The sequence below is a fragment of the Streptomyces sp. NPDC096339 genome (assembly GCF_044762985.1).
GTDB lineage: Bacteria > Actinomycetota > Actinomycetes > Streptomycetales > Streptomycetaceae > Streptomyces.
In genome coordinates this window covers 1-56,732 of sequence record NZ_JBIWFI010000003.1, presented here as the reverse complement: position 1 = coordinate 56,732, position 56,732 = coordinate 1, and the positions used below count along the sequence as shown (strand labels likewise).

The 56,732-nt window shown below is 70.3% G+C and carries 50 protein-coding genes and 1 tRNA gene (1 of these 51 running past the window's edge); 15 read left to right on the top strand and 36 right to left on the bottom strand.

What is annotated here, in order from left to right:
* From ACIQ5Y_RS06810 to ACIQ5Y_RS06750, 13 genes are all read right to left on the bottom strand, one after another.
* Positions 1-418, bottom strand: partial view of a helix-turn-helix domain-containing protein gene (locus ACIQ5Y_RS06810; protein ID WP_403875829.1) — the 5' portion only. 236 nt of this gene lie to the left of the window's left edge; only the first 418 of its 654 coding nucleotides appear in the window; it begins with the start codon at positions 416-418; its stop codon lies off the left edge, out of view.
* 90 nt (positions 419-508) lie between these two features.
* On the bottom strand, positions 509-3,349 hold the full coding sequence (locus ACIQ5Y_RS06805; RefSeq protein WP_403875826.1) for a DEAD/DEAH box helicase: 2,841 nt from the start codon (positions 3,347-3,349) through the stop codon (positions 509-511).
* A gap of 93 nt (positions 3,350-3,442) precedes the next feature.
* The gene (locus ACIQ5Y_RS06800) at positions 3,443-4,342 is read right to left on the bottom strand and encodes a diacylglycerol kinase (protein WP_403875824.1); all 900 of its coding nucleotides are present in this window, start codon (positions 4,340-4,342) and stop codon (positions 3,443-3,445) included.
* A 17-nt stretch (positions 4,343-4,359) separates the two neighbouring features.
* On the bottom strand, positions 4,360-5,325 hold the full coding sequence (gene tatC / locus ACIQ5Y_RS06795) for a twin-arginine translocase subunit TatC (protein ID WP_403875821.1): 966 nt from the start codon (positions 5,323-5,325) through the stop codon (positions 4,360-4,362).
* A gap of 47 nt (positions 5,326-5,372) precedes the next feature.
* The gene (gene tatA, locus ACIQ5Y_RS06790; protein ID WP_384582310.1) at positions 5,373-5,669 is read right to left on the bottom strand and encodes a Sec-independent protein translocase subunit TatA; all 297 of its coding nucleotides are present in this window, start codon (positions 5,667-5,669) and stop codon (positions 5,373-5,375) included.
* A gap of 195 nt (positions 5,670-5,864) precedes the next feature.
* The gene (locus tag ACIQ5Y_RS06785) at positions 5,865-6,065 is read right to left on the bottom strand and encodes a hypothetical protein (RefSeq protein ID WP_403875817.1); all 201 of its coding nucleotides are present in this window, start codon (positions 6,063-6,065) and stop codon (positions 5,865-5,867) included.
* Positions 6,066-6,091: 26 nt separating this feature from the next.
* Positions 6,092-6,319, bottom strand: coding sequence for a hypothetical protein (locus tag ACIQ5Y_RS06780; protein WP_403875814.1), 228 nt, complete (start codon positions 6,317-6,319; stop codon positions 6,092-6,094).
* A 12-nt stretch (positions 6,320-6,331) separates the two neighbouring features.
* Positions 6,332-7,300, bottom strand: coding sequence for a helix-turn-helix transcriptional regulator (locus ACIQ5Y_RS06775; RefSeq protein WP_403875812.1), 969 nt, complete (start codon positions 7,298-7,300; stop codon positions 6,332-6,334).
* A gap of 185 nt (positions 7,301-7,485) precedes the next feature.
* A complete protein-coding gene (locus tag ACIQ5Y_RS06770; RefSeq protein WP_403875809.1) occupies positions 7,486-8,442 on the bottom strand; it encodes a helix-turn-helix transcriptional regulator in 957 nt (318 codons plus the stop codon).
* Between the two features lie 145 nt (positions 8,443-8,587).
* Positions 8,588-8,965: an FKBP-type peptidyl-prolyl cis-trans isomerase gene (locus tag ACIQ5Y_RS06765; protein ID WP_403875806.1), complete on the bottom strand. Its 378-nt coding sequence runs from the start codon at positions 8,963-8,965 to the stop codon at positions 8,588-8,590.
* A 43-nt stretch (positions 8,966-9,008) separates the two neighbouring features.
* The gene (locus ACIQ5Y_RS06760; protein WP_403875803.1) at positions 9,009-9,947 is read right to left on the bottom strand and encodes an FKBP-type peptidyl-prolyl cis-trans isomerase; all 939 of its coding nucleotides are present in this window, start codon (positions 9,945-9,947) and stop codon (positions 9,009-9,011) included.
* Between the two features lie 115 nt (positions 9,948-10,062).
* On the bottom strand, positions 10,063-11,424 hold the full coding sequence (pafA, locus tag ACIQ5Y_RS06755; RefSeq protein WP_384582297.1) for a Pup--protein ligase: 1,362 nt from the start codon (positions 11,422-11,424) through the stop codon (positions 10,063-10,065).
* Positions 11,425-11,594: 170 nt separating this feature from the next.
* Positions 11,595-12,842, bottom strand: coding sequence for an MFS transporter (locus tag ACIQ5Y_RS06750; RefSeq protein ID WP_403875800.1), 1,248 nt, complete (start codon positions 12,840-12,842; stop codon positions 11,595-11,597).
* A gap of 136 nt (positions 12,843-12,978) precedes the next feature.
* Between ACIQ5Y_RS06750 and ACIQ5Y_RS06745 the strand changes: the two genes are divergently transcribed.
* A complete protein-coding gene (locus ACIQ5Y_RS06745) occupies positions 12,979-13,974 on the top strand; it encodes a LacI family DNA-binding transcriptional regulator (RefSeq protein WP_403875797.1) in 996 nt (331 codons plus the stop codon).
* 55 nt (positions 13,975-14,029) lie between these two features.
* Here the strand turns inward: ACIQ5Y_RS06745 and prcA are convergent, their stop codons facing one another.
* The 6 genes from prcA to arc all read right to left on the bottom strand — a co-directional run bounded on the left by prcA (position 14,030) and on the right by arc (position 20,198).
* Positions 14,030-14,794: a proteasome subunit alpha gene (gene prcA / locus ACIQ5Y_RS06740; RefSeq protein ID WP_403875794.1), complete on the bottom strand. Its 765-nt coding sequence runs from the start codon at positions 14,792-14,794 to the stop codon at positions 14,030-14,032.
* A 40-nt stretch (positions 14,795-14,834) separates the two neighbouring features.
* On the bottom strand, positions 14,835-15,674 hold the full coding sequence (gene prcB / locus ACIQ5Y_RS06735; RefSeq protein WP_403875791.1) for a proteasome subunit beta: 840 nt from the start codon (positions 15,672-15,674) through the stop codon (positions 14,835-14,837).
* Complete coding sequence (locus ACIQ5Y_RS06730) at positions 15,626-16,213, bottom strand: endonuclease VII domain-containing protein (protein WP_403875788.1); 588 nt, start codon at positions 16,211-16,213, stop codon at positions 15,626-15,628. The genes prcB and ACIQ5Y_RS06730 overlap by 49 nt, the downstream gene beginning before the upstream one ends.
* 41 nt (positions 16,214-16,254) lie before the next feature.
* Positions 16,255-16,467 carry a ubiquitin-like protein Pup gene (locus tag ACIQ5Y_RS06725; RefSeq protein ID WP_133898495.1) on the bottom strand — a complete coding sequence of 71 codons (213 nt, stop codon included), beginning with the start codon at positions 16,465-16,467 and terminating at the stop codon, positions 16,255-16,257.
* Between the two features lie 185 nt (positions 16,468-16,652).
* Positions 16,653-18,164: a depupylase/deamidase Dop gene (dop, locus tag ACIQ5Y_RS06720; RefSeq protein ID WP_403875785.1), complete on the bottom strand. Its 1,512-nt coding sequence runs from the start codon at positions 18,162-18,164 to the stop codon at positions 16,653-16,655.
* A gap of 267 nt (positions 18,165-18,431) precedes the next feature.
* The gene (gene arc, locus ACIQ5Y_RS06715) at positions 18,432-20,198 is read right to left on the bottom strand and encodes a proteasome ATPase (RefSeq protein ID WP_403875782.1); all 1,767 of its coding nucleotides are present in this window, start codon (positions 20,196-20,198) and stop codon (positions 18,432-18,434) included.
* Positions 20,199-20,462: 264 nt separating this feature from the next.
* On the opposite strand from arc, the gene ACIQ5Y_RS06710 reads away from it, so the two are divergent.
* Complete coding sequence (locus ACIQ5Y_RS06710; RefSeq protein WP_403875779.1) at positions 20,463-20,783, top strand: ferredoxin; 321 nt, start codon at positions 20,463-20,465, stop codon at positions 20,781-20,783.
* 4 nt (positions 20,784-20,787) lie between these two features.
* On the opposite strand, the gene ACIQ5Y_RS06705 is transcribed toward ACIQ5Y_RS06710, so the two are convergent.
* From ACIQ5Y_RS06705 to ACIQ5Y_RS06695, 3 genes are all read right to left on the bottom strand, one after another.
* Positions 20,788-21,375 (bottom strand): hypothetical protein, encoded by a 588-nt coding sequence (locus tag ACIQ5Y_RS06705; RefSeq protein WP_403875776.1) that lies wholly within the window; start codon positions 21,373-21,375, stop codon positions 20,788-20,790.
* 186 nt (positions 21,376-21,561) lie between these two features.
* A complete protein-coding gene (locus tag ACIQ5Y_RS06700) occupies positions 21,562-22,458 on the bottom strand; it encodes a tRNA (adenine-N1)-methyltransferase (RefSeq protein ID WP_042814566.1) in 897 nt (298 codons plus the stop codon).
* 18 nt (positions 22,459-22,476) lie between these two features.
* Positions 22,477-23,610, bottom strand: a complete 1,134-nt coding sequence (locus ACIQ5Y_RS06695) for a site-2 protease family protein (RefSeq protein ID WP_403876531.1) — start codon at positions 23,608-23,610, stop codon at positions 22,477-22,479.
* Positions 23,611-23,843: 233 nt separating this feature from the next.
* Between ACIQ5Y_RS06695 and ACIQ5Y_RS06690 the strand changes: the two genes are divergently transcribed.
* Positions 23,844-24,851, top strand: coding sequence for a RecB family exonuclease (locus ACIQ5Y_RS06690; RefSeq protein ID WP_403875773.1), 1,008 nt, complete (start codon positions 23,844-23,846; stop codon positions 24,849-24,851).
* Positions 24,852-24,912: 61 nt separating this feature from the next.
* Positions 24,913-25,593, top strand: a complete 681-nt coding sequence (locus ACIQ5Y_RS06685) for a response regulator (RefSeq protein WP_376661339.1) — start codon at positions 24,913-24,915, stop codon at positions 25,591-25,593.
* Positions 25,594-25,678: 85 nt separating this feature from the next.
* On the opposite strand, the gene ACIQ5Y_RS06680 is transcribed toward ACIQ5Y_RS06685, so the two are convergent.
* The 4 genes from ACIQ5Y_RS06680 to metH form a co-directional block, all read right to left on the bottom strand.
* Complete coding sequence (locus ACIQ5Y_RS06680) at positions 25,679-27,259, bottom strand: ABC transporter substrate-binding protein (protein ID WP_403875770.1); 1,581 nt, start codon at positions 27,257-27,259, stop codon at positions 25,679-25,681.
* Between the two features lie 72 nt (positions 27,260-27,331).
* Complete coding sequence (locus ACIQ5Y_RS06675) at positions 27,332-28,936, bottom strand: ABC transporter substrate-binding protein (RefSeq protein WP_403875767.1); 1,605 nt, start codon at positions 28,934-28,936, stop codon at positions 27,332-27,334.
* 492 nt (positions 28,937-29,428) lie between these two features.
* Positions 29,429-30,130, bottom strand: coding sequence for an HAD family hydrolase (locus ACIQ5Y_RS06670; RefSeq protein ID WP_403875764.1), 702 nt, complete (start codon positions 30,128-30,130; stop codon positions 29,429-29,431).
* 114 nt (positions 30,131-30,244) lie between these two features.
* Complete coding sequence (gene metH, locus ACIQ5Y_RS06665; RefSeq protein WP_403875761.1) at positions 30,245-33,757, bottom strand: methionine synthase; 3,513 nt, start codon at positions 33,755-33,757, stop codon at positions 30,245-30,247.
* A 263-nt stretch (positions 33,758-34,020) separates the two neighbouring features.
* Here metH and ACIQ5Y_RS06660 point away from each other — a divergent pair, with 263 nt between their 5' ends.
* The 5 genes from ACIQ5Y_RS06660 to ACIQ5Y_RS06640 all read left to right on the top strand — a co-directional run bounded on the left by ACIQ5Y_RS06660 (position 34,021) and on the right by ACIQ5Y_RS06640 (position 40,292).
* The gene (locus ACIQ5Y_RS06660) at positions 34,021-34,788 is read left to right on the top strand and encodes an IclR family transcriptional regulator (protein WP_403875758.1); all 768 of its coding nucleotides are present in this window, start codon (positions 34,021-34,023) and stop codon (positions 34,786-34,788) included.
* Between the two features lie 333 nt (positions 34,789-35,121).
* Positions 35,122-35,904: an MIP/aquaporin family protein gene (locus ACIQ5Y_RS06655; protein WP_385134096.1), complete on the top strand. Its 783-nt coding sequence runs from the start codon at positions 35,122-35,124 to the stop codon at positions 35,902-35,904.
* Positions 35,905-35,981: 77 nt separating this feature from the next.
* Entirely contained in the window at positions 35,982-37,508 is a 1,527-nt protein-coding gene (gene glpK / locus ACIQ5Y_RS06650) for a glycerol kinase GlpK (RefSeq protein WP_384758239.1), read from the top strand.
* A gap of 41 nt (positions 37,509-37,549) precedes the next feature.
* Positions 37,550-39,157 (top strand): FAD-dependent oxidoreductase, encoded by a 1,608-nt coding sequence (locus ACIQ5Y_RS06645; protein ID WP_403875753.1) that lies wholly within the window; start codon positions 37,550-37,552, stop codon positions 39,155-39,157.
* Positions 39,158-39,284: 127 nt separating this feature from the next.
* On the top strand, positions 39,285-40,292 hold the full coding sequence (locus ACIQ5Y_RS06640; RefSeq protein WP_403875751.1) for a PAC2 family protein: 1,008 nt from the start codon (positions 39,285-39,287) through the stop codon (positions 40,290-40,292).
* A gap of 323 nt (positions 40,293-40,615) precedes the next feature.
* On the opposite strand, the gene mshC is transcribed toward ACIQ5Y_RS06640, so the two are convergent.
* The 4 genes from mshC to ACIQ5Y_RS06620 all read right to left on the bottom strand — a co-directional run bounded on the left by mshC (position 40,616) and on the right by ACIQ5Y_RS06620 (position 44,163).
* The gene (mshC, locus tag ACIQ5Y_RS06635; protein ID WP_403875748.1) at positions 40,616-41,845 is read right to left on the bottom strand and encodes a cysteine--1-D-myo-inosityl 2-amino-2-deoxy-alpha-D-glucopyranoside ligase; all 1,230 of its coding nucleotides are present in this window, start codon (positions 41,843-41,845) and stop codon (positions 40,616-40,618) included.
* Between the two features lie 122 nt (positions 41,846-41,967).
* Positions 41,968-42,810: an SCO1664 family protein gene (locus ACIQ5Y_RS06630; protein WP_403875745.1), complete on the bottom strand. Its 843-nt coding sequence runs from the start codon at positions 42,808-42,810 to the stop codon at positions 41,968-41,970.
* The gene (locus tag ACIQ5Y_RS06625) at positions 42,774-43,364 is read right to left on the bottom strand and encodes a DUF3090 domain-containing protein (protein ID WP_384753110.1); all 591 of its coding nucleotides are present in this window, start codon (positions 43,362-43,364) and stop codon (positions 42,774-42,776) included. The genes ACIQ5Y_RS06630 and ACIQ5Y_RS06625 overlap by 37 nt, the downstream gene beginning before the upstream one ends.
* Positions 43,365-43,452: 88 nt before the next feature.
* Complete coding sequence (locus ACIQ5Y_RS06620) at positions 43,453-44,163, bottom strand: histidine phosphatase family protein (RefSeq protein ID WP_403875739.1); 711 nt, start codon at positions 44,161-44,163, stop codon at positions 43,453-43,455.
* Between the two features lie 77 nt (positions 44,164-44,240).
* Here ACIQ5Y_RS06620 and corA point away from each other — a divergent pair, with 77 nt between their 5' ends.
* A complete protein-coding gene (gene corA, locus ACIQ5Y_RS06615; RefSeq protein WP_403875736.1) occupies positions 44,241-45,233 on the top strand; it encodes a magnesium/cobalt transporter CorA in 993 nt (330 codons plus the stop codon).
* 21 nt (positions 45,234-45,254) lie between these two features.
* On the opposite strand, the gene ACIQ5Y_RS06610 is transcribed toward corA, so the two are convergent.
* Together ACIQ5Y_RS06610 and ACIQ5Y_RS06605 are read right to left on the bottom strand one after the other, a co-directional pair.
* Entirely contained in the window at positions 45,255-46,043 is a 789-nt protein-coding gene (locus ACIQ5Y_RS06610; protein ID WP_403875734.1) for a ferritin-like domain-containing protein, read from the bottom strand.
* A 183-nt stretch (positions 46,044-46,226) separates the two neighbouring features.
* Complete coding sequence (locus tag ACIQ5Y_RS06605) at positions 46,227-47,276, bottom strand: LLM class F420-dependent oxidoreductase (RefSeq protein WP_403875731.1); 1,050 nt, start codon at positions 47,274-47,276, stop codon at positions 46,227-46,229.
* Positions 47,277-47,383: 107 nt separating this feature from the next.
* Here ACIQ5Y_RS06605 and ACIQ5Y_RS06600 point away from each other — a divergent pair, with 107 nt between their 5' ends.
* On the top strand, positions 47,384-48,367 hold the full coding sequence (locus ACIQ5Y_RS06600) for an aldo/keto reductase (RefSeq protein ID WP_403875728.1): 984 nt from the start codon (positions 47,384-47,386) through the stop codon (positions 48,365-48,367).
* 206 nt (positions 48,368-48,573) lie between these two features.
* Positions 48,574-50,913 carry an ATP-binding domain-containing protein gene (locus tag ACIQ5Y_RS06595; protein WP_403876528.1) on the top strand — a complete coding sequence of 780 codons (2,340 nt, stop codon included), beginning with the start codon at positions 48,574-48,576 and terminating at the stop codon, positions 50,911-50,913.
* 146 nt (positions 50,914-51,059) lie between these two features.
* On the opposite strand, the gene ACIQ5Y_RS06590 is transcribed toward ACIQ5Y_RS06595, so the two are convergent.
* Positions 51,060-51,701 (bottom strand): hypothetical protein, encoded by a 642-nt coding sequence (locus tag ACIQ5Y_RS06590; protein WP_376661505.1) that lies wholly within the window; start codon positions 51,699-51,701, stop codon positions 51,060-51,062.
* A gap of 48 nt (positions 51,702-51,749) precedes the next feature.
* Between ACIQ5Y_RS06590 and ACIQ5Y_RS06585 the strand changes: the two genes are divergently transcribed.
* Complete coding sequence (locus tag ACIQ5Y_RS06585; protein ID WP_031146791.1) at positions 51,750-51,938, top strand: DUF5703 family protein; 189 nt, start codon at positions 51,750-51,752, stop codon at positions 51,936-51,938.
* A gap of 49 nt (positions 51,939-51,987) precedes the next feature.
* Here ACIQ5Y_RS06585 and ACIQ5Y_RS06580 read toward each other — a convergent pair whose 3' ends face one another.
* The 3 genes from ACIQ5Y_RS06580 to ACIQ5Y_RS06570 form a co-directional block, all read right to left on the bottom strand.
* Positions 51,988-52,731 (bottom strand): chaplin, encoded by a 744-nt coding sequence (locus tag ACIQ5Y_RS06580; protein ID WP_403875723.1) that lies wholly within the window; start codon positions 52,729-52,731, stop codon positions 51,988-51,990.
* A 184-nt stretch (positions 52,732-52,915) separates the two neighbouring features.
* Positions 52,916-53,149 (bottom strand): chaplin, encoded by a 234-nt coding sequence (locus ACIQ5Y_RS06575; RefSeq protein ID WP_376661507.1) that lies wholly within the window; start codon positions 53,147-53,149, stop codon positions 52,916-52,918.
* A 136-nt stretch (positions 53,150-53,285) separates the two neighbouring features.
* Positions 53,286-54,611 (bottom strand): M20/M25/M40 family metallo-hydrolase, encoded by a 1,326-nt coding sequence (locus ACIQ5Y_RS06570; RefSeq protein ID WP_385132626.1) that lies wholly within the window; start codon positions 54,609-54,611, stop codon positions 53,286-53,288.
* A gap of 170 nt (positions 54,612-54,781) precedes the next feature.
* Between ACIQ5Y_RS06570 and ACIQ5Y_RS06565 the strand changes: the two genes are divergently transcribed.
* Positions 54,782-54,866: transfer RNA gene (locus ACIQ5Y_RS06565), tRNA-Leu, on the top strand.
* Between the two features lie 187 nt (positions 54,867-55,053).
* Entirely contained in the window at positions 55,054-56,589 is a 1,536-nt protein-coding gene (locus tag ACIQ5Y_RS06560; RefSeq protein WP_403876525.1) for a protein kinase, read from the top strand.
* Positions 56,590-56,732: the final 143 nt, after the last annotated feature.

The window sequence follows — 56,732 nt, the reverse complement described above, 5'->3', positions numbered from 1 at the left end:
ACTGCGAGAAACGCGAACCGGCCACCTCGGGCAGCAGGTACAGCGCCCCCAGGTTGTACGGCCCGCCGCACAGCAGCAGCACGTCCGAGCGGCACAGCTCCCACAGCCGGCGCGCCGCGGGCTGCTCGCCGTCGGCGAGCAGCCGCCTGGCCAGCACCAGCGACGGCGCGACCGTGGACTCCAGCAGCTCGGCGAGGAGTTCCTCCTTGCCGCCGAAGTAGTGGTACATCGTGGCCTGACGCATTCCGGCCCGTTCGGCGACGGACCGTGTGGTCGTCGCCGCGTATCCTCTGGCGGTGAAAAGCTCGGCCGCCGCACTGAGGAGTTCCTCGCGCGGCGGCCGACCACTTTCCGGTCTCGCCTGGTCGGCGCGCGGCCGACCGACCCTTTTCGGCCCCCCGGCCAATCCCCCACTCATGGACCGATCGTCGCACAGGACACACCGATCCGATCATGGCAAGAGAGCAGATCAGGTCAACCCCCGCTTTGGGGGAACCTCCAAGTCCGCTTATCCGACGGAGCTGTAGGCCACCACACCCCGCAACAGCGCGTCCACGGCCTTGCGGGCGTTCTTCGCCACCGTACTCCCGCTTCCGCCTGAAGCCGAGGGGGCCGCCGCCGCGATCTGGCCGAGCACGTCGATGACTTGCTTGCACCAGCGCACGAAGTCACCCGCCGGCATCTCCGCCTCGCGCAGCACCTCGTCCAGGCTCTTGTCCGAAGCCCACTGGTACGCCGCCCACGCGAAGCCGAGGTCCGGCTCGCGCTGACCCACTCCCTCCGCCTGGTTGATGCGGTGCTCCTCCTCCAGGGCGTCCAGCCGGCCCCAGATGCGCACCATCTCGCCCAGCGCCGCCTTCGCCGCACCACCCGGCACCTTCGGCGCGACCGCGTCGTCGGACTGCCGCGCCTCGAAGACCAACGCGGAGACACAGGCGGCCAGTTCGGCAGGGCTCAACCCCTCCCACACCTCGGCGCGCAGACACTCCGAGGCCAGCAGGTCGAGCTCCCCGTAGAGCCGCGCCAGACGCTGCCCGTGCACGGTGACCTCGTCCTCGCGCAGGTAGTCCAGCTCGGTGAGCAGCGCGTGGATCCGGTCGAAGGTGCGGGCGATGGTGTTCGTCCGGCCCTCGATGCGCCGCTCCAACTGCTGCGTGTCCCGCTTGAGCCGCCAGTAGCGCTCCGCCCAGCGGGCGTGGTCCTCGCGCTCGTCACAGCCGTGGCAGGGGTGCGCACGCAACTCGGCCCGCAGCCGGGCGATCTCGCGGTCGTCCGCGGCCGCGGCCCGGCCGCGCGTACGCCGCTCCGGCGTGATGTGCCCCGCCTTGCTCCGCAGTTGGGACGCCAGGTCCCGACGGGACTGCGGGGAACGCTGGTTGAAGGTCTTCGGGATCCGCATCCGGTCCAACGCCTCGACCGGCACCGGGAAGTCGATCGCGGCGAGCCGCTTGACCTGCCGCTCCGCCGTGAGCACCAGCGGACGCGGGCCCTCGTTGTACTCGTACCCGCGGTGCCCGTGGACCCGCCCGGCCGGCACGCCCGGGTCCAGGACCAGCGCGAGCCCGGCGAACTTGCCGGTCGGCACGTGGATGATGTCACCCGGCTTGAGCTTCTCCAGCGAACTGGCCGCCTGCGCCCTGCGCTGGGCCGCACCCTGCTTGGCCAGCTCCGTCTCACGGTCCTTGAGGTCGCGGCGCAGCCGCGCGTACTCCTCGAAGTTCCCCAGGTGGCAGGTCATGCCCTCCTGGTAGCCCTCCAGCCCCTCCTCGTTGCGCTGCACCTGCCGGGAGATCCCGACGACCGACCGGTCCGCCTGGAACTGCGCGAAGGAGGTCTCCAGCAGCTCGCGCGAACGGTGCCGCCCGAACTGGCTGACCAGGTTCACCGCCATGTTGTACGAGGGCTTGAAGCTGGACCGCAGCGGATACGTACGCGTACCCGCGAGCCCGGCCAGGCCCGCCGGGTCCATGCCCCGCTGCCACAGCACCACCGCGTGGCCCTCGACGTCGATGCCGCGCCGCCCGGCCCGGCCGGTCAGCTGCGTGTACTCGCCGGGGGTGATGTCGGCGTGCTGCTCGCCGTTCCACTTGACCAGCTTCTCCAGGATCACCGTGCGCGCGGGCATGTTGATGCCCAGCGCCAGGGTCTCGGTGGCGAAGACGGCCTTGACCAGGCCGCGGACGAACAGCTCCTCCACGACCTCCTTGAAGGTGGGCAGCATGCCCGCGTGGTGCGCGGCGATACCCCGTTCCAGGCCCTCCAGCCACTCGTAGTACCCCAGGACGTGCAGGTCCTCGGCCGGGATGGAGGCGGTCCGCGCCTCGACGAGCTCGCGGACCTTGAGCCGCGCGGACTCGTCGTTCAGCCGCAGCCCCGCGTACAGGCACTGCTGGACGGCGGCCTCGCAGCCGGCCCTGCTGAAGATGAAGTTGATCGCGGGCAGCAGCCCGTCGTTGTCGAGGCGGGCGATGACCTCGGGCCGGGACGGGGTCCAGATCCGGCCGCGGGAGCGCCGCTCGCGCTCGCGGTCGGCCTCGCGGACCATCTTCCCGCGCCGCCGGTCCTTCGGGCTGTACGTACGACTGTTCTCCTCGCGCGCCATGCGCAGCAGGTCGGGGTTGACCTCCCGGCGCGCGGAGCCGCGGCCGCCGTGGTCGGTCTCCTCCTCGAACAGGTCGTAGACCTTCCGGCCGGCCATGACGTGCTGCCACAGCGGGACGGGCCGCTCCTCGGAGACGATCACCTCGGTGTCACCGCGCACGGTGTCCAGCCAGTCGCCGAACTCCTCCGCGTTGGACACGGTCGCCGACAGCGAGACCAGGGTCACCGACTCGGGGAGGTGGATGATCACTTCCTCCCACACGGCCCCGCGGAACCGGTCGGAGAGGTAGTGGACCTCGTCCATCACGACGTAGCCCAGGCCCAGCAGCGACTGCGAGCCCGCGTAGAGCATGTTGCGGAGCACCTCGGTGGTCATCACGACCACGGGCGCCTCGGAGTTGACGCTGTTGTCACCGGTCAGCAGGCCCACCTTGTCGGCGCCGTAGCGCTTGACGAGGTCGGCGTACTTCTGGTTCGACAGGGCCTTGATCGGCGTCGTGTAGAAGCACTTGCGGCCCTGCGCCAGGGCCAGGTGCACGGCGAACTCGCCGACGATCGTCTTGCCCGAGCCGGTCGGGGCGGCCACGAGGACGCCCTTGCCCGCCTCCAGTGCCTTACAGGCCTCGACCTGGTACGGGTCCAGATCGAATTCGTACATCTCGCGGAAGGGGTGCAGGGCACTGGCTTCTTCGGCGGCGCGGATCCGGGCAGCGGCGTACCGCTCGGCGGGTGAGAGTTCTTCGGTCATCTTGGGATCGAGCCTACCCGCCGGCTCTGACAACAGTCGCGATCATTTAAACGGGCTGCGACAGCGGCCCGGAAAGGCCCCGGGGGACAGCTGCTACGAGAGGATCCGGACCGCCCCCGGGACGCACTCGGCGGTCACCGGCAGCGACCCCAGCGGCTCCCCGTCCGCGTACGCCGTCATCCCGGCCGCCTCCAGCGTCACCTTTCGCGCCCGGTGCACGGTCACCTTCGGATGGTCCAGGTGCGTCCCCTTGTACACGCGGGGGAAGACCTTCAGGAGCGTGGCCCGGCTGCACGCCCCGACGACCGTGATGTCGAAGAGCCCGTCGTCGGGGACGGCGCCGGCGCAGATCCGCATCCCGCCGCCGTAGGAGGAACCGTTGCCGACGGCCACCAGCGTGGCCTCCGTCTCGATCACCGGCCCGTCGTCCAGGGTGATCCGGTACGGGAAGGGACGGAAGGCCGCCAGCTCCGCGACCATCGCCAGGTCGTACTTGAACCGGCCGGCCGGCAGCCGCATCCGGTTGCCCCGGTCGTTGACCCGCGAGTCGAAGCCGGCGCACAGCACCGTCCCGTACCAGGACCCCCCGCCGGCCCCGGCCACCCTGCCCAGGTCCACCTCGCGGATCCGGCCCTCCTTCAGGGCCCCGGCCGCCAGCCGCCCGGCCCGCGCGGGCTCCCGTACGGGCAGCCCCAGCGCCCGCGCGAAGTCGTTGCCGGTGCCCTCCGCGACCACCCCGAGCGGCACCTCCGTCCCCGCGAGGGCCTGCAACGCGAGGGAGACCATCCCGTCCCCGCCCACCACGACCACCGCGCCGGTGCCCTCGCGGACGGCGGCCCGCAGCCGGGCCAGGGCGTCGGGCCCGTCCGCGCCGACGAGCACGCGCACCGAGAAGCCGGCGTCCCGCAACGCGGAAGCGGCCGGCTGCGCGGCGTGCGCGCCCCGGCCGCGTCCCGCGGTGGGATTGACGAAGAGGGTGATCTCAGAGCTCACCCGCCGGAAGATACCCGTCAGGTGGCGTCGTCGTAACCGTTGATCCGCTGGCGGCCGCCGTCGTCCTGGCCGGGCAGCGCGGCCGGGGCCTGGATCGCTTCCATCTCGCCGATCGGCGCCGGCGTCAGGTCCAGCGAGGAGGCCTCGTCGTCGTCGAGCCCCGCGTCGGGGTTGTTCCGCGCCCGCCTGCGGTCGTTGAGCAGGCACAGGCCGAGCGCCAGGAAGTACAGGGCCACGATCGGCGCCGCCAGCGTCAGCATGGTCAGCGGGTCACCGGTGGGCGTGGCGAACGCCGCGAAGATCGTGATCCCGAGGACCATCCCGCGCCACCAGCCCGCGAGCCGCTTGGCGGTGAGCACCCCGGTGAAGTTCAGCAGGATCAGCAGCAGCGGCAGCTCGAAGGCCAGGCCGAACACGATCACCATGCGGGTGACCAGGTCGAGGTAGTCGTCGACCGGCAGCAGGTTGCGCGTGTTGTCGGGCGTGAACTCGAGCAGGATCGTCGCGGTCTGCGGGAGGATCTTGTACGCGAGGACCGCGCCGGTCAGGAACAGGGGAGCTCCGACCGCGACGAAACCCCGCGCGTAGTTCTTCTCGTGCTTGTGCAGCCCGGGCGCGGCGAACGCCCACAGCTGGTACAGCCACACCGGCGTGGACAGCACCACACCGGTCATCAGCGAGACCTTCAGAGCGATCGAGAACGCCGAGATCAGGCCGTTCACCGTCAGGTCCGCGCAGGGACGGCCGTTGCGCGTGGTCACCACACCACCGACGCAGCCGACGGAATCCAGCATCGGCTGCAACAGGAAGCTGATGATGTCCTTGTAGAAGAAGAAGGCGACGCTCGTGATCACCACGATCGCCAGGACCGACTTCAGCAGCCGGTTGCGAAGCTCACGCAGGTGATCGACGAGAGGCATCCGCCCTTCGGCGTCCTGTGCCTTCCGGTCCTTCTTCTCCTGCTTGCGGGCAGACTTGAGCAACCCACGTCCCTTGTCTCGTTGCAGATGACTGGCGCGACCGGGGCGGGTCAGCCCTGGGCGGTACGGTTCGGCTCGCTCACGGGCCGGGAGCTGGTGACGTCACCGGGCGCGGCCTGGATGGTGCGCGGGGCGACGGGCTGCTGCGCGGCCTGGTCGGCGACGTTGGCCGCCGCGGCGGCGTCCTCGGCCTCGCCGTCCTTCTTCATGGCCTTGGCCTCGCTCTTGAGGATGCGGGCCGACTTGCCGAGGGAACGCGCCATGTCGGGGAGCTTCTTGGCGCCGAACAGCAGGAAGATCACGGCGACGATCAGGAGGATCTCGAGGGGCTTCAGATTGCCGATCATGTGTGTCTTCCTTCTCACCGAAACGGCTGGTTGTGGTGGCTGCGTCCGGCCACCTCGAAGAACCGGCGACCGACCTGCCAAGGATCGTAACCCCCGGGGGTAAACGGTCGGCAATCCCCCGGCGACCCCCCGCTTGCGCAAAGACCGGTTGTTCACGCCCCGGTCACACGGTTCCGTCCCGCTGAGTGGGCTATGTCACGGCCGTACGCCGCGACCCGCCCGGGCCAGGTCCACCGCCGCCCGCTCCAGCTCCCCCGAGGCGTCCGAGATCCGCCGGCTCGCCCGCTCCACCTGCCCGGACAGCCTGCGCACCTCCACGAACACCCGCACGGCCAGCACGGACAGGACGGCGAGCCCCAGGAAACCCAAGGCGATTGCGATCATCGGCCACAGCATGGCAGGAGCCTAGACGAGGAACACCCTCAGACACTGCGCAGGGTGCTCACGCCACCACCCGTCAAGAGCTCCACAATCCGCTCACCAGCGGGTTTGCGGACCGCCGCACCGCACGCGGGACACGTGAAGGAGTAGAACGTGGCCCTGCGGCTGCCTCCGATCGCCAGACGCAGCGCACCCGCGTCCAGCTCGAAGCGGGCCCGGCAGTCGGGACAGGAGGCCTTGAAGGCGACGGGCCCGGACTTCTGCGACATCGACCCCGCCCCTCAGACCGTTTCCCCGTACCCCGCGAGTGCCTCTCGAGCCGCGCTCCGCGCACTCTCCGCCAGCTCCAGGGGCGCCACGATCCGCCCCTCCCGGCCCAGCCGCAGCGCCAGCCGGCGCAGCGACGCCGGATCCGGGCTGCGCAGCGTGATCCGCAGCCCACCGTCGGGCAGCTCCTCCGCGCTGTCGTGCGGGTAGTACTCGGCGACCCAGCGCCCGCCCGGCCCGACCTCGACCACGACCTCCGGGTCCTCCGCGGCCGGCTGGACGAGACCCTCGGACAGATCCCGCGGCTCGATCGCGGGCGGCTCCGCCCGCTCGTCCAGCAGCCGGATCTCCGCGACCCGGTCGAGGCGGAAGGTGCGCCGCGCCTCAGAGAGGTGGCACCACCCCTCCATGTACGTGTGCCCCACCGCGAACAACCGGATCGGGTCGACCTTGCGCTCGGTGAGCTCGTCGCGCGCCGGCGAGTAGTACCGCAGCCACAGCCTGCGACGCTCCGCGATGGCCCGGTCCACGTCCGCGAAGACCCCGCCCTCGGACTCGAAGGTCACCGACAGCCGGGAGGAGGCCCCGGCCGCCTCGCCCGCCGCCGCCTCCAACTTGGCCGTGGCCCGCAGCAGCGCCTCCCGGTCCTTCTCCCGCAGCCCCGGAAGCGTCGCCACCGCCCGCGCCGCCACCAGCAGCGCGGTCGCCTCGTCGGCGGCCAGCCGCAGCGGCTCCGCCGTGGACTCCCCCGACGCGTCGGGGTTGCGCCACCAGATGCGCTCCCCGTCGGTGTCGATGTCGAGCAGGTCACCGCCGCGGAAACTGGTCCCGCACATGGGCAGCACGTCGAGGTCCGAGATCAGCTCGTCCTCGGTGATCCCGAAAGCCCGCGCGACGTCGGCGACGTGCGCGCCCGGGCGCTCCCGCAGATACGTGACCAGGGACAGCATCCGGCGGGTCTGGTCGATGGCGTTGGCAGCCATGCTGGTACGTCTCCCCCTCAGGGCGTGCTCTTCGAATGGTGCGCTTGCATTGCGTTGGGGCACCGGCCGACCGGCCCTGCCGTTCCACCTCTGCGGTGAGGCGTCGGCGGTGAGGCGTCGGCGGTGAGGCCTCGGCGGTGAGCCGGCGCCGGTGGGGGATCGGCGTCCCCCTCGGCCGCGCCGGCTCAGGCCTTGGCGACGGCCCGCAGCCTGTCCACCACGTCCGCCCGGAGGTCGGCGGGCCCGACCACCACGACGTCCGGCCCGAACTCCACCAGCCAGGCGTCCAGCCCGTGCCCGTACGGGATCTCCAGCTCGTCCCAGCCGTCCCGGCCCTCCCGCACGGCCGTCGCCTTGGCCCGCAGCGGATATCCCGCGCCGGCCCGCAGACGGATCAGCGCCGAACGGTCCGCGCTCTCCCCCGCCCAGCTCGCCACGGTCTCCCGCACGGTCACCACGTCGGGCACCTCCGCGACGTACTTGCCTGCCCGCGAACGGACCTTCCCCGTGATCCGCGACAGGCGGAACACCCGCTCCGCACCACGGTCACGGTCGTACCCGGCCAGGTACCAGTGGCCCCGCCAGCACTCCAGCGCCCACGGCTCCACCTGCCGGGTCTCCGGCCGCGCCGCCGTCGACTTGCGGTAGTCGAACACCACCGGCCGCCGGTCCCGGCACGCCAGCATCAGCGGCTCGAACGCCGCCTCGTGCACCGGAATGCGGGGCTCGATGGCACTGTGCTGGCCCTCGTACGGATCCCCCGCCTCCGGCATCCCACCCGCACGCAGCTTCTGCAGGGCGCCACTGGCCGCCCCCGCCAGCCGCGCCTGCTGCCACACCTTCGCCGCCAGCCCCAGGGCCGCGGCCTCCTCGGCGTCCAGCGAGACGGGAGGCAGCCGATTGCTGTCCCGGCGCGCGAGATAACCGATCTCGCCCTCCAGGTTCTCCACCGTCTCGATCACCAGACCGAGTTCACGCAGATCGTCCTTGTCCCGCTCGAACATCCGGTTGAAGGACTCGTCGTTGCCGGCCTCGAGGTACGCCTCGATCGAACCCCGCAACTCCCGCTTGCTCAGCGGCCGACGCGTCCCCAGCAGACACAGCGCCAGATTCATCAGCCGCTCGGCCTTGGCAATCGCCATCGACGCCCATCCCCGCTTCCCTCGTACGCGCCCGCTCGCGGACACAGCCGTGACCGTTGACCGTACCGCCCCGGCGCGCCGGGACAAAAGCGAGGGGCCCCCGCCGACAGGCAGGGGCCCCGAAGCCGATCGAACGACAGTCCGATCAGGCGTCCATCAGGTCGCAGACGAAGATCAGCGCCTCGCCCGGGGCGATCGCGTTGCCCGCACCCCGGTCACCGTAGGCAAGGTGCGCCGGGATCGTCAGCTTGCGACGACCGCCGACCTTCATGCCCTGGACACCCTGGTCCCAGCCCTTGATGACCTGGCCGACACCCAGCTGGAACTGCAGCGCGCTGCCGCGGTTCCACGAAGCGTCGAACTCCTCACCGGTGGAGAAGGCCACGCCCACGTAGTGGACCTTGACGAAGGCGCCGACCTTGGCCTCGGCACCCTCGCCCACCCAGATGTCCTCGATCACCAGGTCGGCGGGAACCGGACCCTCGGGGAAATCGATCTCGGGCTTCTCGAGCTTGTCGCTCACGGAACTGCTCCTCAAACTTACGAACCGGTCAACCGGGACAGTCTTACATCACCGCGAGGATGTCGAGGCTGAAGACCAGCGTCGACTTAGCCGGAATGGACCCCTTCTCCTGGTCCCCGAACGCCATGTCCGGCGGGATCACCAGCAGGATGCGGCTGCCGACCTTCTTGCCGGTGATGCCCTCCTTCAGGCCCTTCACCGAAAGCTGCGACATCGGCCACGTCACCGTCGTGTCCGTCGCGTACGTGCTCTCGAACGTCTTGTCGTCCTTCCACGTCTTGCCGTGGAACTTGACCACGACGCTGTCGGTGTCCTTCACCGCAGCGCCGTCGCCCTCCAGGACGTAGTTCGACACCAGCTTCGCCGGCGGCTCCGTGTCCTTCGGAACGGTCACGGCGACTTCCTTGCCGTCCGTGTTCGTACCGACCTTCGGCAGCGCCTTGTCGTCCTGCGGGACTTCCTTGCCCGTCGCCGAGACCGGCACGGAAGCACCCTTGACGATGTCCACCACGAAGACCAGCGTCGCGTTCGGCTTGATCTTGTCGCCCGAGCCCTGGGCCCCGTAACCCAGGTCCGGCGGGATCACCAGCTCGACACGGCTGCCGACCTTCTGTCCCTCGAGACCCTGGTCCCAACCCTTGATGACGGCACCCGCACCGACGGTCAGATCGAACGTCTGACCACGGTCGAAGCTCTGGTCGAACGGCTCCTTGCCGTCCCACACCTGGCCGAGGTAATTGACCTGGGCGATGTCGCCCTTCTTCAGCACCGGGCCCTTGCCCTCGCTGACGGTCACCACCTTCAGCTCCTTCGGCGGCGTCCCCTTACCCGTCGACAGGGTGGGCTTCTGCCCGAACTCGGCACCCTTCGTGATCGCGGGCGCCCCGTTCTTCATCTGGGCGGAGTCGGAGCCGCTGTCACCACACGCCGCTGTCGACAGCAGCAGAAGGGGTACGACAAGCAGGCCGGCAAGTCGGCGCACGTGTTCCTCAGATCTCAGACGGCAAACGGTCGCCGCCACTCTAAGCCGTGAACAGGGCCCCGTACGAGACACATACGGGGCCCTGAGCACACGCCGGCGAGATCCACATCCCGAACTACATCCCGGCGATCAACTTCTCCACCCGGTCGTCCACCGACCGGAACGGGTCCTTGCACAGCACCGTCCGCTGCGCCTGGTCATTCAACTTCAGATGCACCCAGTCCACCGTGAAGTCCCGCCGCTGCTCCTGCGCCCGGCGAATGAAGTCACCACGCAACCGCGCCCGCGTCGTCTGCGGCGGCACCGACTTGCCCTCGAAGATCTTCAGGTCATTGCAGATCCGCGCCGCCTGCCCCTTGCGCTCCAGCAGGTAGTACAGCCCGCGCCGCCGGTGGATGTCGTGATACGCGAGGTCTATCTGAGCCACCCGCGGATTCGACATGGTCATGTTGTGCTTGGCCCGGTACCGCTCGATCAACTGGTACTTCATCACCCAGTCGATCTCGGTCCCGATCCGGTCCAGATCCTCCGCCTCGATCGCGTCGAGCGTCCGACCCCACAACTCCAGCACCTGCTCCACCGTGCCGGTACGGATCCCCCGGCGCTCGGCGAAGTCCACCGCCTTGTCGTAGTACTCCCGCTGGATCTCCAGCGCCGAAGCCTCCCGGCCACTCGCCAGCCGCACCTTGCGCTGACCCGTGATGTCGTGACTGACCTCACGGATCGCCCGGATCGGGTTCTCCAGCGTCAGGTCCCGCATCACCGTGCCCGCCTCGATCATGCGAAGCACCAGATCGGTCGCCCCGACCTTCAGCAGCATCGTCGTCTCGGACATGTTCGAGTCCCCGACGATCACGTGCAGCCGACGGTAACGCTCCGCATCCGCGTGCGGCTCGTCCCGCGTGTTGATGATCGGCCGGGACCGCGTCGTCGCCGAACTGACACCCTCCCAGATGTGCTCGGCCCGCTGGCTCACGCAGTACACCGCACCCCGCGGAGTCTGCAGCACCTTGCCCGCACCGCAGATCAACTGCCGCGTGACAAGGAACGGAATGAGGATGTCCGCCAAGCGCGAGAATTCCCCGTGCCGCGCCACCAGGTAGTTCTCGTGGCAGCCGTACGAGTTGCCCGCCGAGTCGGTGTTGTTCTTGAAGAGATAGACGTCGCCCGCGATTCCCTCCTCGTGCAGGCGCCGTTCGGCATCGACGAGCAGACCTTCCAGAATGCGCTCGCCCGCCTTGTCGTGCGTGACCAGTTCGGTCACGTTGTCGCATTCGGGTGTTGCGTATTCCGGATGCGAACCCACGTCCAAGTACAGGCGGGCACCGTTCCGCAGGAAGACATTGCTACTGCGGCCCCATGACACAACACGGCGGAAGAGGTAGCGCGCCACTTCGTCAGGAGACAGTCGGCGCTGTCCCCTGAACGTGCACGTGACGCCGTACTCGTTCTCCAGCCCGAAAATGCGGCGGTCCATGACTGAACATTACGCCTTCTGCCCCCTTCTGAAACCGGGTTCGCAGGCGCGGTTCGATCAGTTTCCCCGAAACCCCCGACGACCCGCCGCAAAACACCCGGAGGCCGGCCGGAAAAGCACGACACGACACCTGTGCATACCCGACCGGCCCCCGACGAAACCACGAAACCTCAGCCCTGCCCGGCAGAAGCCTCCACCACGGCCGCGGCCCCCGCCGAACCCGCAACCGCACGGCTGCGCCCCCGCGCCCCGAGCACCCGCTGAGTGACCATCAAGACCAACAGCGCCGCCGCCCCGCCCGCACTCGCCACACCGAAGCCCGCCGCCGTACCACCCAGTTCCACCGCCGGACCCGCGACCGCCGTACCGATCGCCGCACCGACCCCGAAGAACGTCACCAACCACGAGAACGCCTCGGTCACCGTCCCCACCGGAGCATGCCGGTCCACCACGATGAACGCACACGCGATCGCCGGCGCCAGGAACACGCCCGCGAGCGCCGACAGCCCCGTCATCGCCACCGCACCCGGAACCAGCATCAACGGCAGATAACACACCGCCAGCAACGCCACCAAACCCAGCAGCCGCCGCTCCGGCGCACCCGCCCACTGCCGCGCCCCGTACCCGACACCACCCACCAACGCACCCAGACCCAGCGCCGCCATCAGCCAGCCGTACACCACCTGCCCACCGTGACCGTCCGCATACGCCACCCCGGCCACCGTGATCGACCCCAGCGCCGACCCCACGAAGAAGAACGCCCCCAGCAGCGCCAACAGCCCCCGCGAACGCAGCGCCCCCAGCCAATGAGCCTCACGCGGCTCCGAACGCCACGCCTTCGACGGCTCCGAAACCACCACCGACAGCGCACCCAGCACCCCGATACCGTTGAGCGCCAGCAGCGCCCCGGCCGGAGACCACAACGCCACGAACAGCGTCACCAGCAGCGGACCGACCGTGAACATGACCTCCTGGGCCACCGCGTCCATCGCGTACGCCTGGTGCACCCGCTCCTCACGACCGCCCAGCACACTCGGCCACAGCGCCCGCAGCCCGCCCTCCAGCGGCGGCGTGAACAGACCCGCGATCACCACCGCGGCGTACGCCGCCACCGCCGACCCGGTACCCGCCCACGCCAGCCACACCATGCCCAGCGCCGACACCACCGCCGCCGGCAGCTGCACCCGAGGCTGCCCGTACAGGTCCACCGCCCGCCCCAGCAGGGGCTGACCCACCGCGTTCGCCACGCCGTACACCGCGGCCAGCGCCCCCGCCAGGCTGTAGCTGCCACCCTCGGCCCGCGTGAACAGCACGATCGCGATCGCCGCCGTCGCGTTCGGCAGCCGCCCCACCAACGTGCCCACCAGCAGCCTCGCGGCATGCCGGGTCCTGAGCAGTTCCGCGTATCCCGCGGCCATGACCGCCCCCTTCTGCCCGGACCCATGCCGGAGTAATACGTATAACGTGACCCGTCATACGTACCATGGCCCCAGTCCACCGGTCCACCCGCCAGAACCCCAGATCCGTTCTGACCACGCACTTCGGGAGCCCCCTGTGACGAGACCCACCAGCCGGGACGTCGCCACCGCCGCCGGGGTCTCCCAGGCCACCGTCTCCCTCGTCCTCGGCGACAAATGGCGCGGCCGCGTCTCCGAACGCACCGCCGACCTCGTCCGCCAAACCGCCACCACCCTCGGCTACCGCCCCAACCTCGCCGCCCGCAACCTCCGCCTCGGCACCACCCGCACCGCCCTCCTCGTCGTCCCCGCCCTCACCAACGAATTCTTCGCCCGTGTCTACACCGGCGCCGCCCGCATCGCCGCCGAACACGGCTTCGGCGTCGTCCTCTACCCCTCCCCCGACGGCACCGGCCCCGCCCGCGACCCCTTCGCCTCCGCCCGCGCCGCCCTCGACGGAGTCATCGCCTCCTCCATGGCCGCCGACACCCTCCACGCCATCGGCGGGGACGCACTCCCCCTCGTCATGCTCGACAGCGACCCGGCCGCCGGCGGCTCCGCCCACGTCAACCTCGCCGTGGCCGACGGCATGCGCCAGGTCGTCCACCACCTCGAAAGCCACGGCCACCGCCGCTTCCTCCACCTCGCCTCCGCCATCGACAGCTGGACCTTCGACGTCCGCCGCCGCGCCCTCACCACCCACCTCGACCCCCACACCGAACTGCGCACCGTCCGCGCCCCCCTCAGCGTCGACGCCGCCCGCACCACCATGGAAGCCGCCCTGGCAACGCCCGGACCCCGCCCCACGGCCGTCGTCTGCGACGACGACATCCTCGCCGCCGGCGCCTGCAAAGCCGCCCGCCGCCTGGGCCTGCGCATCCCCGACGACCTCTCCGTCACCGGCTTCGACGACCTCGCCCTCGCCACCGCCGTCGAACCCGAACTCACCACCATCCACCTCCCCGCCGAACGCATCGGCGAACAGGGCATGACCGCCCTCCTCGCCGTCCTCGAAGGCACCCCCTGGACCGCCCCCGACCTCCCCGTGAAACTCGTCGTACGCGACTCCTCGGGCCCCGCCCCCACCTCCTGAACGCACGAAAACCCCGGCCCGCCGAAACGGCGAACCGGGGCCCCGCACATCACTCCTACTCGGCGTCGTCCTCCGGCGCCTCGTCGTTCGACACGGCATCGGCCTGAGCCGCCGCCGGAACCTCCGCCTCCAGCAGCCGCGACAGCTGCCGACCACGGATCCGCTTGAACTTCCGCTGCTGCGACCGCGTACGGTCCAGCACCGCGACCTCCAGCCGCTCGGCCGGAATCGTCTTGTCCGCACTGTTCGCCTGGCTGGACAGCGCCTGCACCGCCAGCTTCAGCGCCTCGGACAGGGTCATCCCGTCCTGGTGACGCTGATCCAGGTACGTGCTGATCTGCTCGGCATTACCGCCAACGGCAACCGAACCGTGCTCGTCGACGATCGAACCGTCATGCGGAAGCCGGTAGATCTGGTCCCCCGCAGCGGTGGCCCCCACCTCGGCGACGACCAACTCCACCTCGTACGGCTTCTCACCCGCACTGGAGAAGATCGTGCCGAGCGTCTGCGCGTACACGTTCGCCAGCCCACGGGCCGTCACATCGTCACGGTCGTAGGTGTATCCACGCAGATCCGCGTACCGCACACCGCCGATCCGCAGGTTCTCGTACTCGTTGTACTTGCCGGCGGCCGCGAAGCCGATCCGGTCGTAGATCTCGCTGAACTTGTGCAGCGCACGGGACGGGTTCTCGCCGACGAACACGATGCCGTCGGCGTACTGGATCACGACAAGGCTGCGACCGCGGGCGATGCCCTTCCGGGCGTATTCCGCCCGGTCGGCCATGGCCTGCTGGGGTGACACATAGAACGGAGTCGACACCGGCTTTCCGTCCCTTTCTTCTGGGCGACGAGCGGACAGGTCAGAGCAGGGCGGCGCGCGGACCGTCGGGCTCCTGGAGCCGGCGGTCCGTCACCTTGCGGGCGAGTGCCTGCGACTCGTCGTCATCCAGCCTGCGGAAGCCCTCGTCGGTAATGACGGTGACGATGGGGTAGATGTGGCGGTACAGGTCCGGACCGCCCGTCGCCGAGTCGTCGTCGGCGGCGTCGTAGAGGGCCTGCACGACCAGCGTGGTGGCCTGCTCCTCCGTCAGATCCGGGCGGAAGAGCTTCTTCATCGAACCGCGGGCGAAGATCGAGCCCGATCCGGTGGCGGCGTAGCCGTGCTCCTCGGAGCGGCCGCCGGTCACGTCGTAGGAGAAGATCCGGCCCTTCTCCTTGGCCTCGTCGTAACCCGCGAAGAGCGGCACGACGGCCAGACCTTGCATGGCCATGCCCAGATTGCTCCGGATCATGGTGGACAGCCGGTTCGCCTTGCCCTCCAGGGAGAGGGTCGTCCCCTCGACCTTCTCGAAGTGCTCCAGCTCCAGCTGGAACAGCTTCACCATCTCCACGGCCAGGCCGGCCGTACCGGCGATGCCCACCGCGGAGTACTCGTCGGCCGGGAACACCTTCTCGATGTCCCGCTGCGCGATCATGTTCCCCATGGTCGCCCGCCGGTCACCGGCGAGCACGACCCCTCCGGGGAAGGTGGCGGCGACGATGGTGGTGCCGTGCGGCGCCTCGACGACACCTTCCGGGAGCTTGCGGTTCCCGGGGAGCATCTCGGGCGAGTGCGCACCCAGGAAGTCCATGAAGGACGACGACCCCGGCGTCAGGAAGGCTGCCGGTAGACGCCCTGTGCTACGAGTGTTGGGTTCCACAGGTTTCCTTCCACGTAAGCGGCTGCACGCCGTATGACGTCCGGCCGATCCTTGAACTGCCCCAGGGCTGCGTTGCAGCTGAAGCACAGTACGCCTCGGACCTTACCCGTCTGATGATCGTGATCAACGTGCTCGGCGGGGGCATCTCGGCAGATCACGCACACGCCACCCTGAGCGGCGATCATCTCGTCGCGCTCAGCCTCGGTAATTCCGTACCTCCGCATGAAGTAACTCGCCCTGTTGCGCTTCGCCCGGCACGAACGGCAGTAGCTGGACCATCCGTCCGAGGTGGTTTTGTTGGGCTCCCATTCCGAGTGCGGCTTGATCTCTTCGCACTGCGGACACCGTTTGTGACCGGACGGCACGTCCACCTTGGCCCGCACCGTCCGCCCCTTTGCCTCCTGCCGGGCCTTGTAGTACTCGGCCCAACACACGCGGCAGTAGGCCTGTAAGCCGTCGGCCGCCGAGCGGTTGTTCGCGAACTCCCCCCGCGGTTTGTCCTGCTTGCAGCGCGAACACCGCTTCGTACCCTCGGACACTTACTCTTGCCCCCCACCTTCGATTCGAAGGTCAAATGGCCTTACTGGCCACCTTTCTGAACGAACGACCGCACGAAGTCCTCAGCATTCTCCTCGAGGACATCGTCAATCTCGTCAAGAACCGAGTCGACGTCGTCGGAGAGCTTCTCCTGCCGCTCCTTGAGATCGGTCGATTCCTCGACCGCAGCCTCCTCGACCTCCTCGGTCGAGCGCTGCGCCTTCTGCTGTCCGCCGCCGGTGTCCTTGGTCGCCATGTCTACCTCACCCCGCTCGGTTCGCACGCTCATGTCGAGAGACCCCGGGATTCGGGATCTCTCAAGATCAGACCCTACGCCGGACCCTACAAGGAGGGTCCGACATTCGTCCCCGCACTTTCATAACGTCCGGCTGATTTCATGATTCCCGGACCGGGGCCCTTTCAGGCCCCGAAGACACCACTTCACTGACCGGAAAGCACCCGCACCAGGTCCTCCGCCGTGCGGCAGCGGTCCAGGAGCTCCTTGACGTGGTTCCGGGTCCCCCTCAGGGGTTCCATGGTCGGGACCCGCTGGAGCGAATCCCGGCCCGGGAGGTCGAAGATCACCGAGTCCCAGGAGGCCGCCGCCACGTCGTCCGCGTACTGCTCCAGGCAGCGGCCGCGGAAGTAGGCCCGGGTGTCCTCCGGGGGCTTGGCGGCCGCCCGCTCCACCGCCGGCTCGTCCACCAGTCGCTTCATCTTGCCGCGGGCCACCAGGCGGTTGTACAGGCCCTTCTCGGGCCGTACGTCCGAGTACTGGAGGTCCACCAGGTGCAACCGGGCCGCGTCCCACTCCAGGCCGTCACGGCGCCGGTAGCCCTCCAGGATCTCCCGCTTGGCGATCCAGTCCAGCTCCCCCGACAGGCTCATCGGGTCGGTCTCCAGCCGCCCCAGGACGTCCTCCCAGCGGGCCAGGACGTCCTTGGTCTGGTCGTCCGCGTCGGAGCCGTACCGCTCGTCCACGTACTTCCTGGCCAGCTCGAAGTACTCCATCTGCAGTTGCACGGCGGTGAGGGTGCGGCCGCTGCGCAGGGTGATCAGATGTTGCAGGTCCGGGTCGTGGGAGACCTGGTGGAGGGTGCGTACGGGCTGGTCGACGGCCAGGTCGACGCTGATGAACCCGTCCTCGATCATCCCGAGGACCAGCGAGGTCGTGCCCAGCTTCAGGTACGTCGAGATCTCGGAGAGGTTCGCGTCTCCGATGATCACGTGGAGCCGGCGGTACTTCTCGGCGTCGGAGTGGGGCTCGTCGCGGGTGTTGATGATGGGGCGCTTGAGGGTGGTCTCCAGGCCGACCTCGACCTCGAAGTAGTCCGCTCGCTGGCTGATCTGGAAGCCGTGCTCGCGGCCGTCCTGGCCGATGCCCACGCGTCCGGCGCCGGTGACGACCTGGCGGGAGACGAAGAAGGGGGTCAGGTGGCGCACGATCTCCGAGAAGGGGGTTTCCCGCTTCATCAGGTAGTTCTCGTGCGTGCCGTAGGAGGCGCCCTTGTTGTCGGTGTTGTTCTTGTAGAGGTGGATCGGCTGGGCGCCGGGCAGCTGGGCGGCGCGTACGGCGGCCTCGGCCATGATCCGCTCGCCGGCCTTGTCCCAGAGGACGGCGTCGAGCGGGTTGGTGATCTCCGGGGAGCTGTATTCCGGGTGTGCGTGGTCGACGTAGAGCCGTGCGCCGTTGGTGAGGATGACGTTGGCGAGGCCGATGTCCTCGTCGGTGAGCTGGCTGTTGTCCGCGGCCTCGCGGGCGAGGTCGAAGCCCCTGGCGTCCCGCAGCGGATTCTCCTCCTCGAAGTCCCAGCGGGCGCGGCGCGCCCGGTGCATCGCCGCCGCGTAGGCGTTGACGATCTGGGACGAGGTGAGCATGGCATTGGCGTTCGGGTGGCCCGGGACGGAGATCCCGTACTCCGTCTCGATCCCCATTACTCGCCGTACGGTCATGCGGCCCTCCTTGCCCGGCGGCGCTCCTCGTCGGGAGCGGCGCTCAAGTACCGCTGGTGCTCCGGTGCGCGTGCCTGTGCCTGTTCCTGTGCGGTGCCCGTCCCCGCACTGCGCGTCCGGCGGCGGTAAGGAAGAGCGTAGAACCACTTCGCACTCGTGGGGAGATCATTTCCGTCATTGAATTGGCCTCGTCACCGGCTGAAAATCGGCCGGTAAAGCAGTCGGCTGCGGATGCCCGGGGAGGGCATCCGCAGCCGCTCCGCTTGGTCAGAGGTACTGACCGGTGTTTGCCACCGTGTCGATGGAGCGTCCGGTGTCCGCGCCTTGCTTTCCGGTGACGAGGGTGCGGATGAATACGATCCGCTCGCCCTTCTTTCCGGAGATTCGGGCCCAGTCGTCCGGGTTGGTGGTGTTGGGAAGGTCCTCGTTCTCCTTGAACTCGTCCACGCATGCCTGGAGGAGGTGGGAGACCCGGAGGCCCTTCTGGTTGTGTTCGAGGAAGGCCTTGATGGCCATCTTCTTGGCCCGGTCCACGATGTTCTGGATCATGGCGCCGGAGTTGAAGTCCTTGAAGTAGAGGACTTCCTTGTCGCCGTTGGCGTACGTGACCTCGAGGAAGCGGTTTTCCTCGGTTTCGGCGTACATCTGCTCGACGACTGTCTGGATCATGCTGTGGACGGTGCCGGCCGGGGAGTCCTGGTGTTCGGACAGGTCGTCCGTGTGCAGGGGCAGCGAGGCCTTGAGGTACTTGGCGAAGATGTCCTTGGCGGCTTCGGCGTCCGGGCGCTCGATCTTGATCTTCACGTCGAGGCGTCCGGGGCGCAGGATGGCCGGGTCGATCATGTCTTCGCGGTTGGAGGCGCCGATGACGATGACGTTCTCCAGGCCTTCCACGCCGTCGATCTCGGCGAGCAGCTGGGGGACGATGGTGTTCTCCACGTCCGAGCTGACGCCGGATCCGCGGGTGCGGAAGAGGGATTCCATCTCGTCGAAGAAGACGATGACGGGGGTGCCCTCGCTGGCCTTTTCGCGGGCACGCTGGAAGACGAGGCGGATGTGCCGCTCGGTCTCGCCGACGTACTTGTTGAGGAGTTCGGGTCCCTTGATGTTCAGGAAGTAGGACTTTCCTGCTGCCTGTCCGGTCACCTCGGCGACCTTCTTGGCAAGGGAGTTGGCGACGGCCTTGGCGATGAGCGTCTTGCCGCAGCCGGGCGGGCCGTAGAGCAGGATGCCCTTCGGGGGCCGCAGTTCGTGCTCCTTGAAGAGGTCGGGGTAGAGGTACGGGAGCTCGACCGCGTCGCGGATCAGCTCGATCTGGTCGCCCAGGCCGCCGATCTTGTCGTAGTCGATGTCGGGGACCTCTTCGAGGACGAGGTCTTCGACCTCGCTCTTGGGGACCACTTCGTAGACGTAGCCGGAGCGGGGTTCGAGCAGGAGGGCGTCGCCGGGGCGGATGGTGATGTCCAGGAGCGGCTCGGCGAGCCTCACCACCCTTTCCTCGTCGGTGTGCCCGACGACCAGGGCGCGCTCGCCGTCCTCGAGGATTTCCTTGAGGGTGACGATGTCCCCGGCCCGCTCGAATTCCATGGCCTCGACCACGTTGAGCGCTTCGTTGAGCATGACTTCCTGGCCGCGCCGGAGGTCTTCCGGGTCGACGCTGGGGCTGACGTTCACGCGGAGCTTTCGGCCTCCGGTGAAGATGTCGACGGTGCCGTCCTCGTTGGCTTGCAGGAAGACGCCGAAGCCGGCCGGTGGCTGTGCGAGCCGGTCGACTTCCTCCTTGAGGGCGACGATCTGGTCGCGGGCCTCACGGAGGGTATTCGCGAGTCGTTCGTTCTGTGCGGAGACGCCGGCCAGGTTTGTCTGAAGCTCGACGATCCGCTCTTCGAGAATCCTCGTGTGTCGCGGAGAGTCGGCGAGCTTGCGGCGCAGGACGGCGATTTCCTGCTCGAGATAGGCAACCTGGCCGGCGGGGTCCTCAGACCCTCGCCCGGGCCGGATGCCGCGGTTGATGTCGTCGTCGTGGGCTGCCACGGTCCTCACCTCCTCCAAGGGGAGCTGGACGCTTCCTGACCCTACCTGGGCTGGTGGTGATTGAAACCCCTAGATCACAAAGACGGTAGAGGCGTGTCCGATCTTCACCCTTGCGTACTCCCTCACGCCAAGGAAATACCCACCCATCAACATCTGAAAGCGGCCGGTTGTAAGGTCGAACTGTTCAACACCCGTCAGGGCTCGCGCGACTTGCCGCGAGTTGTGACCGGGATGGATCACTCAGGGCAGGGAACGGCAGGAGATATGACCGTGCAGCAGGAGGCTCCGGCGGGCGTCGCGGGCGGATCGGGCGAGCCTCTCGAGGTCTGGATCGACCAGGACCTGTGCACCGGGGACGGCATCTGTGTGCAGTACGCGCCGGAGGTGTTCGAGCTGGACATCGATGGTCTGGCGTATGTGAAGGGTGCGGACGACGAGCTGCTGCAGGAGGCGGGGGCGACGACTCCGGTTCCGCTGGTGCTGTTGCAGGACGTGGTCGATTCGGCGAAGGAATGTCCGGGTGACTGCATCCATGTGAGGCGGGTTTCGGACCGGGTGGAAGTGTTCGGCCCGGACGCGGAGTGAGGGTTCAAACACTCCTGGCGGCCGAGTCCGTCAGCTCCTGGCGGAATTTTCCGTCGCTCCAGCGCCACTTGGCGCGCTGTTTGAGGTCGGGGCTGTAGCGCGGGACGTCGGGTGAGGAGTAGCCGACGAGGCCGGCCGTGACGACTCCGTCGCGCACGGTGAGGTCGGTGGCGGTCTTGCGCTGGGCGGCTTCGAGCAGGGTGGCGACGACGCGGGGGCGGGCTCCCGCGGTGCGGTCCTGGACGAGTACGTAGATGGCGTGGGGCGGGGTGCCGGATCCGGCGTCGCAGCGGACCGCCGCGACGGTTTCGGGGCGGCCGTCGCCGTCGAGGTCGCCCTGGGCGGTGGCGGTGACGTTCTGGGGGGCGCCCTTGCAGTCGAGGGGGTAGGTGACCCCGGCCGGGTCGGGGGCGGTCGCCTGGGGGCCTTCGGCGGGCCGTGTGGCGGTTCCGGCGGCGGCCGGTTGGAGAAGTCCCGCGCCGGCTATGACGGCGGCCATGGCGGATGCGGTGGCGATCCAGTGGACGGGCCTGGTGCGGGTGTGTCCCAGGGTGTCCGATGTCGGCGTCAGCTCGGCGGGGCTGTGCAGCACGCTGGGTGTCTCCTGTGCGAGGGGTGACGGGGAGCCAGCATCGTGCCATACCTCACACGATGGTGGAACGTCCGGGTCCGGCTCTGGCGGGGCGTTTGACCCGACAACGAAAAGGCGCTGTGGCGCAGTTCCCGTGCTTTGGGGGGAACTGCGCCACAGCGCCTTCGTGTTGGGTGTGCGGGGTGGTTACGCGGAGCGGTCGCTGCCGGGTCCTTCGTAGTCCTCGCCGTAGGCGCCCTTGGCGGGGCGGCGGCGGCGCATGGGGGGCTCGACGCCGTCGGCGAGGCGTCGGGCGGTGACGAGGAAGCCGGTGTGGCCGATCATGCGGTGGTCGGGGCGGACCGCGAGGCCTTCGACGTGCCAGTTGCGGATCATCGATTCCCAGGGCTGCGGTTCGGCGAAGCAGCCGATCTCGCGGATGGACTCGACGGTCTTGGACAGCTGGGTGGTGGTGGCCACGTAGCAGCAGAGGATGCCGCCGGGGACGAGGGCCTTCTTGACCGCCTCGAGGCACTCCCAGGGGGCGAGCATGTCGAGGATGACGCGGTCGACGTCGGTTTCGTCCAGGTTGTCCTGGAGGTCGCCGACGGTGAGCTTCCATGCCGGGTGGGGGCCGCCGAAGTAGCGCTCCACGTTGGCGGTGGCGATCTCGGCGAAGTCCGCGCGGCGCTCGTAGCTGTGGAGCATGCCCTGGTCGCCGATGGCGCGCAGCAGGAAGCTGCTCAGGGAGCCGGAGCCGACGCCTGCTTCCACGACGCGGGCGCCGGGGAAGATGTCGGCGAAGGCCAGGATCTGGCCGGCGTCCTTGGGGTAGACCACGGCGGCGCCGCGGGGCATGGACAGGACATAGTCGGGGAGCAGGGGGCGCAGCGCGAGGTAGGCGACGTTGCCGGTGGTGCGGACAACGCTGCCCTCGGGTGCGCCGATCAGCTCGTCGTGCGGGAAGGAACCCTTGTGGGTGTGGAAGTTCTTCCCTGCTTCGAGCGTGAACGTGTAGTGGCGGCCCTTGGGGTCGGTCAGCTGTACCTGGTCCCCGACCTCGAAGGGCCCGCGTCGGCGGGCGGCACCGGTCGGTTCGGACATGTGACCAGTGTATTGGCTTCAGGACTGGGGCCGTGCCATGGCTTTCACGAAGGCTTTTTCGACGTCGAGGGTGGAGAGGACGCCGTAGATCTCGCCGGTGGGTTCGAGGACGAGGTATTCGGTGGCGGGGGTGGCGCGGAGGTGGTCGAGGAGTTCTTCGCCGGCGAGGTCCGCGGAAACCTTCATGCCGTCGGTGAGGTCCTGGGCAAGGGTGCTGACGGCGACCCAGGGGCGGCGGTGTTCGGGGATGGAGGCGATGGCGGTTTCGCGGACGATGGCGGTGGGGTCTCCGTGGCCGTCGACGACGACGAGGGCGCGGGCGCCTGCTTCGTTGGCCCGTCGGAGGGCTTCGGAGAGGGGGGTGGTGTTCTCGACGGGGATGGCGCGGCGGGTGAGGGTGCGGGCGCGCAGTTCGGGGAGGTGTTCGCGCAGGCGGGCCATGCGGAGGCTGTTGCCGGCTCCGGTCCAGATGATGGCGGCGAGGATGGCGGCGAGGAGCGCGTCCATGACGGTGTTCATGCCGCCGATGTCGTCGCCGCGGTTGCCGAGGGTGCCGGTCTGGGTGAGGAGGGGGAGGCCGAGGAGGACGGTGACGGCGAGGGCGCGGCCGATCCAGGCGGCGGCGATGGTGCCGGTCATGGGTTTGCCGGTGATGCCCCAGATGACGGCGCGGAGCATGCGGCCGCCGTCGAGGGGGAGGCCGGGGAGGAGGTTGAAGGCCGCGACGAGGAGGTTGGAGATCATCAGTCCGGCGAGGAGGACGCCGGGGACGGTCGCGGGGTCGACGGCCTTCATGCCGAGGTAGAAGGCTCCGGCGAGGAGGAGGGAGAGGAGGGGGCCGACGAAGGCGAGGACGAATTCGCGGCCGGGGGTCTCGGATTCCTTCTCGATTTCGGAGACGCCGCCGAAGAACTGGAGCTGGATGCGGCGGACGGGGAGTTTGAAGCGGAGGGCGGCCACGGTGTGGGCGAGTTCGTGGACGAGGACGGAGGCGTAGAAGGCGACGGCGAAGAAGAGGGAGACGAGGTAGCGGACGGGTCCGAGCTCGGGCAGGACGCGGTCGAGCTGGTTGCCGAAGACCCAGGTGATGAGGGCGGCGACCAGGAACCAGCTGGACGAGACGTAGACGGGCACGCCGAAGGGGCGGCCCATGAGGATTCCGCCGCCCGGTCCGGAGCGCCGGTTCGCGCGCTCGCCGGTTTCGTCGGTGTCTGCCACGGCTGTCCTTCGGTCGGTGCTGTTGTTTCCAGTGTGGTTCAGGTGTGGTTCTGGTGGTGCTTTAGCCGGTGTGTAGCGGGTTGTGATGCTCCGATCATGCAGTGCGAGGGGGTCCGGCGTCGATGGTATGGCGCGGGCTGTCGGTGGCGGGTCGTAGGGTTTTGTGCATGACTACGAGCTCGGATGCCCCTTTCGCGGATGCCGGTGCGGGTGCCGATGGCGCTGCCGGCGCCGGTGCCGATGGCGGTGCCGGGGTGGAAGCCGGGGTGGAAGCCGGGGCGGGTGCCGGTGACGGCGCGCAGGCCTGTCCTGGTGGCGGGGTGGAAGCCGGTGATGGTGCGGGGGGCGTTGCGGCGTCGGGCGCTGTGGCGCCGACTTCGCTCTCCCCTTCGCGAGCGAGCGATTTCATGCGGTGTCCGCTGCTGTACCGGTTCCGGGTGATCGACAAGCTGCCGGAGAAGCCGAGTGCGGCTGCGACGCGCGGAACGCTGGTGCACGCGGTGCTGGAGCGGCTTTTCGACCATCCCGCGGCGGAGCGGACGGCTCCGGTGGCGAAGGCGTTGATTCCCGGGCAGTGGGAGCGGCTGTTGGAGTCGAAGCCCGAGCTGGCGGACCTGTTTCCGCAAGGGGACGAGGGCGCGGGGCTAGCTCGGTGGCTGACGGAGGCCGAGGCGCTGGTGGAGCGGTGGTTCACGTTGGAGGACCCGACGCGGCTGGAGCCGGTGGAGCGGGAGTTCTTCGTGGAGACGGAGCTCGCGTCGGGGCTTCGGCTGCGCGGGATCATCGACCGGGTGGACGTGGCGCCGACGGGTGAGGTGCGGATCGTCGACTACAAGACGGGCAAGGCGCCGCGGCCGGAGTATGCCGAGGGTGCTTTGTTCCAGATGAAGTTCTACGCGCTGGTGGTGTGGCGGCTGAAGCAGGTCGTGCCGCGGCGGTTGCAGCTGGTGTACCTGGGCAGCGGTGAGGTGCTGACGTACGACCCGGTGGTGGAGGATCTGGAGCGGGTGGAGCGCAAGCTGCACGCGTTGTGGGAGGCGATCCGGGAGGCGACGGAGTCGGGTGACTGGAGGCCGCGGCCGACGAAGCTGTGCGGCTGGTGTGATCATCAGGCGGTGTGTCCGGAGTTCGGGGGTACTCCCCCGGCCTATCCTCTGACGATCATCCCCCGCTAGACGGTCAGGGCAGAATGGGCGGCGTCCGTCGAAGCGACCGTACGAATACGAGGTAGACCCCGTGGCGATCCGCGTCCTTCTGGTCGATGACCAGCCGCTGCTGCGCACCGGCTTCCGGATGATCCTGGAGGCCGAGGAGGACCTCGCTGTGGTCGGTGAGGCCGGGGACGGTCTGCAGGCGCTGGATCAGGTGCGGGCGCTCCAGCCGGACGTGGTGCTGATGGACATCCGGATGCCGCGGATGGACGGGGTGGAGGCGACCCGGCAGATCACGGGTCCGGGCCGGGACGGTCCGGCGAAGGTGCTGGTGCTGACCACGTTCGATCTGGACGAGTACGTGGTGGAGGCGCTGCGGGCGGGGGCGAGCGGGTTCCTGCTGAAGGATGCGCCGGCCAATGAGCTGGTGCAGGCGATCCGGGTGGTGGCGGGCGGCGAGGCGATGCTCGCGCCGAGCATCACGCGGCGGCTGCTGGACAAGTACGCGGGTCACTTGCCTTCGGGTGAGGAGCGCGTGCCGGACACCCTGGGCACGTTGACCGAGCGGGAGGTCGAGGTGTTGAAGCTGGTGGCGCGGGGGTTGTCGAACGCGGAGATCGCGGCGGACCTGTTCGTGAGCGAGACCACGGTGAAGACGCATGTGGGGCACGTGCTGACGAAGCTGGGGCTGCGGGACCGGGTGCAGGCGGCGGTGTACGCGTACGAGAGCGGTCTGGTGCGTCCGGGGGCGGGCCAGGGCCAGTAGGGCTTCTTCGGGTTTCGGTGTACGGCGAACGGGCCGGCGGCCGCGTGGTGCGGCTGCCGGCCCGTTCGTGCTTCGGGGGTGGGGGTCAGCCCTTGCGGATCTCCCAGAAGCGGAAGACGGTCGACGCGTCGAGGGACCACTGCAGGCCGGTCACGTTCGGGCGGGTGACGGCGTACTGCTTGCCCTGCCAGAGCGGGAGGATCGGGATCTCGTCGGCGACGATGTCCTGGAGGCGGTTGTAGTCCGTGTTGGCGGCGGTGCGGTCGGCCTTGGCGGAGGTCGACGGGATGATGGTCCCGGTGATCTCCTTGTTGTCGTAGTTGTTGCCGAGGACGTTGTCGGGGCCGAAGAACGGCTGGGTGAAGTTGTCGGCGTCCGGGTAGTCGGGCACCCAGCCCTTGACGTACACGCCGTACTTGCCGGCCTGGATGTCCTTCTCGTACTGGTCGAACTCGACGGACTTGACGTCGGCTTCGAAGAGACCGCTGTCGTTCAGCTGCTTGGCGATGAGCTGGAGTTCCTGGTCGGTGGAGGGGCCGTAGCGGGTGGGCGTCGAGTACAGGGTGACCTTGACCTTGTCCTTGACGTTCGCGGCGCGCAGGACGGCCTTGGCCTTCTCCAGCTGGGGGCTGCCGCCGTAGCGGTCGAAGAAGGGCGTGGTGTGGGAGGCGATGCCGGCCGGGACGATCGAGTAGAGGGAGGTCGCGGTTCCCTGGTAGACCTCCTTGACCAGGGCTTCGCGGTCGACGAGGTAGGCCATGGCCTTGCGGACGTGGATCTTTCCGGCGACCGGGTCGTTCATGTTGAAGACGAGGTGCTGGACCTCGGCGCCGGTGCCCTGGACGACCTCGACCTTCTTGTCCCCGGTGTTGGCGGAGAGGCCGGCGATGTCCTTGGCGGCGAGGCCGCGGAAGGCGAAGTCGACGTCTCCGCTTTCGAGGACCTTCTTCAGGGCCGCCTGGTCGTCGTTGTAGAACTTCATGGTGACGCCGGAGTTCCGCACCTTGGCCTTGCCGGTGTAGGACTCGTTGACGGAGAAGCTCGCGCTCTTGTCGTTGATGGAGTCCAGCTTGTAGACGCCGGAGCCGATGGCCTTGCCGTCGGTGCGGAGCTTGTCGGCCGGGTATTCGGCGTGGTCGACGATGGAGCCCGCACCCGAGGCGATCTTGCTGGGGAAGGTCGCGTCGGAGTTCTTGAGGTGGAAGACGACGGTCTTGTCGTCGGGGGCCTCGATGGAGCCGATCGACGCGAGCATGACGGCGGGGCCGTTCTCGTCGTTGATCTTCAGGGTGCGCTCGAAGGAGTACTTGACGTCCTTCGAGGTGAGGCCGTGGCCGTTGCTGAACTTCAGGCCGCTGCGCAGGGTGCACTTGTAGGTCTTGCTGTCGGCGCCCTCGAAGCCGCAGGATTCCGCCGCGTCGGGCTCGGGGATGGTGCCGCCCTTGGGGAAGCTGAGGAGCGACTGGAAGACGTTGTTGAAGAGCACCCAGGAGCCGGGGTCGTAGCCCGAGGCCGGGTCGGTGGCCTTCACCTTGTCGGATATGCCCATGACCACGCCCTTGCCGCTGCCGGTGTTGGAGCCATCGGTCGAGCCGCAACCGCTGAGCAGCGCGGCGGCGGTGGCTGCGCCGAGCGGTGCCGCCAGCCACTGGTTACGTCGATTCACGGTTACGTCCTTCTCAGTCGAACAGATTCGTCGGGCCGGCCCGCGACACCCGCTGCCGGTTGTTCGTGTGCGTCAGCCGCTTACGCCGCGGCCGAGCTCCCACAGCTGGAGGTCGGAGATGGCGTTGACCGACCACTCCACTCCGGTGATCCCGTCGCGTGCGGCGACGTACTGCTTGCCCTGCCACAGGGGCAGGACGGGTACGTCCTCGGCGACGATGTCCTGCATTTCCGTGATCGCGGGGACGGCGACGGTGCGGTCGGCGGCGCGCCGGGATTCGGGGATGAGGCGGGTGCGTACGGCGGCGTTGGCGTACGGGGTGCCCAGGAAGTTGTCCTGCTCCAGGAACGGGGCGAGGAAGTTGTCGGCGTCGGGGTAGTCGGGGAACCAGCCCAGTCCGTAGGCGGCGTGGTCGCCCTTCTTCTGCGCGGGGCGGAAGTCGGCCCAGTCGCTGCCCTGGACGGTGATGTCGAACAGCTGGGTGGAGTTCAGCTGGGCCTTGAGGGCTTCGAACTCGGCCGCGGTGCCGTCGCCGTAGTGGTCGTTGGTGTAGTTCAGGGTGAGCTTGACCGGGGTCTTGATCCCGGCGTCCTTCAGCAGGGTGGCGGCCTTGGCGGTGTTGGCGTCGCCGTACTTGTTGAAGAAGGAGTTGACGTGGCCGGTGACCGTGGTGGGGACCAGCGAGTAGAGGGGCTGGGCGGCCTTGCCGTAGACCTTGTCGATGAGGGCGTTGCGGTCCACGGCGGCGGCCAGCGCCTGGCGTACGGCCTTTTCCTTGGCGACGGGGGCGTCGGTGTTGAAGCCGAGGTAGCGGATCTCCAGGCCGGACAGCGGGGTGAGCTTGACGCCCTTGGGGGGCTTGGTGGAGAGCTCGGTGATCTGGGCGGGCGACAGGGTGCGGGAGATCATGTCGATCTTCCCGTCGGCGAGTGCCTTGCCCATGGCCGTGGAGTCGGCGAAGGTGCGCAGTTCGGCCTTGTCGTTCTGCGGCTTGAGGTCGCCCTTGTAGTGGGGGTTCTTGCTGAAGACGGCGCGGACGAGCTGGTTGTTCCTGACTTCGGCCTTCATCGTGTACGGGCCGGAGCCGTCCACGGCGAAGCCCTCGCGGAGCTTCTTGGCGTCGTAGTTCTTCTCGCTGACGATGCCGGCGGCGGGGGTGGAGAGCTTGTACGGGAAGGTCGCGTCCGGGGTCTTCAGGTGGAAGACGACGGTGTCGGCGGCCTTCGCCTCGACGGAGTCGATGTTGGCCAGGAGCGAGGAGGGACCGTTCTCGTCCTTGATGGTGCGGACGCGGTCGATGGAGAACTTGACGTCCTTGGCCGTGACGGGGTCACCGGAGGCGAACTTGAGGCCGGGGCGCAGGGTGCAGCGGTAGCTCTCGTTGCCGGTGTCGGTGAAGCGGCAGTCGGAGGCGGCTTCGGGGACGGGCTGACCGCCGCCGCGCGGGGTGTGCATCAGCGTCTGGACGGTCTGTCGCAGGACGTTCCAGGCGCCGGCGTCGTAGGCGTACGCCGGGTCGAACGGGGCGGGGGCGTATTCGGCGGCCTCGAACCGGTCGGTGGTTCCGACGGTGATCGCTCCGGATCCTGCTCCTCCGCCGGTCGCGGTGCCGCATGCGGCCAGCGTGGGGGTGAGCAGTCCGGCCGCGGCCGTCAGCACCATGGTCTTGCGGTTCATGCTGGAAGTACTCCCTGTTACCGGCACTTGCTCAAAGCGGTGTGAAGGGCACTTCGCGGCGGTCGCCCGTTCAGGGCGGAACGATCGGGCCGGTGTAGTGACGATCGGTCCACGCGGTCCCGGCGACAAGGGTGTGTGGCCGGGGCGGCTGAGGTGCGGCGCAGTGCCCGCAATGACACTAGTGGTCCGGGGCGGGATGGCTGGAACTGGCCGGACATGGGGTGTAATCGCACCGTGACGGGAGTGAACCGGCTGTTCACGCGACGCTCCGTCCGGATTCGGTCAGGAGCTGATCAATCCGGACAGAGCGGTAGGCGTCGGGGCCTCGCGACAGGTCCGTCGGGGCCGTGACGGGTGACCAAGGTCACCCGGGGCAACCCCACCGGACGACATGGAATTTCAGCCTCCGCCACTTCTGGCGGAAGATTCTTCCGCAGGACCTTGGGCCTGGGGGTGTTTCGTTCGGTACGGAGCGTGTGTTGGCGTGTGCGCTCAGTTCATGGGGGCGATGAGGGAGCGCAGGAAGGCCAGGTCCACGTCCTCCAGGGAGCTCACGATCGTCCGACCCGGTGCGGGATCGATACTGCCGACCGAGGGGATGGCCACGACCCGGCAGCCGGCGGCCTCCGCGGCGGCGACACCGGTGGCGGTGTCCTCGATGACGGCGCATCGGGAGGGGTGCGCGCCCAGCGTGCTCGCGGCGAGCAGGTACGGGTCGGGGTGCGGCTTCGTGCGGGGGACCTCGTCCCCGGCGACGGTCATGGTGAAGCGGTCGCGGCCCAGGGTGAGCAGGACCTGGTCGATGACGCGGCGGTGTGAGGCGGAGACGAGGGCGGTGGGCACGTTGTGCCGGGCCAGTTCGCTCAGCAGCCGCTCGGCACCGGGCATCAGCGGGACGCGGTCGGCGATGCGGGCCTCGAAGCGCTCGTTGAGGAGAACGCTGAGCTCGGCCAGGCCGATGGCGGCTCCGGTGGCCTCGATCAGGAAGGTCGCGCTGCGGCTCATGGGGCCGCCCACGACCACGTCGCGCCAGGACTCGTCGAGCCGGTGTCCCAGCTCGTGGAAGATCTCCGCTTCGATCTCCCACCAGAAGCCCTCGGTGTCCACGAGGGTGCCGTCCATGTCGAGCAGCACCGCCTGCAGGGCATGCCCGTCTGCCGTGCGGGCGACGGGGGCGGGAACGGTGCTGGTCATCTGTTACGCCTTTCTCCGGGGACGACAAGGCCGGTCACCTCGGCCCGCGGGGATACCCCCTCGGGGAACAGGTGACCGGCCTGTTTGGGACCGACCAGTGTACGCCGATCCGCCTCAGCGTGCGTTGAAATACTTCGCTTCGGGGTGGTGGATGACGATCGCGTCGGTGGACTGCTCGGGGTGGAGCTGGAACTCCTCCGAGAGGTGGACACCGATCCGCTCCGGCTGGAGGAGATCGGCGATCTTCGCGCGGTCCTCCAGGTCCGGGCAGGCGCCGTAACCGAGCGAGAAGCGGGCGCCGCGGTACTTCAGGTCGAACATGTCCTCGACGTTCGCCGGGTCCTCACCACCGAAACCGAGCTCCGCACGGACCCGGGCGTGCCAGTACTCGGCCAGGGCCTCGGCGAGCTGCACGGACAGGCCGTGCAGTTCGAGGTACTCGCGGTAGGAGTCGGACTCGAACAGCTTGGCCGTGGCCTCGCCGATCCTCGAACCGACGGTGACGACCTGGAGGCCGACGACGTCGGTCTCGCCGGACTCCTCCGGGCGGAAGAAGTCCGCCAGGCACAGGCGGCGCCCGCGACGCTGGCGGGGGAAGGTGAAGCGGGTCCGCTCGTTGCCGGCCTCATCGAGGATGATCAGGTCCTCGCCCTTGGAGACGCAGGGGAAGTAGCCGTAGACGACGGCCGCCTCGAGGAGGTTGTCGGTGTGGAGCTTCTCCAGCAGCCCGCGCAGCCGCGGACGGCCCTCGCTCTCGACGAGCTCCTCGTACGTCGCGCCGCCCGCCCGGGCCTGCTTCAGGCCCCACTGCCCCTTGAACAGGGCGCCCTCGTCCAGCCAGGAGGCGTAGTCCTTGAGCGGGATCCCCTTGATCACACGGGTGCCCCAGAACGGCGGCGCGGGCACCGGATTGTCCACGGCCACGTCGGAACGCCCGCCCGGCTCGTCGGCCTCCTCCACCTGGAGGACGGGCGTGTCCCGCTTGGCGACACGCCGCTGCTTCAGCTCCGGCAGAGCCGCACCCGGCACCCCACGCTTGACGGCGATCAGGGCGTCCATGAGGCGCAGGCCTTCGAAGGCGTCGCGGGCGTAGCGGACCTCGCCCTCGTAGATCTCGTGGAGGTCCTGCTCGACGTAGGCGCGGGTGAGCGCGGCGCCGCCGAGGATCACCGGGTAGTCGGCGGCCAGCTTGCGCTGGTTGAGCTCCTGAAGGTTCTCCTTCATGATCACGGTCGACTTGACGAGGAGACCGGACATGCCGATGACGTCGGCCTTGTGCTCCTGCGCCGCTTCGAGGATCGCGGAGACCGGCTGCTTGATGCCGATGTTGACGACGTTGTAGCCGTTGTTGGTGAGGATGATGTCGACGAGGTTCTTGCCGATGTCGTGGACATCGCCGCGGACGGTGGCCAGCACGATCGTGCCCTTGCCCTCCGCGTCCGACTTCTCCATGTGCGGCTCCAGGTAGGCCACCGCGGTCTTCATCACCTCGGCGGACTGGAGCACGAACGGCAGCTGCATCTGACCGGAGCCGAAGAGCTCGCCGACGACCTTCATGCCCTCAAGAAGGGTGTCGTTGACGATGTTCAGGGCGGGTCGTTCCTGGAGGGCCTCGTCGAGGTCGGCTTCCAGCCCGTTCTTCTCGCCGTCGATGATGCGGCGCTGGAGGCGTTCCTCCAGCGGGAGGGCGAGGAGTTCCTCGGCCTTCCCGGCCTTGAGGGACTTGGTGTTGACGCCCTCGAAGAGGGCCATCAGCTTCTGGAGGGGGTCGTAGTCGCCCTCACGACGGTCGTAGATCAGGTCGAGGGCGGTGTTGACCTGTTCCTCGTCGAAGCGGGCGATCGGCAGGATCTTCGAGGCGTGGACGATGGCGGAGTCGAGGCCGGCCTTGACGCACTCGTCGAGGAAGACCGAGTTCAGCAGGATGCGGGCGGCCGGGTTGAGGCCGAAGGAGATGTTCGACAGGCCCAGCGTCGTCTGGACATCGGGGTGGCGGCGCTTGAGCTCGCGGATCGACTCGATCGTGGCGATGCCGTCCTTGCGCGACTCTTCCTGCCCGGTGCAGATCGTGAAGGTCAGGGTGTCGATGAGGATGTCCGACTCGCGGATGCCCCAGTTCGACGTCAGGTCCTCGATGAGGCGCTCGGCGATGGCGACCTTGTGCTCGACGGTGCGGGCCTGGCCCTCCTCGTCGATGGTCAGCGCGATCAGCGCCGCGCCGTGCTCCTGCGCGAGACGCGTGACCTTCGCGAAGCGGGATTCGGGGCCGTCGCCGTCCTCGTAGTTCACCGAGTTGATGACCGCGCGACCACCCAGCTTCTCCAGGCCCGCCTGGATCACCGGGACCTCGGTGGAGTCCAGGACGATCGGGAGGGTGGAGGCGGTCGCGAACCGGCCGGCGAGTTCCTGCATGTCCGCGACACCGTCACGGCCCACGTAGTCCACGCACAGGTCCAGCATGTGCGCGCCCTCGCGGATCTGGTCCCGCGCCATCTCCACGCAGTCGTCCCAGCGCGCTTCCAGCATCGCCTCGCGGAACTTCTTCGACCCGTTCGCGTTCGTCCGCTCACCGATCGCCATGTACGAGGTGTCCTGCCGGAACGACACCGTCTGGTACAGCGACGCCGCACCCGGCTCCGGACGCGGATCACGCACGGTCGGAACCATGCCGCGGACCCGCTCCACCACCTGCCGCAGGTGCTCGGGGGTCGTGCCGCAGCAGCCACCGACGAGCGAGAGACCGTACTCGCGGACGAAGGTCTCCTCGGCGTCGGCCAGCTCGGAGGCGGACAGCGGGTAGTGCGCGCCGTCCTTCGTCAGGACGGGCAGGCCGGCATTGGGCATGCAGGAGATCGGGACGCGGGAGTTGCGGGCGAGGTAGCGCAGGTGCTCGCTCATCTCCGCCGGACCGGTCGCGCAGTTCAGACCGATCATGTCGATGCCCAGCGGCTCCAACGCGGTCAGCGCCGCACCGATCTCCGAGCCCAGCAGCATCGTGCCGGTCGTCTCCACCGTCACCGAGCAGATCAGCGGGACGCTGATGCCCAGCCGGTCCATGGCGCGGTGGGCGCCGATGATCGACGACTTGGTCTGCAGCAGGTCCTGCGTGGTCTCCACGATCAGCGCGTCGGAGCCGCCGGACAGCAGGCCCTCCGCGTTCTCCTGGTAGGCGTCGCGGATCTTGTCGTACGTGATGTGCCCGAGCGTGGGCAGCTTGGTTCCCGGGCCCATGGAGCCGAGCACCCAGCGCTGCCGGCCGGTCGAGGCGGTGAACTCGTCGGCGACCTGGCGGGCGATCCGGGCGCCCGCCTCCGACAGCTCGAAGTTGCGTTCGGCGATGTCGTACTCGGCCAGGGCCGCGTAGTTCGCACCGAAGGTGTTCGTTTCGACGCAGTCGACACCCACCGAGAAGTACGCTTCGTGGACCGTGCGCACGATGTCGGGCCGGGTGATGTTGAGGACCTCGTTGCAGCCTTCGAGCTGCTGGAAGTCGTCCATCGAGGGGTCCTGGGCCTGGAGCATCGTTCCCATGGCGCCGTCGGCGACGACCACGCGGGTGGCGAGTGCCTCTCGGAGGGCGGCGACCCGGGTCGGCGTGTCTGCGGGCGGGTTCGGCAACGAAGCCATGGTGATGCTCCCTGGGATGCGACGGCTGTCGGCTTTGCACCCCCTCTTCGTCAAGGGTGCACTCGGCCAGGGTAACCGTGTGGACCTGCCCCGGTGCGGTCGTCCCACGTGGCGGACTGCATCCTGTGCGCGGGACGTCCGACGGGGTGTGTCGGGTGGGGTGGGGGCCGGGGTTCGCGGTGGGACGGGCCTCACCATGCAAAAGGTCGGCATCGACCGATAGTGTTCAGCATTGTCGAACTACGTCAGCAGGAGGCTGCGCGATGGCACGGAACATCCAGTCGCTCGAACGAGCCGCTGCGATGCTGCGACTTCTGGCGGGCGGGGAGCGCCGGCTGGGACTGTCGGACGTGGCGTCCGCCCTGGGCCTGGCCAAGGGCACGGCGCACGGCATTCTGCGCACCCTGCAGGCGGAGGGTTTCGTCGAGCAGGACCCGGCCTCGGGCCGCTACCAACTGGGCGCCGAGCTGCTGCGCCTGGGCAACAGCTATCTGGACGTGCACGAGCTGCGCGCCCGCGCCCTGGTGTGGACGGACGATCTGGCCCGGGCGAGCGGCGAGAGCGTGTACGTGGGGGTGCTGCACAAGAGCGGGGTGCTGATCATGCACCACGTGTTCCGGCCCGACGACAGCCGCCAGGTGCTGGAGGTGGGGGCCATGCAGCCGCTGCACTCCACGGCGCTGGGCAAGGTGCTGTCCGCCTATGACCCGGTGGCGCACACGGAGGCCCTGGAGGTGGAGCGCGAGGCGTTCACTCCACGTACGGTCACGGACGCGATCGGGTTCGAGGAGGTCCTCGGGCTGACGCGGGCGCGCGGTTGGGCCTCCGACGTGGAGGAGACCTGGGAGGGCATCGCCTCGGTCGCGGCGCCGATCCACGACCGGCGCAGGATGCCGGTCGGCGCGGTCGCCGTGGCGGGGGCCGTGGAGCGGGTCTGCGGGGATTCCGGGGAGCCTCGGGCGGCCCTGGTGGCCTCCGTGCGGGACTGCGCGCGGTCGGTTTCACGCGACCTGGGGGCAGGCCGGTTCTGAGCTTGACCTGACTCGTTCGACCCATCCAAGACCCACCCGGTGCGGCTTCAGGCTGCATATGGGTGGGTTTTGTCGTTTACTGATCATGGATTGGCCGGATTTGGTCGATCGTACCGAGTGGTAACGATCCGGTTCTTTGACCTGGCCAGGCCTTGACGGGTTCTTCACACAGGCGGAAAACTGCCGTTCATCGGTCGGCAATGTCGAACACCTACCGGCAATACGCGTTAGGGTGTGACAAGCCAAGGACCGGTGCAGCACTCACCGAGTGCGCGGAACCACCGGAGGTACCCGGTTCCGCCCACCCCTGGACGTAAGACAAAGGAGTCGCGGGTGTCCAGCTCCGACATCTTCATCGGCGAGACCATCGGTACCGCCCTGCTCACTCTGCTCGGCGGTGGCGTGTGCGCCGCCCTCACGCTCAAGAGCTCCAAGGCCCGCGGCGCGGGCTGGCTCGCGATCACCTTCGGCTGGGGCTTCGCGGTCCTGATCGCCGCCTACGTCTCCGCACCGCTCTCCGGCGCGCACCTCAACCCGGCGGTCACGGTCGGCATCGCGATCAAGACCGGCGAGTGGGGTGACGTCCCCGTGTACTTCGCGGGGCAGCTGCTCGGCGCCATGCTCGGCGCGGTCCTGATGTGGATCACGTACTACGGCCAGTTCCGCGTGCACCTGGCGGACCCGGAGAACATCAAGGACGCGCGGCTCGGTCCCGAGGACCCGCACCCGCACGACGTCGCCGGCCCGGTGCTCGGCATCTTCTCCACCGGCCCCGAGATCCGCAACGTGGTCCAGAACCTCGCCACGGAGATCATCGGCACCTTCGTCCTGGTCATCGCGATCCTCACCCAGGGTCTCCAGGACGGCGGCAAGGGCCTCGGTGTCATCGGCGTCCTGATCACCTCCTTCGTGGTCGTCGGCATCGGCCTCTCGCTGGGCGGTCCGACCGGCTACGCCATCAACCCGGTGCGCGACCTCGGCCCCCGCATCGTGCACGCCCTGCTCCCGCTGCCCAACAAGGGCGGCTCGGACTGGGGGTACTCCTGGATCCCGGTCGTCGGCCCGCTCGTCGGTGCCGCGCTCGCCGGCGGTCTGTACAACATCGCGTTCGCCTGATCAGCATCGGCCCGCGCTCGTAAGATCCGCACCGCATCCTGATTCCGCCTACTCATAGACCTGCCAGGAGCAGCCACATGACCAGCAGCACCGGCCCCTTCATCGCCGCGATCGACCAGGGCACCACCTCCTCCCGCTGCATCGTCTTCGACCGCGACGGCCGCATCGTCGCCGTCGACCAGAAGGAACACGAGCAGATCTTCCCGAAGCCGGGCTGGGTCGAGCACGACGCCACCGAGATCTGGACCAACGTCCAGGAGGTCGTCGCCGGGGCCATCGCCAAGGCCGAGATCACCGCCGCCGACGTCAAGGCCGTCGGCATCACCAACCAGCGCGAGACCACCGTCCTGTGGGACAAGAACACCGGCGAGCCGGTCCACAACGCGCTGGTCTGGCAGGACACCCGCACCGACGCCCTGTGCAAGGAGCTCGGCCGCAACGTCGGCCAGGACCGCTTCCGCCGCGAGACCGGCCTGCCGCTGGCGAGCTACTTCGCCGGCCCGAAGGTCCGCTGGCTGCTCGACAACGTCGAGGGCCTGCGCGAGCGCGCCGAGGCCGGGGACATCCTCTTCGGCACCATGGACTCCTGGGTCATCTGGAACCTGACCGGCGGCGCCCAGGGCGGTCACCACGTCACCGACGTGACCAACGCCTCGCGCACCATGCTGATGAACCTGCACACCCTGGCCTGGGACGAGAAGATCGCCGAGTCCATGGGCGTCCCGCTCAACGTGCTCCCCGAGATCAAGTCCTCCGCCGAGGTCTACGGCCACGTCAAGGAGGGCGTCCTCGCCGGTGTCCCCGTCGCCTCGGCGCTCGGAGACCAGCAGGCCGCCCTGTTCGGCCAGACCTGTTTCGCCGAGGGCGAGGCCAAGTCCACGTACGGCACCGGAACGTTCATGCTGATGAACACCGGCGACAAGATCATCAACTCCTACAGCGGCCTGCTGACCACGGTCGGCTACCAGATCGGCGACCAGAAGCCGGTCTACGCGCTGGAGGGCTCCATCGCCGTCACCGGCTCGCTCGTCCAGTGGATGCGCGACCAGATGGGCCTGATCAAGTCCGCGGCCGAGATCGAGACGCTGGCCTCCTCCGTCGAGGACAACGGCGGCGCCTACTTCGTCCCGGCCTTCTCCGGCCTGTTCGCCCCGTACTGGCGCTCCGACGCCCGCGGTGTGATCGCCGGCCTCACCCGGTACGTCACCAAGGCGCACATCGCCCGTGCCGTCCTGGAGGCCACCGCCTGGCAGACCCGCGAGATCACCGACGCCATGACCAAGGACTCGGGCGTGGAGCTCACGGCCCTGAAGGTCGACGGCGGCATGACCTCCAACAACCTGCTGATGCAGACGCTCTCGGACTTCCTGGACGCCCCCGTGGTGCGCCCGATGGTCGCCGAGACCACCTGCCTCGGCGCCGCCTACGCCGCCGGCCTGGCCGTCGGCTTCTGGCCCGACACCGACGCCCTGCGCGCCAACTGGCGCCGCGCGGCCGAGTGGACCCCGCGGATGCCCGCCGAGCAGCGGGAGCGCGAGTACAAGAGCTGGCTCAAGGCCGTCGAGCGGTCCATGGGCTGGGTCGACGACGAAGACGCCAGCTGACCTCACTCAGCCGACGCTATCGACGAGGAGCTAAGAGAGATATGAGCAGCCTGCAGAGCGTGACCGCACTGGGCACGCACCCGACCGCCGGTTCGAACGCGAGCCGCGCCGAGACCCGCGAGCAGTTGGCGAAGGCCACGTACGACCTCCTGGTCATCGGCGGTGGCATCCTGGGCACCTCGGTGGCCTGGCACGCCGCGCAGTCGGGTCTGCGGGTCGCCATGGTGGACGCCGGCGACTTCGCCGGCGCCACCTCCTCCGCCTCCTCCAAGCTCGTCCACGGCGGCCTGCGCTACCTGCAGACCGGCGCGGTCAAGCTGGTGGCCGAGAACCACCACGAGCGGCGGGTGCTGGCCAAGGACGTGGCCCCGCACCTGGTCAACCCGCTCACGTTCTACCTGCCGGTCTACAAGGGCGGTCCGGTGGGTGCGGCCAAGCTGGGCGCGGGCGTCTTCGCCTACTCCGCCCTCTCGGCCTTCGGCGACGGCATGGGCAAGGTCATATCGCCGGCCCGTGCCGTCGCCGACAACCCCGGCCTGAAGACCGACAACCTCAAGGCCGTGGCGGTCTACTACGACCACCAGATGAACGACTCCCGCGTCGCCGTCATGACGGTCCGCGCGGCCGTCGAGTCCGGTGCGGTCGTCCTCAACCACGCCGAGGTCACCGGGCTGCGCATGACGCGCGGCCGGGTCACCGGCGCCGAGCTCAAGGACCGTCTGGACGGCACCGAGTTCGGGGTCGACGCGCGCGTCGTGCTCAACGCCACCGGCCCGTGGGTGGACCACCTGCGGCGCATGGAAGACAAGCACTCGCTGCCGTCGATCCGCCTCTCCAAGGGCGCGCACATCGTCATGAAGCGCAAGTCGCCGTGGAAGGCCGCCATGGCCACCCCGATCGACAAGTACCGCATCACCTTCGCCCTGCCGTGGGAGGACCAGCTCCTGCTCGGCACCACCGACGAGGTGTACGAGGGCGACCCGGCCGACGTGCGCGCCACCGAGGCCGACATCCAGCAGATCCTGGACGAGGCGGCCTTCTCGGTGAAGGACGCCGACCTGGACCGCTCGCTGATGACGTACGCCTTCGCGGGCCTGCGGGTGCTGCCCGGCGGCCCCGGCGGGGTCGAGAAGGCCAAGCGCGAGACGGTCGTCTCCGAGGGCGCGGGCGGCATGCTGTCGGTGGCCGGCGGCAAGTGGACGACGTACCGGCACATCGGCCGTGTGGTCATGGACAAGCTGGCCAAGCTCCCGGGCAGCCCGCTCACCGAGGACATGGAGCCGGTGAAGTCCCTGGTGCGCCGGGTGCCGCTGCCCGGTGTCGCGAACCCGAACGCGGTCGCGCACCGGCTGCTGGTGGACCGCGAGCCCGGTGCCCGCATGGACCCGCTGACCGCGCGCCACCTGGCCTCGCACTACGGTTCGCTGGCCTTCGACATCGCGCGGATCGCGAACGAGGACCCGGCGCTGGCCGAGCGCATCCACCCGGACGGTCCGGAGATCTGGGCGCAGGTCGCCTACGCCCGTGACCACGAGTGGGCCGAGACGGTCGACGACGTGCTGCGCCGGCGTACGACGGTGACGATCCGGGGCCTGGACGACGAGGCCGTCCGGGCCCGGGTCGAGGAGATGCTGGGCCGCAAGGCATAGGTCTCCCGCAGGTGGGGAAGAGGGGCGGTTCCAGGGGGAACCGCCCCTCTGTCGTGGGCTGTGGCCGGCGTCGTCTCAAGGCTTAGGCTGGCCCACGTACACAAGGGAACTTCGGAAGGAGACCTGGGTGATCGAGCTTGAGGGCGTGCCCGAGCTGATCGACCCGGTCATGGTGGCCGCGTTCGAGGGCTGGAACGACGCGGGTGACGCGGCCTCCGGTGCGGTCGCGCACCTGGACCGGGAGTGGAAGGGCGAGGTGTTCGCGGCGCTCGACGCCGAGGACTACTACGACTTCCAGGTCAACCGGCCGACGGTGTGGCTGGACAACGGGGTACGGAAGATCACGTGGCCGACGACCCGGCTGTCGGTGGTGCGGATCGGCGGGGCGAAGCCGCGCGATCTGGTGCTGGTGCGGGGCATCGAACCGTCCATGCGGTGGCGGTCGTTCTGCAACGAGCTGCTGGGGTTCGCACACGAGCTGGGCGTGGAGATGGTCGTCGTCCTCGGCGCGCTGCTCGGGGACACCCCGCACACCCGGCCGGTGCCGGTGAGCGGGGTCACCTCGGACGCGGACCTGGCGCGGACGATGGACCTGGAGGAGACCAAGTACGAGGGTCCGACGGGGATCGTGGGCGTGCTGCAGGAGGCCTGCACGCATGCCGGGGTGCCGGCGGTGTCGCTGTGGGCGGCGGTGCCGCACTACGTGTCGCAGCCGCCTAACCCGAAGGCGACCCTGGCGCTGCTGAACCGGCTGGAGGATCTGATCGACATCAGGATCCCGCTGGGTGAACTCCCCGAGGACGCGCGGGCGTGGCAGCTGGGCGTGGACCAACTCGCCGCGGAGGACAGCGAGGTGGCGGAGTACGTCCAGACGCTGGAGGAGGCGCGGGACACGGCCGATCTTCCGGAGGCGTCGGGGGACGCGATCGCCCGGGAGTTCGAGCGGTACCTGCGCCGCCGCGACCCGGCGGGGCCGGAGCAGCCGGGTGACGGGTCGTACCTGCGGGACACCTCCAGCGGGCTGACGCGGCCGCCGAAGCGGAAGGACTCCGCGGCGGAGGAGCCCCCGGCGTCCCCGCCGGACGACCAGGACACCTCGGGGGACGACTCCCCCGAGTCCCCGCCGCAGACGTAGCGTGCCGGGCGGGCAGGGCCGGTGCCGCTGCGCGGGGCCGGTCCCCTACCCGCCCTTCCACCGTTCCCCGGGGCTCCGCCCCGGACCCCGGTCCTCAAACGCCGGACGGGCTGGAGATCCAGCCCCGCCGGGCAACATCCAGCCTCGCCGGCCTTTGAGGCGCGGGGTCCGGGGCGGAGCCCCCACGCGGCGGAGCCGCATATCCGGTACGGCGGGAAGGGGCGGGGCGGGGAGAAGGCCCCGCGCAGCGGCGGTCCGCACCGGCACCCGGACAGGGCGATGCCCCCGGCCCCGGGGTGGGGACGGGGGCATCGCGGCGGGTGCTACAGGGCCACGCCCAGCAGGGCGTCCACTGTGCGGGAGACCAGGCCGGGAGCCGATTCGTCGTCGCCGTCGGAGGCGTTCTGCGCGTCCACCCAGCGGTCGACGGCCGCCAGCGCGGCCGGCGCGTCCAGGTCGTTCGACAGGGCCTCGCGGACCTCTTCCACGAGGGCGTCCGCCGGAAGGCCGTCCGGGCGGGAGACCGCCGCGCGCCAGCGGGCCAGGCGGGCCTCCGCCTCCGCGAGGGCGGCGTCCGTCCACTCCCAGTCGGCGCGGTAGTGGTGCGCGAGGAGCGCCAGGCGGATCGCCGCCGGGTCGACCCCGGCGCGGCGCAGCGCGGAGACGAAGACCAGGTTGCCCTTCGACTTCGACATCTTCTCGCCGTGCAGGGCGACCATGCCCGCGTGGACGTACGCCTTGGCCATCGGGAACTCGCCCGTCAGGACCTGCGCGTGCGAGGCGCCCATCTCGTGGTGCGGGAACGCCAGGTCGGAGCCGCCGCCCTGGATGTCGAAGCCCATGCCCAGGTGGTCCAGGGCGATGGCGACGCACTCGATGTGCCAGCCCGGCCGGCCGCGGCCCAGCGAGCCGCCGTCCCAGCTCGGCTCGCCAGGTCGTGCGGCCATCCACAGCATCGGGTCGAGCGGGTTCTTCTTCCCCGGGCGGTCGGGGTCGCCGCCGCGCTCGGCGGAGAGGAGCCGCATGGCCTCGGCGTCCAGGTTGGAGACCTGGCCGAAGTGGGAGTCGGATTCGACGGAGAAGTAGATGTCGCCGTCGAGCTCGTACGCCGCGCCGGCGTCCCGCAGCCGCTCCACGAGCGGCACGATGCCCGGTATGGCCTCGACGGCGCCGATGTAGTGCTGCGGGGGCAGCATCCGCAGGGCGGTCATGTCCTCGCGGAAGAGGGCCGTCTCGCGTTCGGCGAGCTCGGTCCAGTCGTGGCCGTCGCGCAGCGCCCGCTCCAGGAGCGGATCGTCCACGTCCGTGACGTTCTGGACGTAGTGGACCTGCCGCTTGGTGTCGAGCCACACGCGCTGTACGAGGTCGAACGCGTTGTAGGTCGCCGCGTGACCGATGTGGGTCGCGTCGTACGGGGTGATGCCGCAGACGTAGATACGGGCGACGGGACCGGGGGCGAGGGTGATCGTCCCCTGGGTCGCGGTGTCGTGGATCTGGAGGTCGCGGCCCTTGCCGGGCAGGGCGGGGACCTCAGAAGCGGGCCAGGCATGCATGTGTCGAGCCTAACCGGACGGGTGTTCCTTAAACGAACTGGACCTGCGCTGTTGTCTTGATCGGCACTCTTGCGGTCTGGCCGGATCTGTGCGTGTCGTACTGGCCGGTTCGCACCGGTGGCTCAGACCGGTGGCCAGGGGATCGACGGCCACTGCCCGGAGGGCTCCGGGTGGATCCCGGTGCGCAGCAGCCGTGCCACCCGCTCCCGTACGGCGGCCAGCTCGACGGGCGTGATCAGTTCGGCCAGTCGGGTGGCGAGGGGCTCTCCCTCGGCGAGCCGGGCGGTGAGCGCGGCCAGGACCTCGCGGGCCTCGTCGGTCAGCGGCTCCCCCGCCCAGCCCCAGAGCAGGGTGCGCAGTTTGTCCTCGGTGTGGAAGCTCACGCCGTGGTCGATGCCGTAGAGCCGCCCGTCGGGCGCGGGCAGCAGGTGGCCGCCCTTGCGGTCGCCGTTGTTGATCACCGCGTCGAGTACGGAGAGCCGGCGCAGCCTGGGGTCGTCGGCGTGGACGAGCAGGGCGGTGCGGCCCTCTCCGACGTCGGCGAAGGCGACGGCCTTCCAGCCCTCCCCCGCTTCCTCTCCGTCGACGAGGGCGAGGAGCCCGGCCGTCGGTTCGTCCTCCTGGGCCGCTTCGATCCAGTGCTGGACCATGCCTTCGCCGTAGGGTCCGTCGCGCAGCACGGTGGTGGGCACCAGGCCCCAGCCGGTGGCCTCGGAGACCAGGTAGGCGGCGACCTCGCGCTGGGCGAGGTTGCCGTCGGGGAAGTCCCACAGGGGCCGCTCGCCCTTGATCGGCTTGTACACGCAGTCGGTGCTCTCGCCCTCGTACGTGACGGTGCACAGCAGGACGGCGTTGGACGCCTCCCGGATCCTGCCGACGACGCTCAGCTCGCCCTTGGCGAGCAGTTCCTCCAGTTCCCCCGCCCTGTTCACGCCTGGCGCCGGTAGCCGTTCTGGCGCGGGCACACGTGGCCCTCCGGGTCGAGCGGCAGGCTGCACAGCGGGCACGGCGGGCGGCCGGCGTTGACCACGTCCAGGGCCCGCTTGGCGAAGGCCCGGGCCTGGGCGCCGGTGAGGCGGACCCGCAGCATGGGCGGGCCGTTCTCCTCGTCCTGGAGCAGCCGCTCCTCGGCCTCGGCGAGGTCCTCGTCGGAGTCCGCGTCGAGTTCGACCAGGGCCTGGGCCTCGACGATCATCCGCTGCTCTTCGCCGTCCCAGGCCAGGGCCATGGTGCCGACGCGGAACTCCTCCTCGACGGGGACGTCGAGGGGCGCGGTGTCGGCGGCCTCGGCGGGGGCGACGGCCGGGACCGGGGCATTGCCCCCGGTGCGCCGTACGACCTCGTCCAGCAGTTCGTCCATCCGCTCGGCGAGCGCAGCGACCTGGGTCTTCTCAAGGGAGACGCTGGTGACGCGGGGGCCGGCGGAGGCCTGCAGGAAGAACGTACGGCGTCCCGGCAGACCGACCGTGCCGGCCACGAAGCGGTCCGGCGGGTCGTAGAGGAACACCTGACGGGGCACGTCCAGTCTCCAAGTCTCGGCGGCAGGGGGTGCTCTGCGCGTGGCTGTGCGTTTTGTTATGGCCAGTCCACCCTACTGCGCCGTTCGATCACGCCGCGCCCGCGCCGCCCCCCACGACGGCGTTCCCGGCGTCCTCGGCGGCCTTGTCGGCGGTGCGGGCCTGGTCGCCGGGTACGAGCGAGCCGAAGTCCCCGGTGTCGCCCAGGCGGAACACGAAGGGGCGGGTGGGCGTGTACCGGATCGCGGTGACCGAGCAGGGGTCGACGTGGATGCGCTGGAAGAGGTCCAGGTGCATGCCCAGGGCGTCGGCGACAAGGGACTTGATGATGTCTCCGTGCGAGCACATGAGGTAGACGGCGTCCGCGCCGTGCTCGTCCTCGATGCGCGCGTTCCATTCCCGTACGGCTTCCACCGCGCGGTTCTGCATGGCGCGCATGGACTCGCCGCCGGGGAAGGCGGCCGCCGAAGGGTGCTGCTGGACGATCTTCATCAGGGGTTGGTCGGCGAGTTCGGCGAGTTTGCGGCCCGACCAGTCGCCGTAGTGGCATTCGCCGATCCGCTCGTCGGTGTGCAGTTCCAGCTCCGGACGGGCGGCCAGGAGCGGCGCGAGGGTTTCGCGGCAGCGTTGCAGCGGGCTGGTGACGGCGGCGGCGAGGGGCACGCCGACCAGTCGTCCGGGCAGCTTGGCGGCCTGTTCGGCGCCGCGCTCGTCAAGGGCGACTCCCGGGGTCCATCCGGCGAGCAGCCCGGCGGTGTTGGCGGTGGACCGCCCGTGTCGTACGAGGATCAGCGTGGCCATGGGGTACAGCCTAGGCTCTGCCGGGGAAGGCCCCGCGCGGTGAGGTGGGAGTGCGGGCGGGCCGCGGGCAGGGAAGAATGCCCCGGGTGATTGTGGACTGTGCGATTTACCGGGACGGCGTCCGTACCGAGGGACCCGCGGATTTCTCCGACGCCCTCGACGAGGCGCGGGCGACCGGTGACGCCTTCCTGTGGCTGGGCCTGCACGAGCCGACGGAGAAGGAATTCGACCACGTCCGCGAGGAGTTCGGGCTGCACCCGCTGGCGGTGGAGGACGCCCTGACCGCGCACCAGCGCCCGAAGCTGGAGGTGTACGACGATTCGCTGTTCGTCGTCCTCAAGCCGGTGCTGTACGACGAGGACACCGACACGGTGAGCGCGGGCGAGCTGATGTTGTTCATCGGCGACTCGTTCGTGGTCACGGTCCGGCACGGCGAGGGCGCCCCGCTGGCCGCCGTGCGCCGCCGGCTGGAGCACGAGCCGGAGGTGCTGAGGCACGGTCCGACGGCCGTGCTGTACGCGGTGTCCGACGCGGTGGTGGACCACTACATCGAGGTGGCGGCCGAGCTCCAGGCGGACCTGGAGGAGTTGGAGGCCGACGTGTTCGCGCCGAACGCGTCGGACACCAAGAACACCGCCGCGCGGATCTACGGTTTCAAGCGGCAGGTCCTGGAGTTCCGCCGGGCGACGAGCCCGCTGCTCCAGCCGATGGACCGGCTCGCGTTCGGGGACGTGCCCTTCGTCCACGACCACGCGCAGCCGTTCTTCCGTGATGTCGCGGACCATCTGACCAAGGCGAACGAGTACATCGAGGGGCTGGACCGGCTGCTGTCGGACGCGCTGGCGGCGCATCTGGCGCAGATGGGTGTCCGGCAGAACGACGACATGCGCAAGATCTCGGCCTGGGCGGCGATGGCGGCCGTCCCCACGATGGTGGCGGGGATCTACGGGATGAACTTCGACGACATGCCGGAGCTGAAGCAGACCTGGGGCTATCCCGTGGTGCTGGCGGTCATGGTGGGGGCGTGTCTGGGCCTGCACCGGATGTTCAAGCGCCGCGGCTGGTTGTGACCCGTCCACCCGCGGGCGGGTTCAGGCGAACTCGGGGGCGGCCGTCGGCGCTCCGCCGAGCGCGTCGCGCCGTTCGGGCATGCGCAGGCCGATCGCCCGGTGCCAGCCGCTGAAGCGCTCGTAGGCGTGCACTCCCCGGATGCCGGCGGCGAACGCGGCCGTCTTGGGGGCGGACCAGTCCAGCAGGCGTCCCATGTGGCCCATGACGGCGAGGCTGACGTCGCGGTAGACGCGGATCTCCATGAGCGCGCTGTCGCGCAGCACCCGCCGGATGGTGTGGCCGTGGCCCTGGCGGGCCAGGCGCAGCAACTCCTCGTGGCAGTAGGCGAGGTGGTTGTCCTCGTCGTTGCTGATCATGCGGATGGCCTTGCCCAGCTCGGGGTGGTCGCCGAAGTCCTTGACGAGCATGTCCATCTGGTCGGCGGCGCGCTGCTCGGTGACGCGGCTGTGCGCGAGGTAGACGACGACGTCCCGCTCGCTCAGGGGCTCGTCCCGGCGCAGTTTCTCGTGGGCGAGGCCGATGCCGGCGCGTTCCAGCAGCATCGTGTAGTCGGTCTCGGGCGGTACGGGGACGGGCTGCAGACCGCGTTTGCGCAGCAGCGCGTTGAAGATCCGTCCGTGCTTGTCCTCGTCGGCACCGTGCCGGGTGATCTTGGGCACGAGGTGGCGCATGGAGTCGGGGACCAGGGCCGCGATACGGCCGTTCTCCCAGCCGCCCTGGGCCTCCCCGCTGGCGGCGATGGAGCAGAACAGCTGGAAGGTGTCGTCGTTGTCGACGATCTCCTGGAACACGCTGCGGGCAGAGAGCATGCATCGAGTCAAACCCCGGTCGCGGGAGCGGGCAACCGAGGGGTCGCCCCGCTCGTCCGAATGAACGAAACGAGCCCGTTGCCCGGGGTGCGTAACCCGGGGGGCGCCCGGAGCGTTGTTGGCTGTGTCGGCCGTGGCGGGGAAGACCCCCCGAGCCCCCACCACGGCCGCAGACTTCGTCGATCAGGCCAGTCCGGCCCGCTCCAGGGCCTCGGTGCCGGCGCGCAGGGCGGCGATCCGCTCGTCCAGGGTGAAACCGGCCGGGGCGAGCGTGAGGGTGGTGACCCCGGCCTCCGCGTAGGCCCGCATCCCGTCCGCGATGCGCTCGACCGGGCCGAGCAGCGTGGTCGAGTCGATCAGCGAGTGCGGGACGGCCGCGGCGGCCCCGGTCTTGTCGCCGGCCAGGTACTTGTCCTGGATGTCGGCGGCTTCCTTCTCGTAGCCCATGCGCTGGGCCAGCTGGTTGTAGAAGTTCTGCTTGCGGCTTCCCATGCCGCCGACGTACAGGGCGGTGTACGGGCGGAAGACGTCGGCGAGCGCGTGCACGTCCTCGCCGAGGGCCAGCGGCACGGTCGGGCAGACGTCGAAGCCGTCCATGGTCAGCCCGGCCTTCTCGCGCCCGGCGCGGATGTGGCGCAGGGCCGTCTCCTCCAGGTGCTCGGCGGCCGGGAAGATCAGCAGGGCGCCGTCGGCGATCTCGCCGGTCTGCTCCAGGTTCTTGGGGCCGATGGCGGCGATGTAGAGCGGGATGTGCTCGCGCTCCGGGTGCACGGTCAGCTTGAGCGGCTTGCCGGGGCCGCCGGGAAGCGGCAGGGTCCAGTGCTCGCCCTCGTAGCTCAGGCGCTCGCGGCTCATGGCCTTGCGCACGATCTCGACGTACTCGCGGGTGCGCGCGAGGGGCTTGTCGAACTTGACGCCGTACCAGCCCTCGGAGACCTGCGGGCCCGAGACGCCGAGGCCGAGGCGGAAGCGGCCCTTGGTGAGGGAGTCGAGGGTGGCCGCGGTCATGGCGGTCATGGCCGGCTGGCGCGCCGGGATCTGCAGGATCGCGGACCCCACGTCGATGCGCTCGGTCTGGGCCGCGACCCAGGCCAGCACGGTCGGGGCGTCCGATCCGTAGGCCTCCGCGGCCCAGCAGACGTCGTAGCCGAGGCGGTCGGCCTCCTGGGCGACGGCGAGGTTGTCGGCGTCCATGCCCGCACCCCAGTAGCCGAGATTGATGCCGAGCCGCATAAGTCGTCCCCTTACCGATTGCCGATTTACCGATCAGTAACGTGTATGTGCGGGGACTGTAGCGCGCCCGGGTCCCATTCGTCAGCGCCCCAGTAGTCTCAGCGCTCATGGAGCAGAGGCATCTCGGCCGCACCGGACTGCGTGTTTCCCGGATCGGCCTCGGCACCCTCACCTGGGGCCGCGACACCGGCGAGGAAGCCGCCGCCGAGCAGATGAAGACGTTCTGGGACGCGGGCGGCACGCTCGTGGACACGGCGGACGTGTACGGCGGCGGGGAGGCGGAGTACCTGCTCGGGCGGCTGGTGGGCGGGTTGATCCCGCGCCGGGACGTGGTGATCGCGACGAAGGCGGGCAGCGTGCCCGATCCGGACCGGCGCTTCGACGGCTCGCGCGGGCACCTCCTGGCGGCGCTCGACGCCTCGCTGGACCGGCTGGGCACCGATTACGTCGACCTCTGGCAGGTCCACGCCTTCGACCCGGCGACGCCTCTGGAGGAGACCCTGCACGCGGTGGACCTGGCGGTGAGCAGCGGTCGGGCCCGCTACGCGGGGGTCTCCAACTTCAGCGGCTGGCAGCTCGCGAAGGCGGCGACCTGGCAGCTGGCGGCGCCCGTGGCGCGCACCCGCCTCGCCTCGACGCAGATGGAGTACTCGCTGCTCCAGCGGGGCGTGGAGCGAGAAGTCCTCCCGGCGGCGCTGGACCTGGGGGTCGGCCTCCTCCCGTCCTCGCCCCTGGGGCGCGGGGTCCTGACGGGCAAGTACCGCTCGGGCGTGCCGGCGGACTCGCGGGGCGGCTCGGAGTCCCTGGCCGCGTTCGTGGCCCCGTACCTGGACGAGGCGGCGGGCCGGATCGTGGACGCGGTCGCGACGGCCGCCCACGGCCTGGCCGTGACCCCGCTCCAGGTGGCGCTGGCGTGGGTCCGCGACCGGCCGGGGGTGGCCGCGCCGATCGTCGGCGCGCGGACGTCGGCGCAGCTCGGGGAGGCACTGTCGGTGGAGACCCTTACCCTTCCCGAGGAGATCTGCCGGGCGCTGGACGACGTCTCAGCACCCGTGCACCGCTACCCCGATCAGGACTGGAGCACCCTGTGAGCACGGACCACCACCCCGCCGGACCCGCCGGCCCCGCCGGACCCGCTGACGCGGAAGACCCGGCAACGGGGGAGGCTGCGCCGCGGGCAGGTGCGGACGACGAGGCCGAGGAGGCTGCGCCGCGGGCAGAGGTGAACGGCGAGGCCGAGGACGGCCCGGAGGCCGAGGCGGCCGCCGAAGCCGGGGACGGCGGGCCCCAGGCCGGACTGGACGGCGACGCCAAGGACGGGCCGCAGGCCGGGGCGGACGGCGGGGACGGGCCGGTGGCCGGGGCGGACGCCGGGGACGGCGGGCCCCAGGCCGGGGACGGGCCGGAGGTCCGGGGTGGGGGTCCGGGGGCGGAGCCCCCGGTTTCGGGAAGGGGCGGGGTGGGGGAAAGCCCCGCAGGGTCCGACCCGCACCCCGAGCCCGCCGACACCGAGGACGCCACCGAGGGCGACGAGGGCGACGAGGGCGACGGCGCGGGCAGCGACCCGGAGGGCGACGGCGACACGGCGGAGGCCGCAGGGGCTGTCGGCGGCGGTGAGTCAGCGGCGGAGGCCGCAGAGGTGGCCGGGGCCGGAGAGGCCGCGGCGGCGGGCGGGGCCGGAGAGGCCGCGGCGGCGCCCGAGTTGAGCGAGGCGCAGGCCGAACTGGCCGCGCAGAAGGTCGAGCGCGAGCGCATCGCCCGGCGCAAGGCCGAGCGCACCGCCCCCGTGGAGGCGGGCGCCAAGCTCAGCGGGAAGGCCGCCGACCTGCTGGCCGCCGTACGGGCGGTGGAGAGCGGCGCGAAGCCCCCGGCCGGGTCCACGTACTTCGACGAGGCTCCGGCCACGACCGCGGCCGCCCCCCGCAAGGCGGCGCCCGCACCCGAGCAGCCCCGGAGGCCGGCCCCGACGCCGGCGGCCACCCCCGCGGACGTGGACGCCGTACGGGCCGTGCTGGCCCGGGGCGGCGCCCCGGAGGCCCTCGCCGCCCCCGCCGCCACCGCGCTGGGCGACGGCGCCGCCCGGCAGCTCGCCGAGAACCCCTGGCGGCTGCTGGCCGTACCCGCCGTCCGCCCGACCCAGGCCGACGGTTTCGCCCGCGCGCTGCTGGGCCCCGAGGCCGGCCCGGGCGACGAGCGCCGCACCACCTCCCTGGTGGGGTGGCTGCTGGCGCAGGCCGGGCTGAAGGGGCACACCGCGCTGGAGGCCCCGGTCCTGGAGAAGGCCCTGGTCCAGTACGGGGTGCCGGATCCCGCCGAGGCCCTGGAGCAGGCCATCGCCGAGGGCTCGGTACTGGTGTTCCACGAACCCCTCGGCCCGCCCGCGCAGGAGGGCGAGGAGCAGCCCGTGCGCGTGCTCGTGGGCCTGGAGGGTTCCGCCATGGCCGAGGAGAGCCTGGCCGACGGCCTGGCCCGGCTGGCCAACACCTTCGACGGCCCGGCCGACTGGGACGCCGACGGCCCCCCCGGCTCCGAGCTGATCCGCGCCGTCGCGGGCCACGGCCTGGTCACCCACACCGGCGGCGAGGCCGCCCGCGCCGAACCCCTCGCCCTGCTGGCGGCGGCCCGCGAACTCGGCCTGCGCGCCTGCCTCGCCGCCCACACCACCACCCCGGACGGCGTCACCGTCGCCGGGCTGGTGTCGGGCGCGGAGGGTCCCGGCCGGGACGCGGACGGGCAGTTCGCCCTGGACCTCCTGATCGTCCTGGACGCCCCGCAGCTGGACGTGGAGACGGCGGCCGCGCTGGTGGAGTCCGTCCCCGACGGGGCCCGGCTGGTGCTGTCCGGCGATCCCGCGGTGCTCGGATCGGCGCGGGCCGGGCGGGTGTTCGCCGATCTGCTGGCGGCTCGGTTCTGTCCCCAGGTGGTCTCCCGCGTGCCCGACCCCGGCCCCCTCGGCGAGCTGGTCTCCGGGATCGGCGTCGGCGAGCTGGCCCAGGTCGACGCCCCCGGCAAGGAGGTCGTCATCGTCCCGGTGCGCGACGCCGGGGAGGCCGTGCACCGGGCCGTGCAGCTGGTGGCCGAGTCGGTGCCGCGGGCGTTCGGGATCCCGGCCGACAGCGTGCAGGTGATCACCCCGGGCCACGGCGGCTCCGCCGGGACCCGGGCGCTGAACGCGGCGCTGAAGGAGCGGCTGAACCCGGGCCCCGGCCGGTTCGGCGGCTTCGACCCGGGCGACCGGGTCGTCCACGTGCCCTCGCCCGGGCGGGCCCTGCCGGCCAGGGTGGTGTCGGCCGACGCGGAGGGCCTGCACCTGGACCGTGCGGGAGCGCGCGTCGTCGTACCGAAGGAGCTCGTCGAGTCGCAGGTGCGGCACGGCTGGGCGGTGACGGCGCACCAGGCCGTGGGGGCGCGGTGGCCCGCGGTGGTCGTCGTACTGCCGGGTGATGCGGCGCAGGCGCTGTCGCGGGACTGGGTGTACACGGCGTTCGGGCGTGCCGAGCGGCACCTGTCCGTGGTGCACGGCGTGGACCAGGCGCTGCCGCGGGCGGTCGCGGAGGTGCTGCCGAAGCCGCGTACGACGCGTCTGACGGGCCTGCTGACGGCGCTCGCGGCGGCCGCGGCGCAGCAGCCCGAGTAGCCCGGGTAGCCCGGGTAGCCCGGGTAGCCCGGGTAGCCCGGAACGACCGGAGGCCGTGGTGCCCGCCGCCGAGCGGTTGGGCGCCACGGCCTCCGGTGCGGACCGAGCGGGGTTCGAGCGAGGGCCGAGCGGGGGTCGCGCCCGCATCAGGCAGGGGTCAACCCCGGCTCCTCGTCCTCGTCGAACTCGTCGAGTTCCTCGTCGAAGACGGAGCTGACGTCGAACCGGTGCAGGACGTCCTCCGCGTCGGTGTGCCCGAAGGGCGAGGCCAGCCACTCCCCCGGCTCCGCCATCTCCTCCGAGGCCGCGATCCAGAGCGTGGAATCGCCTTCCTCCAGCCCGAACTCCTTGTAGCGGGAGGCGATCTCGTCGGGCTCGTACTCCCCGAAGAGCACGCCCAGCGCGCCGGCGGTGCCGCCGTGGACGAGTTCGGCGTCGCGGTCGTGCGCGGCGACCCGTTCGGCCTGCGCGATCAGCCGCGGCGGTTCGACGACGGCGTAGTCGCGGCGGATGAGCACGCTGAACGCGGCGGGCTCGGCGGGGCCGCTGTACGGGACGCCGTCCTCGGGGGTGGGGATCTCGAAGGGGGTGACCTCGTCGTAGCGGTCGTAGAGGAGTTCGTCGTACTCCTCGGCGGCGGCGGCGAGTTCGTTGAAGGCGGCGTAGACCGCAGGGTCCTCGTCCCCGGTCCTGCGCTCGACCGCGGCGAGGTGACGGTCGAGGGCGGCCTTTACCGCCTCGGCGGCGGCACGTACCTCGGCAACAGTGGGCAGAGCGGCATCAGACATAGAGCAGACGCTATCCGTAGCAGGGCTCTGCCCGCACAATAGATAGCGATGCCGGAATACGAATTTGTCGACGTGTACGTGCCTCGCGGGGTCCCCCGCAAAGAGGCGACCCGCCTGCTGACCGACCATGCCGAGTACGGGAACTGGGAGCTCGACCGGCTGACCCTGCACCGGGACGGCAGCCGCCGTGTGCGACTGCGCCGCCGGATCATCCGCCAGGTCCGCGCGACCTGGTGACGTGGCGTGACGCGGGCCCCGGCGCCGGGGCCCGCGTCCTGATCATCCGTCAGGCGGCGTTGCGGGCGCGGCGGTAGAGCACGCTGCCGGCCAGCAGCAGCCCGCCGGCGAGCGGGAGCCCGGCGGTGAGTACGTCACCGGTGCCGGTGGCGGCCAGTCCCGTCCCCGGGGGTGTGGCGGATGCGGTACCCCCTGCTGCTGCGCCGTCGCCGCCGCCGGAGGCACCGGTGCCGGACGCACCGGGCCCGCCCGGATTCCCGGGGGTGCCCGGAACCTGACCGCCCGGCGTACCGGGGTTGCCCGGCACCTGACCGCCCGGATTCCCGGGCTGACCCGGCGTACCGGGCTGACCCGGCGTACCGGGATTGCCCGGAACCTGCCCACCAGGGCCACCAGGTGTGCCGGGAGTACCCGGGTGACCGGGCTGGCCCGGCCCACCCGGCGTGCCGGGAGTACCCGGGTGGTGACCGCCGGGCGTGCCCGGGTTGCCGGGGTGGCCCGGGGTGCCCGGGCCGCCCGGGTGGCCGCCGGGGCCGTGGTCGTCGCACGGGGGTTCCGCGGGGCCCGGCTTGCCGCCGTGGCCCGAGTCGTTGGAGCAGTGGTTCCCGAAGGCCGGGTTGAGCAGGCCGACCACCGAGATGGTGTTGCCGCAGACGTTCACCGGTGCGTCCACCGGTGCCTGCACGTTGTTCCCGGACAGCACGCCCGGCGAGTTCGCCGCGTGCCCGGAGGCGCCGGAGTCCGCGTGCGCGTACCCCCCGCCCAGCGCGAGGACACCCCCCGCGGCAGCCATGGTGATCAGGGTCTTCCTGGTGGCCGGTGCCGTTCGTCGTCGCATCTGTACTGGTCCCCTCCTGCGTGTGTTTCGGCCAGGCTCCCCTGCCTGTCGCGCCGAAGACGATGAGAAATTCGGGGCCTGAAAGCCCGGTGGCCCCGGAGCGCTGGAATGCGCTCCGGGGCCCAAGACTTCAGACGCGTCAGGCGTTGACGCAGGTGTTGCCGAAGGCCGGGTTCAGCAGGCCGATGACGTTCACCGTGTTACCGCACACGTTCACCGGAACGTGGACGGGCACCTGGAGCACGTTGCCGGACAGGACACCGGGCGAACCGACGGCCGCGCCCTGGGCACCGGCATCGGCGTGGGCCAGGCCCGCACCCGCGAGAACCACAGCACCGGTGGCAGCCGCAGCGGCGACAACCTTCTTGATCATTGTTCCTCCTAGTAGGCAATGCGGTCCCAGCCGCGGACCGCAACACCTGTAACGAGGAGGGATCACCGGGGCTACGAGCGTATGAGCGCATTCACTCTTCTCAGTGGAATCCGCACACCCTCCCGATTCTTCGCCGTCAGGCGTTGTCGATGAATCGGTCGAGCACGCGGACGCCGAACTTCAGCCCGTCCACCGGCACCCGCTCGTCGACTCCGTGGAACATCCCGGCGAAGTCCAGCTCCGGCGGCAGCTGCAGCGGCGCGAAGCCGAAGCAGCGGATGCCGAGGTCGTCGAAGGACTTGGCGTCCGTACCGCCGGAGAGCATGTACGGGACCGCGCGCGCGATCGGGTCCTCGGCCCGCAGGGCGCCCTGCATGGCGTCCACGAGTCGGCCGTCGAAGTCCGTCTCCAGGGCCTTGTCCCCGTGCACGTCCTCCCGCTTCACGCGCGGGCCGAGGATCCGGTCGAGGTCCGCGAAGAACTCGTCCTCGTAGCCCGGCAGGAAGCGGCCGTCGACGTGTGCGGTGGCCTGGCCGGGGATGACGTTGACCTTGTAGCCGGCGCCGAGCATCGTCGGGGCCGCCGAGTTGCGCAGGGTCGCGCCGACCATCTTGGCGATGCCGCCGAGCTTGGCGAGCGTGGCGTCCATGTCGTCGGGGTCCAGTGGGGTGCCGAGCGCGTCCGAGAGCTCGTCCAGGAAGCTGCGTACGGTCTTGGTCACGCGCACCGGCCACTGGTGGCGGCCGAGGCGCCCCACGGCCTCGCACAGCTCCGTGATCGCGTTGTCGGTGTTGGTCATGGAGCCGTGGCCGGCGGTGCCCTCCACCGTGAGCCGCATCCAGTGCATGCCCTTCTGCGCGGTCTCCACCAGGTACAGCCGCAGGTTCTCGTTCACGGTGAAGGAGAAGCCGCCGACCTCGCCGATGGCCTCGGTGACCCCCTCGAACAGTCCCGGGTGCTTGTCGACGAGGTGCCGGGCCCCGTAGATGCCGCCGGCCTCCTCGTCGGCGAGGAAGGCCAGCACGATGTCGCGCGGGGGCTTGCGCCCGCTGCGCATGCGGTCGCGGACGACGGCCAGCGTCATCGCGTCCATGTCCTTCATGTCGACGGCGCCGCGGCCCCACACGCAGCCGTCGGCGATCTCGCCGGCGAAGGGGTCGTACGTCCAGTCGACCGCGTTGGCCGGCACCACGTCGGTGTGCCCGTGGATCAGCAGCGCCGGGCGGGAGGGGTCCTCGCCCTCGATCCGGGCGACCGTGGAGGCGCGCCCCTTGTGCGATTCGAAGATCTGCGGCTCCAGGCCGACCTCGGCGAGCTTCTCCGCGACCCATTCGGCCGCCTTGCGCTCGCCGGGGCCGGAGTGGTCCCCGTAGTTGCTGGTGTCGATCCGGATGAGGTCCCGGCAGAGGTCGACGACCTCGTCCTCGCCCGAGACTGCCCTGCCCGCGTTCGACTCGCTCACGCTGCTTCCTCCCACTGATCGGTACCCGAACTGCCCCCCATCCTCCCGCTCCGGGCCGTTCTCCCCAAGGGAGATCCCCGGCCACCGGGGGGTGTGATCGAGGACCCCGGAATGTTTGGTAATGTTTTCCACGTCGGAACGGCCCGCGAGGGACGCGAGACAGACACCTTGTCCGGGTGGCGGAATGGCAGACGCGCTAGCTTGAGGTGCTAGTGCCCTTTATCGGGCGTGGGGGTTCAAGTCCCCCCTCGGACACAAGAGCGAGAACCCCACTTCGGTGGGGTTCTTTGCGTTCGCCCTGTGCGGTGTGCGGCACGGCCGGTACGGCATCATGGCCCCTGACCAGCGGACGGGGGGTTTCGGAGTGACGCAGGGCGGTGCGGGCAACGGCACGGTGATCGGTGGCCGTTACCGACTTCAGGAGCGGCTGGGCCGGGGTGGCATGGGGACCGTCTGGCGGGCCTCCGACGAGTTGCTCGGGCGGGCCGTGGCCGTCAAGGAGCTCCACGTCGACGCCGGCACCCGGGCCATGGGGGCCCTGCGGGAGGCCCGGGTCGTCGCGCAGATCAGGCATCCGCACGTCGTGGTCGTGCACGACGTCGTGGAACACGAGGGCGTCGCCCACATCGTCATGGAGCTCGTCGAGGGCGGCTCCCTTGCCGACCGGCTGGCCGCTTCCGGGCCGCTGACGCCCCGGGAGACGGCCCGGCTCGGGCTGTCGCTGCTGGGCGCCCTCCGTGCGGCGCACGAGCGCGGGGTGCTGCACCGGGACGTGAAGCCGGCCAACGTGCTCATGGAAGCGGGCACGGGCCGGGCGGTGCTGACCGACTTCGGGATCGCCCGGCTCGCCGGGGCGACGACCATCAGCGAGGCCGGGGCCTTCGTCGGATCGCCGGAGTACACGGCGCCCGAGCGGATGAAGGGTGCGGAGGCCGGACCCGCGGCCGATCTGTGGTCGCTGGGCGCCCTGCTGTGCGCGGCCGTGACCGGGGAGTCGCCGTTCCACCGGGATTCGATCGGCGGCATCCTGCATGCCGTCGTCTTCGACGAGATCGAGCCGCCCGCCCGGCTGGGGCCGCTGCGTCAGGTCGTCCGCGGCCTGCTGGAGCGCGATCCGCAGCTGCGGCTGGACGGGCCCGAGGCCGCGCGGCTGCTGTCCGCCTGCGCGGCGGGCGAGGGCGGGGACGGGGACGGAGAGGTGCCCGAGCCGGTCGCGGTGGTGGCGTACTCGCCGACCGAGCGGGCCACCCGGCCGGACGGCCCGCTGCCCTCGGAGTCCGCACGGCCCGCACGGCGCCGGGCGGCGGTGCGCGTGGGGCTGGTCGCGGCGCTGCTCGCGGCGACGGTCGCCGGCACAGTGACCGCGACGCGGCTGCTGGGCGAGGAGCGGGACCCGCTCAAGGGGGCGGCCGGAGCCGTCGCGTCCGCAGGGCCGTCGTCCGCCCCGGCCCCTGCGGCGTCCGGGAGCGTGCCGGCCTCGCCCCAGGCGCCCACGGGCCGAGGGTCGGTGCGGCCCGCGCCCGCCGGGTACCAGGTCGTGTCCGACGTACAGGGTTTCAGCATGGCCGTGCCGACCGGGTACCGGCGCACCACCGACGAGCAGCGGGTGATCTACGGATCGCCGGACGGGGCCTTCCGCATCGGGATCAGGGTGGCGCCGGCGCAGTCCGGCGGGCCGCTGGCGGTGATGCGGCGCGCCGACGCCAACGGGGCCGAGACGAACCCCGGGTTCCGGGAGAACAAGGTCGTGGCGACGACGCACGACGGGCTGCCGGCCGCCCTGTGGGAGTTCACCTGGGACGGTTTCACGCGCGCCGAGGGTGCCCGCCACACCTTCGACCTGTGCTGGGAACAGGACGGGGTGCTCTACGACGTGTGGGTGTCGGCGCCCGTCGGCCGGTCCGCCGAGGCGCGTGGTCATTTCGATGCCGCGCTGGATTCCTTCGTACCGGCCGGCCGGGGCTCCGCGCAGCCCTGACGGCGCTGCGGACACGCGGGAGGGGCCCCCGGGGGCCCGGGGGGGGGGGGGGCGGGGGGGCCCCCCCGCCCCCCGGGGGGGCCCCCCCGGGGGGGGGGCGGGGCCCCCCCCCCCCCCCGGCGCCCCCCCCCCCCCCCCCCCCC

Bases quoted from the DNA above. Each gene is read 5' to 3' on its own strand.
- ACIQ5Y_RS06585 (WP_031146791.1), top strand. From the start codon at position 51,750: ATGCCGGAATACGAATTTGTCGACGTGTACGTGCCTCGCGGGGTCCCC.
- ACIQ5Y_RS06785 (WP_403875817.1), bottom strand. From the start codon at position 6,065: ATGCTGTGGCCGATGATCGCAATCGCCTTGGGTTTCCTGGGGCTCGCC.
- ACIQ5Y_RS06690 (WP_403875773.1), top strand. From the start codon at position 23,844: ATGACTACGAGCTCGGATGCCCCTTTCGCGGATGCCGGTGCGGGTGCC.
- ACIQ5Y_RS06675 (WP_403875767.1), bottom strand. From the start codon at position 28,936: ATGAACCGCAAGACCATGGTGCTGACGGCCGCGGCCGGACTGCTCACC.
- ACIQ5Y_RS06725 (WP_133898495.1), bottom strand. From the start codon at position 16,467: ATGGCGACCAAGGACACCGGCGGCGGACAGCAGAAGGCGCAGCGCTCG.
- ACIQ5Y_RS06805 (WP_403875826.1), bottom strand. From the start codon at position 3,349: ATGACCGAAGAACTCTCACCCGCCGAGCGGTACGCCGCTGCCCGGATC.
- ACIQ5Y_RS06590 (WP_376661505.1), bottom strand. From the start codon at position 51,701: ATGTCTGATGCCGCTCTGCCCACTGTTGCCGAGGTACGTGCCGCCGCC.
- corA (WP_403875736.1), top strand. From the start codon at position 44,241: ATGCCCCGGGTGATTGTGGACTGTGCGATTTACCGGGACGGCGTCCGT.
- dop (WP_403875785.1), bottom strand. From the start codon at position 18,164: ATGACCGTACGGCGAGTAATGGGGATCGAGACGGAGTACGGGATCTCC.
- ACIQ5Y_RS06600 (WP_403875728.1), top strand. From the start codon at position 47,384: ATGGAGCAGAGGCATCTCGGCCGCACCGGACTGCGTGTTTCCCGGATC.
- ACIQ5Y_RS06610 (WP_403875734.1), bottom strand. From the start codon at position 46,043: ATGCTCTCTGCCCGCAGCGTGTTCCAGGAGATCGTCGACAACGACGAC.
- ACIQ5Y_RS06580 (WP_403875723.1), bottom strand. From the start codon at position 52,731: ATGGCTGCCGCGGGGGGTGTCCTCGCGCTGGGCGGGGGGTACGCGCAC.
- mshC (WP_403875748.1), bottom strand. From the start codon at position 41,845: ATGCATGCCTGGCCCGCTTCTGAGGTCCCCGCCCTGCCCGGCAAGGGC.
- ACIQ5Y_RS06770 (WP_403875809.1), bottom strand. From the start codon at position 8,442: ATGGCGATTGCCAAGGCCGAGCGGCTGATGAATCTGGCGCTGTGTCTG.
- ACIQ5Y_RS06700 (WP_042814566.1), bottom strand. From the start codon at position 22,458: ATGTCCGAACCGACCGGTGCCGCCCGCCGACGCGGGCCCTTCGAGGTC.
- tatA (WP_384582310.1), bottom strand. From the start codon at position 5,669: ATGATCGGCAATCTGAAGCCCCTCGAGATCCTCCTGATCGTCGCCGTG.
- ACIQ5Y_RS06660 (WP_403875758.1), top strand. From the start codon at position 34,021: ATGGCACGGAACATCCAGTCGCTCGAACGAGCCGCTGCGATGCTGCGA.
- ACIQ5Y_RS06645 (WP_403875753.1), top strand. From the start codon at position 37,550: ATGAGCAGCCTGCAGAGCGTGACCGCACTGGGCACGCACCCGACCGCC.
- ACIQ5Y_RS06605 (WP_403875731.1), bottom strand. From the start codon at position 47,276: ATGCGGCTCGGCATCAATCTCGGCTACTGGGGTGCGGGCATGGACGCC.
- ACIQ5Y_RS06575 (WP_376661507.1), bottom strand. From the start codon at position 53,149: ATGATCAAGAAGGTTGTCGCCGCTGCGGCTGCCACCGGTGCTGTGGTT.
- ACIQ5Y_RS06710 (WP_403875779.1), top strand. From the start codon at position 20,463: ATGACCGTGCAGCAGGAGGCTCCGGCGGGCGTCGCGGGCGGATCGGGC.
- ACIQ5Y_RS06695 (WP_403876531.1), bottom strand. From the start codon at position 23,610: ATGGGCCGCCCCTTCGGCGTGCCCGTCTACGTCTCGTCCAGCTGGTTC.
- ACIQ5Y_RS06620 (WP_403875739.1), bottom strand. From the start codon at position 44,163: ATGGCCACGCTGATCCTCGTACGACACGGGCGGTCCACCGCCAACACC.
- ACIQ5Y_RS06560 (WP_403876525.1), top strand. From the start codon at position 55,054: ATGGGGACCGTCTGGCGGGCCTCCGACGAGTTGCTCGGGCGGGCCGTG.
- pafA (WP_384582297.1), bottom strand. From the start codon at position 11,424: ATGGACCGCCGCATTTTCGGGCTGGAGAACGAGTACGGCGTCACGTGC.
- ACIQ5Y_RS06775 (WP_403875812.1), bottom strand. From the start codon at position 7,300: ATGGCTGCCAACGCCATCGACCAGACCCGCCGGATGCTGTCCCTGGTC.
- metH (WP_403875761.1), bottom strand. From the start codon at position 33,757: ATGGCTTCGTTGCCGAACCCGCCCGCAGACACGCCGACCCGGGTCGCC.
- ACIQ5Y_RS06750 (WP_403875800.1), bottom strand. From the start codon at position 12,842: ATGGCCGCGGGATACGCGGAACTGCTCAGGACCCGGCATGCCGCGAGG.
- ACIQ5Y_RS06670 (WP_403875764.1), bottom strand. From the start codon at position 30,130: ATGACCAGCACCGTTCCCGCCCCCGTCGCCCGCACGGCAGACGGGCAT.
- ACIQ5Y_RS06780 (WP_403875814.1), bottom strand. From the start codon at position 6,319: ATGTCGCAGAAGTCCGGGCCCGTCGCCTTCAAGGCCTCCTGTCCCGAC.
- glpK (WP_384758239.1), top strand. From the start codon at position 35,982: ATGACCAGCAGCACCGGCCCCTTCATCGCCGCGATCGACCAGGGCACC.